This is a genomic window from Pseudomonas sp. MSSRFD41 (assembly GCF_014230245.1).
In the GTDB taxonomy this organism is placed as follows: Bacteria; Pseudomonadota; Gammaproteobacteria; order Pseudomonadales; family Pseudomonadaceae; genus Aquipseudomonas; species Aquipseudomonas piscis.
In genome coordinates, this window is the sequence record NZ_JACKZK010000017.1 from 57,672 (window position 1) to 115,342 (window position 57,671).

Sequence of the window (57,671 nt, forward strand, 5' to 3'; positions counted from 1 at the left end):
TTTCTTCTTGGTGTCGCCGCTGGTCGTGGTCTTACTGGCGCTGCTGGGGACCGCGACCGTCTCGCCGTTGACGATGTCGTAGGCGACCAGCTTTTTTTGCGAGGGGTCTTTGTGTTTGACCTTCACGGCTTTGGGGATGTCGCGGATCTGGTCTCGTAGATTGACGTTCGCCAGGTCGCCGAGGACTTGAGTGGCCACTGGCGCACCTCTGGCCAACTCACTGATGGCGTGAAACACCATCTTGTTGCCGGTGACTTTGAAGGCATAGTCATACTCCTCGGCGAGCTTACGCAGAAAGACCAGGTCCGACTCCTGCTGGGTCAGCCGGTCGAGTTTGATCGGTTCGATACTACCGACAAGGACCAACCCCTGGCGTGCGGCGACCTGCTTGGCTACGGCATCCAGAGTGGTGTTTTCGTAGGCCTTGTGTTCTGGCGTGCGCAGCGGAGTGTTGATGCCCGTGCCGAGGGCACGAATAGTGATCGTCGAGGGCGGACAACGCAGCTCGATGCCGTCGATTTCAAACCTGCCCACGGTCCGTAGGGGCTGCCCAGTCCATCCGATGGACAGTACCAAGGTATCGCCGTGCCCCGGATACCAAGCGTCTCGCCACTTGCCCTCGGAATCCTCCAGCTCGACATCCAGATTGTCGGCCTCGCCGCTCAGGAAGTCCTGATAAGTCAGCGATATCAGGTGCTCACTGATGTTCCGCGTGATGTTGCGCTGCTGGTAGGTCAGAACGAAGCGCGCCTCGGGCACTTGAGCAGGTGTTATCGCATCCATGGCGGCAGGTCCTCCGCTGCAGGTTTGGGCTCAATGATTGGAATGGCCAAGGTCAGGCCTGCCGGCAGCGCGGCAGTGATCGGCACATGAGGGTTTGCCTCAACGATCGGCAGATACCGGTAAGCGTCACCGTAGTAACGCCAGGCCAGTTGATCCCACCGCTCTCCCTCTGTGGTGACATGGACAAGAAACATCACGCCTTCCTCGTGAGGACTTGCGCGGCCAGGCCAGAAAGCCGAGTACTGGCGCCATCCATTCTTGTCAGTGCCTGGCCAAGTGACTCTTTCGATGCTGCGAAGCGGTCAACGATGTTGCCCAGGTCTACAGGGCTCAGGCTGGATCGAGCGCCCATGACGCTTGAGAGCACGTCCTCGCCCAGGCGTGACAGGTCGGAGCCGTCATCGAGCAGGCCAGCCGTTTCCTTTAGCCCCTGCAGGGGCTCGATTGCCCGAGCGGTCACGCCGAGCAACTGGGGGACCTGGCCCAGGATCATTGAGGCATTGCCACTCTTGACCGTCTCATAGAGGTTCTGGCCTGCCTTCAGTACGTTGCCTGCAGTTTTCGCGTGACCGATCACCAACTGGGTTGTGCTGGGAGAAGGCTGCATCCTGGAGATCAGCCCAGGAGAACCGACTACTGCAGCAGAGGTCCCGCTGACGGATGGATCAAGCAAACCAGGACGAAGAGCCTTGCGGGTAAATGCTCCCGTGTACTCTTTCAAGCTCACTTGGACTGTTGCGGATCTGATCTGACCTTTGTCAGTAGCGCGGTGGATGGCGTTGCTCAGGTCGACGATGACATACGGCCCCAGGTACTGGCCGCTCCCCATGACGAATGCCAATGGCTCATGCTTTTTCTTTGCCGCCTGCAAAGCTCGCAGTCGTGCCTCGGGGTCGCCTAGGACTGAATGCAGCTCGATGGTCAAACTGTATTCGTCCAGGCCCTCACCAATCCATTCAAGCAAGGGCTTGCCCTGGATGCGAGGATGCTCTGCCCAGTCGGCTGATCCGCGTTGCTCCATACCGGTGATGCCACCGGCAACGGTAAATTCAATCTCGCCCAGGATCGCGAACATCAGGCTGCACCTCCGGCTGCAGGCCCGTAACTACGGCGTTGCTTGTCGTACTCGTAACGTTCCATAAACCGCACGAAGTCGGCATAACCGACCTGCAGCGCCTGACCAAGCTGATCACGCACACCAGGGCCGCCTGGCACATTGATCTGAGGCGAGAAGTTGAAGACCGACTGGCCGCCGCCTGAAGACGCGCCACCGCCCATCATGCTGGCCCTGGAGACATTCACCGGATTAGGGGGCAGCAGATCAACCTGGGACTGAGCAGCCATTCCCTGGGCGGCGTTGCGAACAAGACCAACCTGCGAGGTGATACCGATGGCGGCGCCCTCGCTGATATTCTCACCGTAGCCCATGAACACGCGGCTCGGCGACTGAATGCCGAGGGTCTCGGTGAACCAGCCTTTCACCGATGAGCCAACGCCGATGACGCTATCCTTGAGCGAGCCGGCCATGTTACTGATGCCATTGACCAGCCCGCTGATAAGCATGCCGCCAAACTCGGTGAACTTCCCAGGTAGCTCGACTCCAAAGTAGCTCATCACCCCCGCGAAGGCCTTGTAGAACAGTCCGGTAGGCGAGAAGTTTACGATCAACGAAGCAATGCTACCGAGGCCCCCGCTAAAGGCTTTAGGGATCTCGCCAATCAGTTCCAGGAGCCACCGAGCAGGAGTGAACAGCACCGAGAAAACAGAGCCGACAACTCGTCCAAACTCGGCTCCAGATGAGGTGGCTCGGCCTAGCTCATCACCAGTGAGGCTGACAGGCGTGAACAGTTCTTTGAACCATTGCACAACCGGCTTGAGGGCTTCACCAATGCGGGAGATCAAGGGCGCTATAGGCTCAAAGGCAGCGCTAAACGCCTCGCGAATAGGTTTGATGCCCTCAATGAACCCACTGAAGAAGCCCGTGGTGAATGCCTTGATGGGCTCCCAGTACTTGTAGATCAGCAGCCCAGCAACAGCCACCGCTGCGATGCCAGCGATAATCCATCCAATCGGTGTGGCTGCGAGGGTCGCCCCGAACGCGGCAGTCATTCCTGTTAACCCGGGCAGTACAGCGGTCAACCCGGTGACTCCCGATATCAACGGCGTGAACCGAGTTGCCAGCATTGACGCTCTCAGCAATGCAGTCTTGCCTGACAGCAATGACATGACGGTTCCCGCACTGTTGAGTGCGCTCATCCCAAGGTTGGCTCCATATTTCACACCAATGAAAGCCAATTTCAGTCCAACAATACTGGCGACTGTTTTTACAACACCGCTAACCAGGGCAGGATTGTTTCCGGCCCAAACACCAAACGCACGAACAACCGGAACAATTGCTTGTGTGATCTCAACAACGGAAGGCAGTAACGCGCCACCTAGAACAATGCCAACTTCAGAAAGGCTAACCCCCAAAGCTTTGAGCTGTTCTTTAGGGCTGCCCATACGTTTCTGCCAATCTTGATCAGATATCCCTTTATCGGCTGACCCAAAGCTGCCCTTCTGGATATCAGCGTGTTCTGCGCGATTAGCCAATGCAGGCCGGATATAGGACAACGCCTGCTGGTCCCGAAACAGCTCGCCAAGCTTATAGGCTTCATTCAGGCGATTTAATGCGATATCTCGTTCTTTTTCGTCCTTGATAGCCAGTACTTTTTGAAGTTGATCTGCCGCTGCCGGGCCTTTGGTCCCCATGTACTTCGTCACGATTTCAAGCATGGCCTGGGTGGGCGTAAAACCGTTCTTGATCATGTTGGTCAAGGACGTCTTTATGTCGATACCGGCATCGTTAAACGCTTTCAGCGTGTCAGGTGCCGTCAACTTTGATAAGAAGTTTTTGAAGTTGTTGGCGGCTTCATCATTGCTGCCTGCCCCCTTACGAGCGATCTGCAGCGATGCACCTATTTCAGCGACCGCCCGCTCTCCAGTGATACCCAGCGCGGCGAACTGGGGAGTCAACTGAGGTAGCCACTTGGCCATATCGGCCAGCTCGAACTGCCCCCTCTTACCGGCGTACGCCAGCATGTTCATGGCGCGCTCCAGGCCACTTGCGCCGATCCCGAGGTTGTCATTGAGCGCGATGGCCACCGAGCCAAGATCATCCATGCTGGCCCGCGTGGCCGTTGCTGTCTTGGCCATGATCGGAGCGTAATCAGCTAGTTCCTTAGCACTGGAGATGCCGCCAGCGATTAGCACGCCTGTGCCCTTGGCCACCTCGGTCTGTGTCTGGTTCCACTTCAAAGCAGAGGCACGCATCACATCGCTGAGGCGCTTCTCCTCGTCTTCATCAAACCCACCAGTAATGGAGATGTCGCGGGTCTGGTCCTGGAAGTCGATGGCTGTGCGCAGTGATTGCACAATGGGGGCGCCGACCACAGCAGCGGTTCCCAGGGTCTCCATTGCCTGTCCACGCAGTTCGCCACGCCGGTCCTTCAGCGTTGCTCCTCTGGCAATACTGGCGTTGAGGCTTTCTTGCTTGACCTTCAGTTGCTCGATGGACCGACCGACCTGGTCATACTGCCGACGCATGCGCTCAATACCTGAGCCACCGCGAGCTAAAGACGCTGCCAGCTCGGTGCCGATGAGCTTTTGCTTGGCGGTCAGGCTATCCGTCGCCCGACCAAGCTGTTGCACAACCGTCTTGGCGGAGCCAAACGCCGAACTTAACGTACTGGAGACCGCAGCACCGATCCGCAGTCCAACTAATACTTCATTCGCCATGGAGTGCTCTGCCAACTAACGATTTGCTTGCTCTGCCAATTCAATGCGGCGGTCGATCTCTCGCCTGCACACATCAACCCAAAACCAGTACCGGTCCATATCCAGCTCGTCTATCTCAGACGGCTGCATCCTCAATACCAGCAGTAGCGCTTCGTCCCAGGACTGCAGCAAGGTCTCCTCCGCCAGCCATTTCCCGAAACACCTCGACGACTTTCTTGGAGTCGGCGATGTCCAGGTCCATCAGGTCTTCGATGGTGAGGCCGGTCATCTTGGCGAGCAGGAAGTCCTCCAGTACAGCCTCGTCCTTGGTATGGTTCTGCGCGGCGCTGATGTCTTTGCGTTTCAGGCGGGTGATTGGCAGCGAGCTGATGTACACACCAGCTGCAGAGGTGAAAGGAAACTTGAGGGGAATGCTGAGGGTGTCGGCCACGTTCGTTACTCCAGGTGATGATCAGTTGCTCTAAATGAGTCCTGAGCATCGCACCTGGTCGTGGCATTGGCTTTTAATCGAGTTTAAAGAGAGGATCAGTCCTTGGTGGACCGTTGAGCTATGGACAAGGAGAGGATTCCCACAATGGAAGAAGAAGTGACAGTCAAGATTAATGGCATCGAGTACTCAGCTTCCTACATGGTATTCGATGACATGCTAGTAGTTTACTTTCCAAATGGAGAGCAGAGTGAAGCGAAGCTTGGAGGTATGGGGCCTGAAGGACTTGCGCGGGCTCACCTACGCTCATTTGTGAAACGTTGCGAACAGAGAAAATCATAAGGAGGCAGCATGGCCGCTGCAAACATTGAACGATTCAATGCTGTTACAGGGGCGATTTTCGCCAGTTTGTATGAGAGTTTTCCTGTTGATTGTGACCTAGAAGCCGAAGATTTCAGGGAGCAGTTACAGGAGGTTCCGGGAGAGGAGTATCTGCAACGTCATGAAATTAGGTTTTTCGTCTCAACAGTTCTTTGGTTAGCAGAGCATGGATATCTGAGTACTGGCTCCCCTTTAAGCAGTGGAACTGTAGTCCGGTGTAACCTGACGGCCACCACTTTAGAGCTGTTGAGTGCACTTCCTTCCAGCCTGAATAATAAGGGCCCATCCTTGGGCGATCAGTTGGTCACCGCCACCAAAAATGGCGTCACTGAAAAGGTCAAAGATCTTACAAGCGAGCTTCTGAGCAAGGCTGCGGCATTTGGAGTCAGAGCCGCAACTGATTGGGTAAACCAGTAATCAAGCCTGCCCAATGTTCTGCCGGTACTTGGCCAGCTGATCCTGACCGCCAACGCGAAAGATGTTGGCCAAGTAATCGAGCAACACCACCTCTTGCCCATCCAGTACCTGACGCACGTAGGTCGCCGAGAACGGAGTCTCGTACTTGGTCGGATCTCGTGGCTTATGACTGCCCAGTTGGTACTCCTTACCAGTGATGGTCATCATCGTCACCAGGGCCACTTCATTGACCAGGCCGCCGTTGTTGAACACCTGGACGTTGGAACGACACTGCAATTGCACGCTCTTGAACGGAGTCACCAACTTGACCGCCGCGTCGTAGTACAAGCTGTTCCAGATGATCTTGCCCTCCAGCTTGTCGATGCCGTCTGGCAGCTCGATCAGGCCAACCATTCCCAGTCCCTGGAAGTCGCTGGTCACGGTCTTGACCGAGCCCAGATCGATCTCTTCGGCGCGGCCAAAGAAGCTGGCGCCGTCGAGGTAAATCGCGGCGTTGGAAACACGGTGAGCACTAAAGCCGGCCATTATTGGGCTCCCAGGTTGACCAGGTATTCCCCGGTGATTTCGGTTTCAAAGGTTCCGCGCTCAAATGGCAGCGGCACGGTCAGCTTGTAGTTGAACAACGCATGCCCTTTTTCAAGCTCAGTCCGGGGATTGCGTGCTGGGTCATACCAACATTCACCGCCGATCAAGGCTTCATCGCCGATCAGCTTGCGTAGGAACAGATTGACGCTCTCGGTGATGCTGGTGATGAGCGAGTTGGTGATCGGCATGTCTACGAATTGCAGCGAGCTGTAGCGGATCGACTCGTCGACCACGTCCTTGGTGCGCCGCACGTTCTCGAAGTTGCGCATATGGGTCACGCTCGGCCAGGCTGCCATGCGGTTACCCCACAGGCGCAGCCCGGTGCCGAACGAGTTGAACACGGTGGTGATGCCCACTTCGTTCAGCAGGTTGACCTCGCTGTTTGGGTCATCGATCCGCGCCGTCAACGGGCGCTCCAGCCCAATGATGCCAAGCAGTTCCTGGTTGGAGCTGCTCCACCAGTAACCCTTGTCGTTGTCCACTTTGGCCCGCAGGCCTGCAGCACGGATCGACAGTGGCTGCAGGCGCTCACCGTTGGTTGCAGCGTCGTACACTTTGACGTGCGGGTAGCACAAACGGGCTCGGTCGCTGCTGGTGTTGAAGTTGATGGTGCCAACCGGCCCACGACCAGCAATCACCTGTTGCACCGTCGCGCCGATCGGAGCGTCGATGTAGGCGACGGCGCCAACCTTGGTAGCTTCTGAGATCAGTTCGACACCCACCGCATTCAGGGTGCTGAAACCAGGGGCAATGAAAATCTTGGAGAAGAAGCCCAGGGTGTTGTAGCTGTCCTGGAACGCCTTCAAGCCGGTACGGCGGCCTGCCAACGTCACCGCGCCGATGATCTCGGCAGGCGTGACCTTGCTCGGGTCGGCATGGGTGTAGTCCGCCTTGACCTGGGCATTGGCCGGAATCGTCCCTGTCGCCAGCCGTTTTACCCGGCCAGTCAGCATGTCCACGGTGTAGTCAGTGGCCAGCGTATAGGTGTTGGTGTCATCCGCTGACTTCACTTTCAGCTGTTGCAACGCACCGTGCCCGAGCTGCAGGAGATCGTTGTCGCCGAACTGGCGAGCCTGGCCCGACACATCCGTCCGATGGATAGCCGGATCGAGGACATTGACCACAAGCACAGTACCGGCGCCGAAGTCATAGATGCCGTCCAGGGCCTCGGGAATGCTGAAGCCAGTGAGGTGGGTGCCGAACTGGGCTGCATCGCCCTCGGTCAAGCACAGAGTCAGTTGATTGACTGGGCCAATGGGTGCGGTGCCGACCAAGGCAATGACTGCAGACTTGACCACCTTGATTGCCCGGGGGCCTCGCTCGATCTCGGTGGTTTCAATGCCGTGTAAGTAATTGGCGCTCATGCCGACACCCTCTGTTCAAAGTAAGTAATGCCCTGCGCGGTGATCCGGCAATGAATGGATTCGTGACGGACAAGGCCCATTTCAACCAGGAACTCAAGTGCGAACACGCACTCTTGCGGGTCATGTCCCAAGGTATGTGTCAGGTCTCGCGAGAATCCCGATTGCCCGGTTTTGCGCTTCTCATAGAGGGCTCCGAGCATGGCCTGACGGATAACCTGTTGGCGGGCGATGAAGTCGCGTTCAGTGGTGCTGGCCATTAAGACTTCGCTCCCTTTGGTGCGACCTCGGCAACAGACTTGGAGGAGGCTTTAGCCTCGACCGGCATTGCCCGTAAATGCTTCAGTTCCAGCAATACCTTGGTGTATTCGTGGCTTTGGGGCAGCTCAACGCTTTCATTGGTATGCAGTTGCACTTCAAGCAGTTCATCGCCTACCCGCAACGAGGCGGCGCTTGGTGGGCCGGTGTAGATGTAACGAGTGAGATTCATGGGGTCTCCTCAAATTGGAGGTGTGCTGGCAACGGTGGCTCGTTGGGGACCATCGCCTGCAGTTGAGTGGCACGCATTGAAAAGTCCTGGCCGTATTGCCATAGGCCGCTGACCTGACCAATGAACTGTTCGGCTACGGGGCGGCAGGCCTGGTCGCAGTGCGGGGCGAACCAGCCGGTCAGGCATTCGCGGATCTCGTCCAGATAACCGATCACCCCGTCCTTGCCGTTGAGCTGGCGAAACACCAAGGTCAACCGAATAACCAGGGTGCGCGCCTGGAACACTGCATCGTTGGCCTCGGAGCCGCCGAAGGACGATTTGCCGTATGCCAGCAAGATCGCACCTCGGGGGTGGTTCAGGCGGTAGTTCGCAGGGTTTTCAGGAAACAGCTCGACCATCAGCGTCTTGCCGAAGGTCACCTGCAGGCGCTTATGCATGGCGTCCAGCAGTTCTTTGGTTTGGGTCTTGGGCGGGGTCATTTGTATTGCTCCCACAGGTCACCACCGAACTGTTGACGGCGGGCACGCACTCGGATTTCCCCCGGCTCGGGCGTGGCCTGGCCGCTGGGCATGCCCAGGGTGACCACGCCGTCGCGGATGCTTTCCAGGAGCTTGATGGTGTCCTTGCGGCTGTCCTTCACCGCATCAGGCAACGCACCTTCAGGACGGCGCTGGTACAGCCAGTGTCGGGCCAGGTAGACCACGGCATCGCGCAACACAGTGGGCACTGGATCGAGCGGTAGGTTGTAACGCCCGCGCAGGTAACCATCTACCAGTTCTTCGGCCTGGCGGACGCCGTCCGCGATGACCCCTTCGTTGGGCTGCATGGCAGCCGGATCATCATTGGAAAGCTGTATCAGCGTCAGTTCCGGGATGGCATTGCCGATATCGGCGCGGGTGCAGTAGCGCATGGGTCAGCCCGCCTTCAACTCGACCAGAGCTTCTGGGAACAGGCACAGGGCCAACGGGTTGGCCTGGGCTTCCAGGTCCCAGCCTTTACCCATCTTGCGTTCCTCGGCCTTGCTGTAGAACGGCAGGCCCAGGGTGTTGACGGTTTCGTTGTAGTTGGCCGGAGCGTTGAACATGCGGAACACACCACGGGCCACCGGGAATACCTGGGCGATATCGGTGGGAATGAAGCGTTGACCACTGACGGTAACGTCGTACTCGATGAACTCGATGCCGCCGAAGGTAAAGCCCGAGCGCACGTCCCCACCGAGGCGGTCCTGGGCTTCCTGGTAGTTGGCGAATGCCGCCTTGACCTTTTCATGGTCAATGAGTGCATCAAACCAGTCCGGTCCACACAGGGCGCGAAAGCCCGTGACCATCACACCACCCAGCTTGGACTCGGAATAGCGCTTGGCATCCAGACAGGCCTTGCGCACGTTGGTACCGGCGTTACTGAGCGCCACGGTGAGTTTCTTCTGACTGACCTCGAACTCCTTATAGAGATCGGTCAGGACTTCACCATCCGCATCCAATAGCTTGCCGCGCAACGCCCCCACACGCTGAAACTCGCGGGTGGCCTCGATGCTGTTCTTCAGCTCCTGCAGGTTGTCGTTGATCACCGTGGCGACGGGGGCGGCGGTGCTTTCCTGACCGAATGCAGCGATACCTTGCAACTGGCCGGGCAACAGCGGACGGCTCAGCGGCAAGTGCAGCGTTTCGAAGGTACGGCGCTTGCGCTTGCCACCCTTAATGGGAGTCGGGTCATCATTACGTGAAGTGTTGGGCACCAGCACCAGACGCCCCTCGCGCTCATCAATGACAACGCTGGTACTGTTGACGCCCTTTTCGTCGAACAGTCCCATGGCACCGACCTTGCCAGGCACAGCGGGTAGTTTGTTTACGGCAGCGGTGAGGTTGGCGACGCTGAACATGTCTTGCAGGTTCATGGGTGACTCCTGATCAGAGGGCCGTGCGAGCAACGATGCCCAGGGCGTTAAGTTCGTCCAGGGCGGTAGCCTTCTGGGCTTCGGTAGTACTAGCCGGCCAGGTCAGTTCGGCGGGATCGATGACGGCACCGCGACCGATCACTACACCTGGCTTGTCACCGGTCGTTGCATCTACGGCTTCGATCAGCACGGCCATCGATTTCTTGGCCGCACCGGTGCCAGCAAAATCAAGCGCCTGATACTTGCCGGACACCTTGGCCAGTACCTGCCCGAACGCATAACTCGCCCCGCCCAGCAGGGTGACGCTGTCTTTCGTCCAGCCGGGGCTGACTTCGACCAGTAGCAGGTCACCTGGATCTTTCGGTTGTTTGAACGTAGTCATGGAGCCTCCTAGCGTTGGGTGCGGGCTTCGGCGTCGGCCAGCAGCGGATTAGTCGGGTGGGCGGCGTCTTGCTTGGCACGCGCCTTGGTGGCGACCTCGGCGAAGCTGACGCCCCCGGCGAGTTCACTGAAGATGGCCTTCAGGCCATCGCTCAACGGTTCGCGGGCATCCTCTTCACCGAACTCCAACGGGGTGTCGCTGGATTCGGCGTAATCCAGGGCGGCAATGACCGCTGGGGCATGCACAGGCTTCATGCCTGCCGCCACCAGCTTCTCGGCGAACTCGGTGTTTGCTGCATGGATGGCCTCCTGCGCGGCGGCGCGGGCGGCCTGGTCACGCTTGGCCAGTGCGGCCTTGAGGCGTTTGTTTTCCGCCTCCAGGGCGGCTTGTTCCGTAGCGTTCACGGTGTCTTCCTCGGTAGGGGAATCGCGTTTTGGGGTGGGTTCAGTGAATGCGGGGCGTGGATCATCGTCACGGGAAGCCTCGGCCAGGCTGTTGATCTGCCAGTCGGGAATGACCTGGTCAGCCACCTCCAGGCCTCGCTCGCCGATCAACCAGTCACGCAGGCGGCGAAAGAGCGTGGCGCTGGTCTCGTGACCGAAGTCGGCAAACTCGACAACGCCGTCTTCGTCTTCGGCCAGCTCGATGGGGCGTAGTCCTTTCACGGACGGCGGTTGGGCGCCAAGAAAGCCGACATGGCGCAGGTAGTACACCCCTGGCACCGGGTTGTTGGCGGCGTCGGGGTGATAGAAGGAGGCAGAGATCTTCTTGAATTTCTTTTGCGCCACCAGATCCGCAAAGGCCACATCGACTTCGTGTGGAACTGCGATCAGGCCGTCAGGGGCGGTCGAAAGCGATTTGACCCAGCCGGCTGCTGGTGCATCGTGCTTGGGATGGCCAATGACCAGCGGGGCCTCATGCAACGCTGGATCGTAGGCGAGTACCGTGGCGGCCAGATCGGACTCGCCAAAGGCGATGCAGGCGCCACTCATTGTGACGTGGTTGCCCGGCTTGAAAATGTGGAGTGGCTTCATGGTCGGTGCGCTTCTTGAATGTGATGCGCACAGACTGGGCCAACGAGCGGCCCAAGGCTTTTAATCGAGTTTAAAGAGTGTCACGGCGGGCTTGGGGCGATCAGGAACCGTTGGCATCCTCGCAGCCTGTACAACGTGGATCTATAAAGGCTTTATAAATCGTTTAGAGCACTCTCCACCTGTGTGGCTCAAGCATCGGAGCCGTCCACAGGTGCAAGTGCCTCTAATGGGCTTACAGGCGGGCAGCTCTTTCTATGTGGCTCAACGCGAGTTCCAGGATCGCTTCCTCTGCTTCGGGCTGCAGTTCGCCCTCGGCGTCCATAGGCAGGTATGGGCGACCTGGAATGTCACCCCATAGGTGCGGGAAGTCTGACTGATTACCCCCGAACTGCATCATGGCGGCATAAGGTTTGTTGCTGCCGACCAGGGCCGAGCTATCAGTCGTCCGTGTTGTGATCGAGGCGGCCAGTCCTGCCGAACTGACCTGCAGCATCTGCCCAGGCCAGTTACCGGCTTTCTCCCGGCGTGCCGTGGTGACATCGGACAGGTCTTCCCAGTCGGGCCGACCTTCCTCGCTGAAGTTCTCCTCGGTCTGGCTAGCCAGCTCGGCGCCGATGCCGCGCATCAGTGGCGCCAGATCGCCTACTGCCCACTCAACCCGACGCAAGGCCGCCTGCAGGCGTTGGTGATCCAGTTCAATAGTGAACATCTCAAGCCTCCCCAGCAGCTGCTTGTTTCCGTTTTAGAACATCCGCCAAGCCAGTACCCGGTGCGTGATTGAATCCCGGATCAGTACGGAAGGTGATGGGCTTGCCCGCTGCATCGGTGGTACGGATGCCGGTCACGGGCGCTGTACGGACTTCGCCGGTACGCTTGTCGATGCCTGTCTCCACAGTCTCGGTGAATAGGCGCCCCTCGCTAGACTCGACCTTCAGGTTTCTCCGTTTGACGGCTGCCTCGCTCAACGCCGTTACGCGGCAACGGCAGTTGAAACCATTGGGCGGGTAGATCGCCGACCAGATCGGGTCGTCATGGCGGAACACCTGGCCATTCAGCGCCCGGTGACTGGGGCGGGTCCTGCCGTCAAGGATGGCCACGTACCTCCAGTACGGATGGGTTTCAGCGGTCTGTTCCATCTCGGCCTTGCGGCCGGCCATGTAGGCACTCTGCAGGTTGGTTTGATAGATGGTCTTGAGACGGCGCGGGCTGCCCAACTGGACCAACTCGCCGACACCGTCACTGTCGACAATCACCTGTTTGCCCCACCAGCCTTGTGACTCAAGCGTGGGCTGCAGGGCTGCAATGAATTGCTTGAGGGTCTGACCTTCCTGCAGAGCAGTCTCCAGCGCCCCACGAATATCCGACAGCAGATCAAGGCGCATGGCCTTGGCGACGGTGAAGGCTTGGTCGTGCGCCTGGTCGAGCATCTCCTGCCAGTTCCAAGTGAGCGCGTAGCCCTTGGCTTTCAGGTACGCGATGGCCTGTTCGGGCTCCAGGCCAAAGATGGCCTTGAGGTCGGCAGGGTTCGGGTGTTTCGGACGGGCCATCTCAGTTCTCCTGATCCGCTGCGGCGTTCAGGCGCCCCCAGGTGTCGGCGATAAACAACAAGCGCGCCAGGGTCTGTTGCAGCGTCTGGTCATCCATCTGCGGGTAGACCTCAGCCAACAAGCCCAGGGCCTCACTGTCGGAACGTCCACGTTGTAGCGCTTCCAGCACCGGAGCCACCAGTTGCTCGGCTTGCTCCTGGAGCAGCTCGGCAGGCAGGCTGTCGATGGCCTGATCCAGGGCGACCTGATCGAGGATCGGCTTGAGGGCTGGCTCGGCAAACGCCGGGCCGCTCTCATCGGCAGCCGTTTCCACGATGTCACCGTCCTGCAGGTTATAGGTGCGCTTCCAATACTGCGGCGTGAAGCGCACCCCCGACTCGCTGAGGTTTTTGTCGCGCTCGGCCAGGATCTTGTCGATCTCTTCCTGTTCCCACAGCTCATAAATAGGCGCGGCGACGCTCTCGCCAAAGTTGATATCGACAATGCGGCGGATCACCGCGTTGAACGCGGCGGTCACGATCCCGGCGTCACCGTCGCGAATATCCTTGGCGACCTCGGCCCCGGCCTCGGAGCTGGCCCGGTTGCTTTCTTTTTCAGTAGTCTGGTTTTGCCCGAGCATGGCGACGTTGATTTCACTGCGGCAATACTCCAGCAACTGGCGATACACATCGGCGCTGTCGCTCTTGCCGGTGGCTTCCTTGATCTCGACGCTGGAGTCATCCGGGATCGCCGCTACCGCGTCCTGGACCATGGCCTCCAGGCTGTCGAGCAGCAAATCGGTTTCGGCGTCCGTGGCGCCTCGCGGGTGCTTGCCGATCACCCAAGGGCTGCCGTACTTCTCGGTGAACTGGACCCAGAACTTCAAGCCACCCTTCATGAACACCGCAGGCCAGAAGCACATGGACAGATCAGGAAAGCCGTAGGGGTTGGAATAGGTGGCATCCTGGCGGGCCACGACAAAGCGTTGCGGGTCACACAGTTCCCCGTCCAGGCCGGCTTCCTTGGAACGAAAGCGCAAGGCATTTTCTTTGTCATAGAAGAACCACTCAGCAGGCTTGCCGAGCAGGTCTTCGGGCACCAGGTAACCTCCCATGGGCTGCCACATCAGCTCGACGGGCTGGTAGCCATACAGCGGTGCATCCAGCAGCTCGCGAATGATGCGATCCAGGTCCAGGTCGACGAGCCAGTCCCGCACGAAACGTTCAACCCTCACCGGGGCGTTGCCGCGCTTCAGGTCGCGCTCCAGGGCGAGGACTGACGACTTGCGGCGGCGGATGTTGCCGCCGACCAGGGCAGCGCTGCGCAGATCACGGTAGACCGTGATGTCCTTGCCCTGGGCCTTGAGGATCGGGTCGGGGTTCGGCAGGCTGGCACCGCCGAAGCTGCCCGTGCTGGAGCGAGCACGAGTGGCAACATGCTGGGCAAGTGCCGAGCTGCGCTTGGCCTCGGCAAAGCTGACGAACTCGGTGGGGCTGACCCACACACCTCTCTTGTTCATGCGTACCCCTGAGTGATTCTTCGGCCCTGACGTGGGCCACGTGACTTGACAGAAACCGGACCGGCAGCGCTTTCCAGGGTCGCGAAATTGGCCAGCGCCCCGGCACCTGCAAAGTCGCCGTGGCGGTAAAGCTCGGGGTCTTTCAGGTCTTGCGAGCGGGCCTTCATGATCATCGGAATACCCTCAACCGTTTCAATTGAGCGCACGTCCTGCTGCAGGGAGTCATCCTTGGGCATCGTGATGGTGGTGTCTTCAAAGAGCTGGATGAACTTGGGCATCCAGGCGCCGTACCAGGTACGGCTCAACTTCACCTGGTGAATGCGGTTATGGCCGAACTCATCCGCCGCTTCTTCGGCCAGGGTTTCTCCGCTGCCGGTAGCATCCAGCGCGGCGCTGGCAAAGCGTGGCAGTCGTCGCAGGATGTAGAACAGAATCTGTTTCTGTTGGCGATACGGCACCTTGTGCATTTCCACCACAAACGGCACATCGCGGTGCCGGGCTTGATCGACAGACATGGGGCAGATGATCGAAAAGTCCCGATGCCTGGCATAGTCCATGCCCAGGTAGTGCCGCAGCTCGGGCTCAAGTTCCAGCAACAGTGGCGCCAGATAGCGCTCGATCCAATCCTCGACATAGGCTTCACGGCGGGGAAGTGATTGCAAGGCAAAATCATCATCCAGCGCCAGGCGAAGCACTGTGCGACCTGCACGCATGGCGTCCTCGATCCACACACCAGGAACACACACGCCGTTGCCATCGCGAGGGATCGCGTCCAGCTCTTCATGCATCTGCGCCTTGCGTGGACCGTAGGCATTGCGGATCTGCTTGTACCAGGACTCCTTGCCCTCAGCCGTAGGGACTTCCCCGGTCATCATGCACTTGCGTTCGTACAACCCATTGGCAACAGCATCGTCGAATGTTGCCTTATAAACCTCTGCCGTATCGCCATAGCGGCCTTCACGGATGTCGCTGACCATCTGGTTGAAGGGGTTACTCTTGCCGTTGTGGCTGCTGATGATGACGATCCGACCGCCCCAGATCAGCAGTGCGGTCGCGGCATCGAGCACGGCGGACACATCGCGGTGAAAGGCCGCTTCATCAATAATGACCTTGCCCTGCAGGCCGCGCAGGTTGGCCGGGTTGCTGGACAGCGCCACGATCTTGAAGCCCGAGGCATAGCGGATGCGGTAGGCGTTGATGTGACGGGTATTACCCGATTCGTCTTGGTCCTCAAATAAGAACTCTTCGATTTCGCTGACACCCGAAGCCTGGGCCTCGGCCATCACCCGGCTGAACTTGGCGCAGTAGCCTATGAACTCAAGGCCTTTTTCCTTGGTGTCACCGACATAGAACACGTCCATGCCGCCAGCGGCCTTGCGTGACGCAGCGGTGATCACCGAGTCCAGGGCCTCGGCGAAGGTGATGCCGGTTCGACGCCCTTTTTCACATAGCTTGATTTGGGCCTGAATGCTCAGCCATTCGCCCTGATGAGCCATGAGGATGCCATCGGCAATCGGGTTGTAGTCGCTGGGGATCTGTTTGACGCTCGGCGGCAAATCGTCCCATTCGACAACGCGCAAGGTACTCGATGACGGCTTGACAGATGGGGCACTCATTTGACACCCAGAAATTTCTGACGCCAGAACAGGGCTTGCTCTTCGCTGATGCCCCCGGCCTGGACGGTCTTGTCCAACTCCGCCTCCTGTTCTTGAAGCATGCGATCACGAGCAGCTTTCTCGATGGCCTGGCGCTCTTTGATGCTCAGGGTGCGGGCCTGCATGGTGTTCTTGGCTGCCCGCGCAAGGTCGGCCACTTCCTTGGTGGTGACATCATCTTTTTCGTGAGCACCTACAGCGGCCTGGTAGGCCAGGGTCGATATCGCTTCGACCAGCAAGGCCCCGGTCTTGTCGGATGAGTCTTCCCCGAAGGCACCCACGAAGGCCTCGGCTTGTTCGCGGTGCTGTCGGGCCTTCTCAGTCAGCAGATCGAAACCCAGCTTGAAGCGCCCCAGCGCGCTGCGGCTGGGGGTCTTCTCGTTGGGAAAGCGAGACTGGATGTCGGCCAGCATTTCATCCAGCGTCATGCAGTCTTTGCGCAGCAGCTTCTGGATGTACGCCTTGACCATCGGCGGCAAACGATTGATTGAGGACTTGCCCGCCATGGTTACGCCCCCGGTCGCTTGATGCCTGGAACACGGGCTCGGCCTGCGGCGATGTCCTGGCCGCGCTCAGTGAGGGTCGCAACCAGGACAGGGCCGACATCAGCCAGCGTCAAGGCGCCTTGTTCCGCCAGCCAGTGCAGTTCGGTTTTCACCTGGTCACGGCTCAGCGTATGGCCGTAGCGGTCCAGGGCCATTGTCAGCACCGAGCTGTTGGCACGGTAGCCGCCCATCTCGCCCAGAAGGCGCAGAATGACCAGGCGATAATCCTGACGTAGAAATTCGGCGTATTGGGTCATGTCTTCTCTCGCAGCAAGTAATCATTGATCCGGTCCAGCGAGCGGGCTAAAGGGCCCAGCGCTTCCTTGACCCCCGACAGTTCGGCGCGCACGGCTTTCATGTCGCCCAGCAGATCGGTGACGGCCTGCTGGTCGGGCAGGTGGCGGACATGCTCTTCCAGGGCGACGATGCGCGTGCGCAGCTCCAGCAGTTCCTGAGCGCTGGCGGCCTGGCGGTTGACGAACCAGGTGTAAACACCGAGCACCGTGAGCACCACCCATTGCATGGCCGTAAAGCTGAAGTTGAGTTGTTCCAGGTTCATCGCGGGCCTCGCTGGGTCAGGTGTTCCAGTGCGCGCTTGCAGTCCACGCAATGCTCGGTGCCAGGTTCCGCCTCGCGCCGGGCCTGCGGGATCGCATCGCCGCATTCGCTACAGCGATAGGCCGAAGGTCCCGAGCGGCGTTGAACGCCACGGTGGTGGAACTGCAAGGCGGCTTCGGTGAAGTCGTTGTCTTGAGCCAGATCAGCTACATCCATATGCGGTCAGTCCTTGTGTTGAAACGCGATGAGTTGGGCACGGATACCCAAGGCCCAACGACCGTAGTCCTGGGCAAAAGCGAGGATGTCTGCGGGGGTGACGCCGCTTTCCAGTAGTTCTTGCGCAGAACCGGGGGCTGGCCAGGCGGCTGCATCATGGACGGTGGTGTTGGTAGCTGGGGCGGTGGCAGGCAGATCGGCTCCGCCGAGGGCGAGATTGAAGTCGCGCACCCAACCAGCAGTAAACACGCAGCGAGGGATAGGAGCAGGCTTGGCAGCAGGCCCCGGTAGATAGACAGTTGTGACATTGGGGATGCGCTCCTGAAGCTCTTGATGTGCGTCGGAAAGCTGCTGTTGGGTTTGCTGCAGTTGCCGGACAACCTGGTCCACGCGCTCTGCCTGTTCCTGAAGTGCTGAAAGATTCGCCTGAGCCAAATCAGCACGCTGATCCGCGTACTTTCGCTCCAGCCTGGCCAAGGCTTCGTTGCCCACTGCGCGCTCACGAGCGGTGGCACTTTTATCGCCTGCAGTGAAAGCAATCAGCACAGAGATCGCCCAAGCAAACGCAAGCAGGACTGGCGCGTAGCGGCGCAAGGCTTCAAGTACCCCCATGGTTGAGCCCCCTACGGCTACGTGCCTTTCGTGCAGCACGACGAATGGCGGCAACACGAGGCTTGCCGGTCCTGGTCAGCGGTTGGGGGCCGTGCCAGCTCGCCACGCCTGGCGATGACCAGGAGCGCGGGAGCAGTGACAACAGATGGTTGAACATGCGGGCCAGCAGGTTCATGGGGTGTCCCCTTGATCCGGCCCTTGCTTCACCAGCCGTGCCAGGAAGAGCAGCACGGCCAACACACTGTTGACTGTCGCGTAGGTCGAGGGGGAAAGCTGGGCTTCCCACATTGGCAGGACGGTCACCTGCAGGAGGCCCAGCAACGCGATGACGATAGCCAACTGGACGCTATGGAGCTTCCAGCAGCAATGGCAGTTGTCGATCAGCTTCATGCCTGCTCCCCGTGATAGGCGTCGGGGACAATGCCCGCCAGGTGCAAGCCTTCGGTTACCAGCGACTCGCCGTACCAGTTGCCATCCGGGAGCGGGCCGGAGCCGTTTTCATGACGAACAATTGCCTCAACCAAAGCCCGCATGGTGCGGTAGTCGTACACATCGATCCTGGTGTCGGGGGATACGCCCACGCGGGTAGCGACTTGGCGAATGTAACTCTCTGTATTGTTCTCGTTCGGCGGTGCCCAACGGCCAATGATTTGGCGGATGGTGCGCAGCTGGTGCTTGTCCTGGTAGGTGATCAGCGTCCGGGCCAGGGCACGGATGCCCCATTGGGCGCCGGTGAACTGAACGAATGCAGCGTCATTTTGGTTCGCTGACATGCCCTGCCAGCGGGTGCCTTTGACATGGCGAATGTTGCCGGGGTTGAAGTTGCGGATACCGCGAGGGCTTTCGGGTCGCATCTGACGCCTCCTGTAATGGCGCCAGTTGCAGGCGCCAGAAATACACACGCCGCCATTCTCGGCGGCGTGGTACAGGAAGGCTTTTAATCGAGTTTAAAGAGATCTTATTAAGTGCAACTTTAAGCTGCTGGGGTAGCTGACACCAGACAAGCGTCGCGGGCTGTCTTATACGAGTTCAATGCGTCTTGAATTGAACCAGGGATCTTTTCCACCCCAGCATTCATCGCAGCAGCTCGCTGAGACTGCCACCACAAACTGGCATAAATACCAGCAGAAAAACATTGCCCTAGCGGTTCGAAAACTGAGTCGCCGAATTGCGCTTTACCGGAAGCAACCAGTTCATTAAATAAGCGGCTCTGGATACCCATTTCTCTTAGCTGACCGCGCTTAAGAACCACGACACTGTCAGACATCGCTTTGTCTAAAAAATCGACTTGCTGGGTCGCTGCGATAAGAGCCTGTTTACTTGCAGTTGCATATCTAACACCAGGCTTCAAGGGCTCACCCTCTGTCGAGTGTGTTTCAGTTTTCTCCGGCTCCGGCTCCGGCTCCGGCTCCGGTGCAGACGCAGACGCAGACGCAGACGCAGACGCAGAGATGGAATTAGAAGTGGAGGGGGTAACAACGAGTGCTATTGAAAACATGAGAATTGTTACTACAGATCCACAGAGCAGAATAGATAAGCGCCTTGGTGTAACTGCAGTTTTTCTATTTTTGAATACGCCTGGAGCAACCGTGCCCAAAACTGTTAAACCAAAGCCAATGAAGCTGACTATGAACAAAATACCACCTAGAAACCCCATGGTGCCCCCCTCAGTAAACACTAGCGCCGCTTGCGAAGCTCAGTTCTGATGGCATCAATGGCAGCACTGCTTTCTGCCATGACCCGATCCTCTATCCGCCGGATGTGACTCAGCCACACCCCGCATACCAGTATCGCCACCATAATAGGCACCACTACAGTCCACATTGACTGAGGATCCTGTAATGTTTTGATTAGAACTCCTGTAAACATTGCAGTTGCAAGGCCCGCCAACAATACAAGCATCAAGATGCAGGGAACATTCAACCAAGAACCACGGACTCCACTCCACCATTGAGATCGCCAATAGGCCAAAGCGTTTCTCAGTTCTTGACCTGATGCCAGATGTAGTGGCCGTTCTTGAGAGCTATTGTCACTCCCCACCATAGAAATGGAACCATAATTATCCCCTTGGATATTCAGTTCCAGATGTGTTTTTCCGCCCTTATTAACTACGTTCTTCCCTGCCACTTGACCAGCATCGCCATGGAAGTCTTGACGCATGGCCTCACTCCTTGATTTTGCCAACACCGAAATTAAATGACACTTCGGCCTCGTTAGTAATTGAACCTTCCACTATCTGGCCTACATCACCATGAAAAGTCTGTTTTCTTTTTTCTTTCTGTTTGTCATTTGTTCCTGCGGCCAATCCCGCCAGAATTGACGCCTTGACTGGTAGTGCCGCTTTGCGAAAGAGAGTCACTAGCTCACTCTCATCCTCTGACAACGCTTCTGCACTGTGTAGGCCGGTCACAATGTAGAGGACATCTGCCCCTAACCTAGCAATAGCTGCAAGGTAGTCAGCCCCGGGAAACCGGTCCCCCTTTTCGTATTTGAGCTGGGCGAGTTTCTGCACGCCACCAATAGCTCCGAATGCTGGCTGAGTGAAACCAAGTCTTTCACGTTCCTCTCGCAGTCGATCTCCGATATCTATTTTCATACCAAACCTGTTGACAGGTATCTTTTTAGATACCATCATTGATTCACACCATCCAACCACGAATGGTCATTTAGTCGGCACCTAGAAAGGCGCCATAACTCCTCGAAAGGAGCTCCCTCATGAAGCTGCGTACCCCCGATCAGGCCCGTGCAGACCTGAAGGCCAAGGGTGTTTCGATTACCCAATGGGCAATCGCCAATCACTTTTCTCCGAACCTTGTTTTTGAAGTGCTCGGAGGTCGCAAAAAGTGTGTTCGCGGCCAGACCCACGAAATAGCCATCAAGCTCGGTTTGAAGGCTGGTGAGATTTGCAGGGACCCGGCTAAAGCACTGGAAGTTGCATGATGACGATATCAGCCCATGAGTCCAACTCATCAGCCAATCTTCGCTTCGACGCGCTATCCGCCGCGAAAAAAGTAGGGCTACGCCGGAATGCTCGCCACTCACTGACCAATGCTAATGGATCTGTTTCGCAGAATTGTACACAGATCCGCAATAGACCTTCGATCACCACGCTTTGTGCTTCGACTTGTGCTTGTAACCGTTGCAGATCGCTATCCATTGCTCCCGCCCTCTCAGTGAATTTACCCGATTTCATTGTGCATGGCGCAATGGCATTACCAATAGTCAAACTAACTTTTTGTTTGGAGGGTCTCTTTTCGCTGACTCAGGAGGCTCTCCAATGAGCCCTCGTCAATGGAAACGGGTACAACCAACCAATCTGCGTGATGCACTGAAACTCTGTCAGCAACACGCCAAAGAGCGCTTTAACCACAGCATTGAACGCATCGCCTCTCTGATGGGCCTTGAGGATCACTGGACTCTTTACAAGTGGATCGCAAATGGCCGGATGCCTGCCGTTCTGGTGCCCGCATTCGAGCAGGTCTGCGGCATCAATCTAGTGACCCGCTGGCTGGCAGGTAACAGCGGAAAGCTGCTGATCGACGTACCTTCCGGTAGGACTCCCACCGCGCATGACATCCAATCGTTACAAGCTGTACTCCACGAAACTACGGGCCAGTTGATGGCTTTTTATGCGGACGATGCAGAAGCAAGTGCGACGTTAGCGTCTATCCAGGCCGCACTTGAGGAGTTGGCGTGGCACCGTGGCAACGTACAGCAGCACGCTCACCCGCAGTTGGAACTGGAGGGGCAATCATGAGCCGCACCTTCTCTGCCGCCGCACGTGTGTTGCGGGTGCTCAAAGCTTTGAAAGGCCACACCGTGACAGGCCTTAGCAACGTCGAATTGGCCCAACTCACCCAGGACAGCCCCAGCAACATCACCCGAGCGATGCAGACCCTGATCGAGGAAGGTCTTGCGGTGAAGCTGGACAACGGTCGTTTCGCTCACTCAGTGGGTGTGCTGCAGATCGCCCAGGCCCACGCCGAGCATATGGCCCGCCTGACTAACCGTATGCAGGAAATCAATCAGCGCATAGCTGCTGGATCGATGAACTAAGGAGAACACCATGGCACGTACTAAAGCCCAACCCGTAGAAACAGTCGATCTGCCAGTCCTGAATGGCGAGATGCTCACCGCCAACCAGAATGCAATGGCAACCCTTCAAGCCTCACACAGTGAAGAGCGTGACCTAGTAAACCAGCTTCTTGGTCAGGCACAGATGGCTGGGGCGTTCGAGGAATTTTCCCGAACCGTTCGGACTTCCAAACTTGCTTACGTCAAGGAAAACAAGCTCTATCGGGCGCTGGCTGGCCGGAAAAACCCGAACGGTTCGGAATTTTCAGGGACTTGGGAAGAGTTTTGCCAAGTACTGGGAATGTCTGCAGACAAAGCAGATTTGGACATCAGCAACCTCCGCACATTCGGTGAAGAGGCCCTCGATTCGATGTCCCGTATGGGCATCGGCTACCGCGAAATGCGCCAGTACCGCCGCCTTCCTGAGGACCAGAAATCGGCCCTGATTGAAGTGGCCAAGACCGGTGACAAGGACGCTTTCCTTGACCTCGCCGAAGAAATCATTGCCAAGCACGCCAAGGAAAAGGAAGAGCTGGGCAAGCGCCTGGACGAAACCAACGCCGACTACGAAGCGCAGAGCGAAGTCATGGCGAAGAAAACCAAAGAACTGGACAGCACCAAGCAGGAGCTGGAGAAGCACCGTAAACGCATCCAGACCGCCACCCCTGACGATGTCCTCAAAGAGCTGCGCACAGAGCTTGTTGCACTGCAGTTTGAAGTCGAGGCCAAGATCCTGGGCGAATTGCGTGAAGGCTTTTCCAAGATGGCTGAACACGGTGAGGAACATGGCGTAGATCACCGTGCTTACCAGGCGGACCTGATCCTTCAACTTGAAACCACCCTGGCCACCCTTCGCAGCGAGTTTCACCTGCACGACCAGAAAGGGGGCGCTCCGGCCTGGATGGGCCAGGCCGAGGCTTAATCCATGAATCCGGTACTGACCCAGCAACTGGCACAGATCGCCTTGCGTGCGGAGAGCGCTCCGCACGGTCAGCGCACTGCAATTTACAAGGCAGGCGCAGCTGAGCTGGGCGTTTCCATTCAAACACTTCAGCGCAAGCTGAAGGAGGTCCGAGTGACGAAGCCGCGTAAACGCCGTAGTGACGCAGGCAACAGCGCCTTGCCCCTGGATGAAGCTCGGTTGATATCAGCGATGTTGCTGGAATCGATCCGAGCCAACAACAAGCAGTTGTCCACGATTGAGCGCGCTGTTGAACGCCTGCGGAGCAACGGCTTGATCTTGGCCGGGCGAGTCGATGAGGCGACAGGGCTGTTTCGCCCGCTGACAAGTGGCGCCATCAGCCGCGCCCTACAGGGTTACAAGCTGCACCCAGACCAGCTGCTGCAGGATGCACCTGCGGTGTCGCTGGCCAGCAATCATCCCAACCACGTTTGGCAGGTGGACGCCTCGATCTCGACGCAGTTCTACCTCGCGGACAGCGGCGCCCAGGTGATGAACAAGGCCGAGTTCTATGACGGCAAGCCGAGCAACTTGAAGAAAATCGAGCGTCAACGCCTTTGGCGCTACGTGATCACGGACCACACCAGTGGAACCTTGTATCTGGAGTATGTCCTGGGGGCGGAGTCCGCAGAGAACTTGTGCAACGTGTTGATCAACGCGATGCAAAAGCGTCACGAGGCGGACCCATTCCACGGCGTGCCATGGATGCTGATGACCGACCCAGGCGCGGCCATGACCAGCGGCATTTTCCGCAACCTATGCCGCGCCATGTCCATCGAACTGATCATCAACCAGGTCGGCAATGCGCGGGCAAAGGGTCAGGTCGAACAGGCGCACAACATTGTTGAACGTGAGTTTGAGAGTGCGTTGAAGTTTCAGGCAGCGAACAGCCTGGAACAGATCAATACTTGGGCCGGAAAGTGGATGCGTTACTACAACGCGACCGCGATCCACACCCGGACCCGGCGCACCCGGTACGGCGTTTGGCAGTTGATCAAGCAGGAGCAACTGCGCCTGGCTCCGAGCATTGAGGTCTGCCGTGAGCTGGCTGTTAGTACGCCGGAGTACCGGAAGGTCAGCAACCTGTTGCGGGTTTCGTTTCGCGGCGCTCAGTTCGATGTCAGCTCAGTACCTGATGTGATGGTGGGTGAAAAGCTCCTGATCACCCGCAATTGCTGGCGTGACACGGATACTGCCATCGCTGTGTTGGTGGGTGAGGATGGCCGTGAGCACTACCACGTGATCGACCGGATCGGAATCGATCAGTTCGGGTTTGCTGAGACCTCGGCGCTGATCGGCGAACAGTACAAACGCCATGCCGACACCCCTGCGCAGGAGTCGCGCAAAGTCCTGGAGCAGATCGCCACCGGTACAGCCAACCAGGCCGACGCAGAGGCTTCTCGCAAGGCCAAGGCCGTTCCGTTCGGCGGACTGATCGACCCTCATAAACACATCAACGACACGGTGTTGCCGTCATACATGCCGCGTCGCGGCACGTCGCTCAACGTCAATGCCCCGGCTGTCGAGCTGGCGCCGCTCAGCCATGTTGAAGCCGCCAAGCTGTTGCGCCCACGCCTGGGCAATCTTTGGTCGGCTGACAGTTTCAGTCTGCTGCAGCAGCGGTATCCAGAAGGAGTTCCCCATGAGCAGCTCGACGCCATTGAGGCGGAGCTGAAACGACCTGTTGAGGTCATGCGCAAGCCGCTCAGCCTGGTGCTGACTGCGGTTGGAGGTGAGTGATGTTGAAGCTCAAGCACGTTTTACAAGGAATCGGTAAGCCTCAAACGGCCTTGGCCGAGTCGCTGAAGCTCAGTGACGCGACAGTCGCCCAGTTGCTGAACCACGGTCAGTGGCCGCGCAGCTTGGACTGCGAAGACCTGCAGGGGCGTATCCGCGTATTCCTGACCGAATGCGGCGCCAACGATGCCGATATCGCCAACGCCTTTGAAGAAGTGGATCTGCCGTGCGCCAACACGGCAGATCCGGCCCTAGTGAAAGAGCCGTCCGGGGAGGACGAACCTATGTTACTGCCAAAACAGACCTTACAGCCAAGTACCCGAAAAGCCTTTGGCCTTTTCCGTGACCCATTTGATGAGCTGCAATGCGCCCAGGACATGTGGGTTAGCCCCGACATTCGCTATGTCCGCGAGATCATGTATCAGACGGCGCGGCACGGTGGTTTCCTCGCTGTCGTAGGAGAGACAGGTGCAGGTAAAAGCACGCTTCGCCGCGACCTGGTGAACCGCATCACCGAGGGTAGCGAACAGGTGATCATTATTGAACCCTATGTCCTGTCGTCTGAGGACAGCGAAGCAAAGGGCAAAGCCCTGAAAAGCACTCATATCGCCGAGTCGATGATGGCGGCAGTGGCTCCATTGGCGAAACCCAAAAGCAGCCCCGAGGCACGCTTCGCTCAGTTGCATAAGGCGCTGAAAGAGTCCCATGCAGCGGGTTACCGCCACTGCCTGGTGATCGAAGAAGCCCACAGCCTGCCGATTTCAACGCTTAAACACCTCAAACGCATCCTGGAGCTGGAGGTTGGTTTCACCAAACTTGTCAGCATCATCATGATCGGCCAGCCCGAACTGAACGTGAAACTCAGCTCCCGTAACGCCGAAGTACGCGAGGTTGTACAACGTTGTGAGCGCGTTACGTTTGAGCCGGTTGAAGAAGCGCGACTGGAAGAGTTCCTGAAGTTCCGCTTCGACCGGGCAGGCAAAGTGCTTGCGGAGATCATCGATGCCAGCGGCATCCAGGCGATAGCAGAACGTCTGTCTCAGCCAAGCCGACGCGGTAGCCCCGATGGAACGATGTCACAGCTTTATCCGTTGGCCATCGGCAATCTGGTCATCGCTGCGATGAATCTGGCTGCCCAACTGGGCGTACCCGTGGTCACCGCTGATGTCGTGAAGGGGGTGTGAGATGGCCGCTCTGTATCTGGTCGGGGGGCAAGTGGCACTGCCGCCCAGCATCCTGGCTGACGACTTCCCCGCGAAGTTGTCGGCCTTCAACGACCTGACCCGCGAACTTCGCCAGGCTGGCATTGGGATCAAGCACCTGGTGCTGGCCGACAACAAGATCTTTATCGAACCGTCCAGTGTCGAGCTGTTCCTGCGCCGGTTCGGGCATGAACTGAGGGGCATTCGGTATTCACCTCGTGGGCGGTTCACCTGCAACACCGTGACCGTGCGCAATGTTGATGTCGCCTGGTACACCTTGGTGAAGGAGCAGGACCATGAGTGAAGTCATCGTTCACGCATGTTCGACCCTCTGCAATCCAGATCTGCTCAGCGAGCAGCAGGTCCGTACTGAGCTGAAACGAGCCAACGAGGAGTTACTCGGCAAGGATTTGAAGATCATTGAGTTGAAAGAACAGGTCCACGCACTCAACGCGATCCTGGTGAAGCTCGCCAAGCTGCAAATCGCGGGCAACTACAGCGACATCAATAGCGAGATGCAGCGACTAGGCGATTACTACCAAGAACAGACAGCAGCCAAGTCGGCAAGGCAGGTCCACTGATGAACCAGGCCCTTACTCACTCCATTGACACGCTGCGCGCAGCTGTCCGCTCTGAGACTCCCGCGCTTTTCTGGCAGGAGGCCATGCAGCATGTTTCGGTGCTCTTGGAGCATTTGCAGCCATCTTCTGGCGTATCAGCAGCGCTCAGCTCTACCCAGGCCTCTATCACTGAAGGTCGGCTCCTGGACGCGGTACAGCACCTGGATCAGGTGTTGTTGTATCTCCATGCCCAGTCCAACGAGCACGTCACCCACCTTGCTGACCTCCTGGTCGCTTTCGAGTCCGCGCAATCGATCAAGCCATTCCTGTGGCTGGAGATTGGTTACAACCGCATCGGCGGCTGGATGGTGACGGTGTACGACAAAGCTGGTGGGATTGAACGCGTGATCGTCAAGGTACAAAGCCACCCGAGTGCTGGCAACGCAATTATTGAAGCAGCGCAACAGCTTCTGGCCTACATAAAGGAAGAGTCTCATGACTGATATCACTATTCCTGAAGGCTTCGTACGCAACGCCGTTGGCCACCTGGTTCCGATTGACCAGGTGCGCGAGCACGACAAGCTGCGTGACGGAGTTGCGCGTGATCTTGGCACCGCCGCTGAGCAGCTCAGCCAGGCATTGGCCCATTTCAAGAAACAGGCCCTGGCCGACATTGCCGATCTGATCGCCGTTTCGTCCGAGCGCTACGGTGTCACGCTGGGCGGCCAGAAAGGCAATGTCTCGATCACCACCTACGACGGCGAGTTCAAGATCGAGCGGGCCTATGCCGACCGGGTTGTTTTTACCGAGGAAATCCTCGCTGCCAAAGAACTGATCAACCAATGCATCAACGCCTGGTCCGAGGGCGCCAACAGCCACCTACGGGTTCTGGTTGACCGCGCTTTCAGGGCCAACCGCCAGGGGCAACTGATGGTCAAGGACGTGCTCAGTTTGTTGCGTGTGGAGATCGACGATCCCGACTGGAAAAGAGCCATGCAGGCGCTGAAAGACTCCATCCAGGTCAACGGCACTGCCGTCTACATCCGGGCCTATAAACGCCAGGGCAATACCGACCAGTACTTGCCTATCAACCTGACTTTAGCGGGGGTGTGAAATGGACCAGGACCGCATTCTCGACAAGATCAAGAAGTGCTTGGAGATGGCCAAGGGCAAGGGTTCTAACCCCAATGAAGCGGAGATTGCCCTGCGTCAGGCTCACAAAATGATGGAAGCCTACAACCTGGAGATGGGGGATGTGCTCGCCAGCATGGCCGGAGAGGCCAAGGTGGCAGCCGGTTCCGAAAGCGACCCACCAGCCTGGCGGGTACGCTTAGCCCATGTCTGTGCCGAGGCATTTGGCGCTCACTTCATTATTAGTACGCCCTGGTTTGAAAGCGCATCGTTCATTTTCATCGGCTGTGGAGCGGTGCCCGAGTTGGCAGGCTATGCATACCAGGTACTGGAGCGCCAGTTGCAGAAGGGGCGCCGTGATTTTCTCGCTACACAGAAGCGCTGTAAACGCGCCACCAAGGTCGCCCGTGGCGATGCATTCGCTCATGGCTGGATCGACGCAGTGTCAGCCAAGGTGGAGCAATTCGCCGGGGTCGAGGACAGCATCGCTGAGGCGATCCAGGCCTACATGGCCAAGAAATATCCGAACCTCGGCCAGGCCAAGATGAAACGCCGCAAACTCAAGGCCCGAGACGAAGTGGCCGGAGACGCCGGATACCAGGCGGGCCGGTCGGCCCAGCTGCACCACGCGGTGAATCATCGGCCATTGGCACGTTTGACTGTGGGGGGGCGAGATGAGCGATAAACAGAGCTATGACACCTTGGTAGTGGAAGGAATGGGCAACTCTATTCCGCGAGAGATTGGCGGGCTACGCGTTGCGGCCTGGTCCTCAGGAAACGCCCTTCATCATATGAGCGAGCTGGAAGACTTCGTTCGTGAGCTGTCCTACGGCGATATCGAAGACCCTCAACAGGCTGCTATTGAATTGATGGAACGCGGAGGATGGGGATGAGCACTGCGCCCAACAACCTGACCAGGCTGCGTTATATCAAGCTGATCCATGTTGCGCGGCGTGAGCTGCGCATGGATGACGATACCTATCGCCTGATGCTATCCGGCATGGTCGGATTGGAAGGCGCTACATCGACCGCTGACCTGAGTGTTCCAAATCTGCAGAGGGTTTTGGAGCAGCTCAAGCAGCTGGGATTTAAGCCCCGTCCAAATAAGACGGGAGCGCGGCCACGGGCCAATGATGAGCAAGCCAAGAAGATCCGGTCACTGTGGCTGGAGCTGCACGACCTGGGCGCCGTTCGCGATCCTTCTGAGGAAGCCTTAGCCAGGTTCGTGAAGAGCATGACCAGAGTATCTGCACTGCAGTGGCTCAACGTCCCCCAAGCGAGCCGGGTGATCGAGAACCTAAAGCAGTGGCAGCGCCGGGTGACAAATATGGAGGTCGTATGAAAGCGCCGTGTAACGCACCGGGTGAGCTTCTTCAGACCCTGGCCGAGCATGTGGCCCAATCTGCCAGGGATACACTAGATGTCAGCCCTGAACTTGCGGAAGCACATGGCAGTGAAGTGGCGATGCTCATGGCAAATGTCTGGGGCGGGCAGGTTCTCTACATGCCGAAAGGCATCCACCTGCAGGCTTCGAAGCTGCATCAACAGCTCTTTGATGAGTGCACGGGGCGGAACCAACGAGAACTTGCCAGGAAGTACAATGTCTCCCTGGCGTTTGTCTACAAAGTCGTCAAGAGGATGCGACTGGCTGTAATCGCTCGTGACCAAGGTGATCTCTTCGCGTCCTTTGAAGTGGACGACGAAGAGTAGTTACCAGCGGCAAAGAGAGCTACCTTTCCACCTGGCGCCCCGATCACCTGACAATGGCCGGGGCCAAACCTAATTGCACCTGCTGCAACACATTTACAGTTCCCGTACCACCATGGACCATCAGATCCCGGAATGTCTCGGGTTTATCTCACACCTCTCCCTATATTTATCTCAGTCCTAAACAAATTCGCCGGGCGGGCGGGACGGCCCCGGGCTATCGCTTCGACCTTGAGTTGTTCGACGAGCAGGGCCAGTGCTGCGCCTTGCTCCACCAGTTGTCGTTCCGGGTCGCCACTGCCGGTCCCGAGGCGAGCGACGGCTTGCTGTGCCGCAAGCAGTGGCGCGAGGTCCAACCGGCCAGCGCGATTCCCGCGCCGGACCTCGATCGACAGGTGCTGGTCCTGGGTCAGCATGAAGCCTTTGCCGGGCTGGCCGAAGCGCTACAGGCCTCGGGCATCGGCTGTCATGCCTTGGCGCCGGGCGACTACCAGCAAGCCGCGCAGGCCCTGGCTGCGCAACTCAAGCCCTTGCTCCAGGACGCGCGGCCATGCCTGCTGCAGCTGTTGATCGCCGCCGATGAGCCTGTGGGCCATGTCGGCCTGGCCGGGCTGTTGCGCAGTGCCAGTCGTGAGCAGCCGGCGTTGGTCTGCCAGGTGGTCGAGGTGGCGGCAGGGCTCACTCCTTGGCAACTGGCCAGTGCCTTGGCGGCCGAGGCGGTCGATCCTGCGGAGCGCCAGCTGCGCTACCTGGCCGAGGCCGGGGCGTTGCGGCGCCAGCAGTTGTGCTGGCTGTCCCAGCCCCTTGGCGACGGCCCCGCGCCGTGGCGAGCGGACGGCGTGTACCTGATCACCGGTGGCCTGGGCGGGATCGGCATGATCATGGCCCGGGCGATCGGATCGGCGGCGCCCCGAGCCCGCGTGGTGCTCTGTGGCCGCACGCCGGCGACTGCGCCCGAGCTGCTGGAGAAGCTGGCCCAGTTGGGACCGGGAGTGGAATACCAGGCCCTGGACCTGGCCGCCGCCGACCAGGTCCAGTGCTTGATCGACGACCTCATCGAGCGTCATGGCGCACTGCACGGGATCCTCCATTGCGCGGGTATCACACGTGACGCCCTGCTGGTGGACAAGAGCGCGCAAGACTTTGCCGCCGTCCTTGCCGCCAAGGTCGCCGGCGCGCAGCACCTGGACCGCTGCAGCAGCGGCCTGGCACTGGACTTCTTCGTGCTGTTTTCCTCCATCGCCAGTGTTCTGGGCAACGCCGGACAGTGCGACTACGCCGCCGCCAATGGTTATCTGGATGCCTTTGCCAGCCTGCGCAACCGCCAGGTCGCCGCTGGCGACCGGCAAGGCCGGACCCTGGCGATCAACTGGCCGCTCTGGCAGGCGGGCGGCCTGCACATGAGCGCTGGCGCACGTCGCCTGCTGGCCGAGCGCACGGGCATAGAAGCCATGGCCAGCGCCACCGGCGTCAAGGCGTTCTACCAGGCCTTGCACAGCGATGCGGAACAATTGATGGTCCTGGCGGGCCGCGACGGCGAGAAACTGCGCGCCTTGCTCGACGCCGGCCCGGCGCCGGTGGCCGAGGCCGCGGCGCTGGACGCTGTGGATCTGGCGAGTTGGCTGCGCCAGTTGCTGGCAAAGACCCTGAAGCTGGCACCGCAACGGCTGGACGAAGAGCTGCCGTTCGAGCAGTACGGGCTCGATTCGCTGATGATCCTGGAAATGACCGCCGTCCTGGAAAAACGCTTCGGCCCGCTGTCCAAGACGTTGTTCTTCGAGTACCCGAGCCTGCGCGAGCTGGCTGGCCATCTTGCCGCGCGCCAGGTCTCGAGCCCTGTATCGGCACCGCTCGCTGAGCAACTGCGCGGCCTGCTGGCCGAGGTCTTGCAGCGGCCGCTGGAGCGCAGCGACGACTCGCGCTGCTTCGAGGAGTTGGGGTTCGATTCGTTGCAGATCCTCACGCTCACCCGGCGCCTCGGACAGGTGTTCGGTGCGTTGCCGCCGGCCTTGCTGTTCGAGCATTGCAGCCTCGACGCCCTGGCTGGCTACCTGGCGGCGCGGACCACCAAGGCGCCAGAGCGCGCCCCTGGCGCTGCGCTCCGGCGTCTGTTCCACAGCGGTGCGCCGCAGCCCCTGGCGAACCCGCCGGTGCATGACGATATCGCGATCATCGGTATCGCCGGGCGCTATCCGGACGCCGAAGACCTGGAGGCCTTCTGGCAGAACCTCAGCCAGGGCCGCAACAGCATCCGCGAGATTCCTCCCGAGCGCTGGGACTGGCGCGACTACTACAGCGCCGACCGCGGCCAGGCCGGCGTACATAACAGCAAGTGGGGCGGGTTCATCGCGGACATCGACCGGTTCGACCCACTGTTCTTCAATATCTCGCCACTGGAGGCCGAGCTGCTCGATCCCCAGGAACGGCTGTTCCTGCAAACCGCCTGGGCGGCCATGGAGGACGCCGGCTACAGCCGCCAGCTCGGCACCGGGCAGGAGGGCTCGGGACCGCAGGTCGGCGTCTATGCCGGGGTGATGTACAACGAGTACCAACTGCTGGGCGCCGAAGCCAGCCTGCGCGGCCAGCGCATGGGGTTCGCCGGTTCCAGCGCGAGCATCGCCAACCGCGTGTCGTTCTGCCTCAACTTGCAGGGCCCGAGCCTGGCGGTGGATTCGATGTGCTCCAGTTCGCTCACGGCCCTGCACCTGGCTTGCCAGGACTTGCACAGCGGCCGTACGAGCATGGCCATCGCCGGCGGCGTCAACCTGACGCTGCATCCGAACAAGTACCTGATGCTCAGCAGCGGCCAGTTCATCTCCAACCAGGGCCAGTGCGCAAGCTTCGGTGAAGGCGGCGACGGCTATGTCCCGGGCGAAGGGGTTGGCGTGGTGGTGCTCAAGCGCCTGGCAGATGCCGAGCGTGATGGCGACCAGATCCATGGCCTGATCAAGGGCAGCCACCTCAATCACGGCGGCAAGAGCACCGGCTACAGCGTCCCGGACCCCCGGGCGCAGCAAGCGGCCATCAGCGGCGCGCTGGCCGATGCCGGGCTGGAGCCGGCAGCTATCAGCTACATCGAAGCCCACGGCACTGGCACCCGCCTGGGCGATCCGATCGAGATCGCCGGCCTGGACAAGGCCCTGGGTCCGCGTGCGCCGGACCAGACCTGCTGGATCGGCTCGGTGAAGTCCAATATCGGACACTGCGAGGCCGCGGCTGGAATCGCTGGCCTGACCAAGGTGCTTTTGCAGCTCAAGCACGGGCAAATCGCGCCTTCGCTGCATTCGCAGACCCTCAATCCCTTCATCGATTTCGCCGCCACGGCCCTCAAGGTCAACCAGCAGCTGCGCCAGTGGCCGCAGGCAGTGCAGGCGGGCCGGCCCATGCCACGCATCGCCGGGCTGTCGTCGTTCGGCGCCGGGGGCTCCAATGCCCACCTGATCGTCGCCGAATACCCACGGCCCCGACCGTTGGCGAGCGATACCGCACAGCCGCAGATGATCCTGTTGTCGGCCCGCGAGCCCGAGCAATTGCGGCAGATCGCCGGGCGCCTGCTGGCCAGGCTGGAACGGGCCGAGGCCGGCGACAGCCTGGCGGCGGTGGCCTGGACCCTGCAAGTGGGGCGCGAGGCCATGGCGCATCGCGCGGCGCTCGTCACTTCGTCCCTGCATAGCTTGTTGGGGTCGCTGCGTGCGCTGGCCGGCGGCGACAGCAGCGGCTGGATTCGCGGTGACAGCCAACTGGCCAGTCAACGGCTCGAGCAATTCAAGCAGCAATGGCCCGACTCCCGGCAGGAGCCGCTGATCGAGTTGCTGGCCCAGGGGCTGTGGCAGCAGGTGCTGGAACTGTGGTGCGACGGCTTGCGGATCGACTGGGCCGCGTTGCGCGCCGGGCAGGGCGAGCGCCCCCGGCGCATCGGCCTGCCGAGCTATCCCTTCGCCAGCGAGCGTTACTGGGCGCCCGTGGGCGGCCCGCGGCCACCGGTCCCGGCGGCACATCCATTGTTGCAGGCACGGCACCCGAGCCCGGAGCATCCGGCCTTCACCAGCCTGCTGCGGGGTGACGAGCCCTGGCTGCGCGATCACCAGGTGGCCGGGCACAAGACTTTGCCCGGTGTCGCCTACCTGGAGATGATCAGGGTCGCCGTCAGCCAGGTTCGCGACGCGGGAACCGCTCGGGGCATGGTCATCGAGCCGCTCCATTGGCTGGCGCCCTTGACGGTGCAAGGGACGCCGCGCCGCTTGCAGCTGGACCTGCAAGCCACGGCGGGGCACCTGGCGCTCACCCTGCACAGCCTTGACGGCGACCAGCCGGTGGTGCATTGCCAGGCCCGGGTCAGCGCCGCGACACCCGCGCCAATCCAGACGCCGGACCTGGCGCAGTGGCGGGCACGATCCTGGGCACGCCAGCTGGAGGCTGAAGCCGTCTACGGGCTGTTCCAGCGGATGGGCCTGGACTACGGGCCCAGCCACCGCGCGATCCGCCAGCTGCAGATCGCCGAGCAGGACGGCCAGCGCCAGGTGCTGGCGCGGCTGGAGCTGCAAGATCTCACGCCCGGATCTGACTGGTGGCTGGAGCCCGGCATGGCCGACGGCGCATTGCAGGCAGCCATCGGCCTGTTGCTGCCACTGAGCGGTGAGTTGGCCGGCCCCTGGCCACTGCTGTTGCCCTTCGCCTTGCAGCGCCTGGAACTCATCGCCCCTTGCCAGCGACGGATGTGGGCGTTGCTGTGCAGCGACCCGCCACGCCAGTGCTGCGACATCGACCTGGTGGACGACCAGGGGCGGCTGTGCGCACGGTTCATCGGCTTGAGCTCCAGGAGGCCCGATACCGTGACGGAAAACAAACCACCCAGCGCTACACGGCACCTGCTGGCGCCGGTCTGGTCGGTGCTCGACGGCGCCTCCCAAGAACAGCAAGCCCAGGGCCCGGTATTGGTCTTCGGCGCCACGCCGGCGCGCCGCCAGGCATTGGCCACGCTTTATCCCCGGGCGGAGCTGCTGGAGGATGGCCGGAACGACTATCTCGGCGTGCTGCAGGCCCACCCCGGCCTCGAGGAAGTGGTGTGGCTGGCGCCGCCCGTAGAGCCCGGCGCGGACCTGGTCGCTGCGCAGCAACAGGGTGTCCTGGCGCTGTTCCGGCTGATCAAGGCCCTGCTGGAACTGGGCCATGGTCGTGCCTCGCTGCGCCTGACCCTGCTTACCGCCCAGGCGCTGGCCATCCATCCCGGCGAGTCCTGCGATGTGACCCATGCCGCGGTGCATGGGCTGGCCGGCTCGCTGGCCAAGGAATACCCGCATTGGACGGTGCGCCTGGCGGACCTGGCCGAGCAGCAACTGCCGTCGCTGGGCGGCGCGCCGTTCGCCGCGCTCGCCTCCGGCGAGCCGCTGGCGTTGCGCCAGGGCCAGTGGTGGCGCCGGCAACTGGTACAGGTCAAGGCCGATGCGCTGGCGGCCGCGATGCCGGTCTATCGCGACGGCGGCGTTTACCTGGTCATCGGCGGTGCCGGTGGCATCGGCGCCGTCTGGAGCCAGCATGTGATCAGCCGACATCGCGCCCGTGTGATCTGGGTCGGACGGCGGGCGCTGGAGGGGGAGGTCGCGGCGAAACTCGACGAATTGACCGCCATCAGCTCGATGCACGGCGCTCCGGCGCCGGTCTACCTGCAGGCCGACGCCGCGGATGCGCAGCAGTTGGCCAGGATCGAACGCGAGGTGGGCGAGCGCTTTGGCCGGATCAATGGGGTGGTGCATTCGGCCATCGTGCTCAAGGACCGTAGCCTGGCCAATATGGATGAGCAGACCTTCAGCCAGGTGTTGCAGGCCAAGGTCGCGACCAGCGTGGCCCTGGCCCAGGCCTTCGGCGCGAGCGCCGCGACCCTGGACTTCGTGCTGTTCTTCTCTTCGATGATGTCCTTCAGCACCGCCGCCGGACAAAGCAACTATGCGGCGGGCTGCACTTTCGCCGACGGTTTCGCCCGCCAGCTCGGGGAGCGCTGGGCTTGCCCGGTCAAGGTGATCAACTGGGGCTACTGGGGAAGCGTCGGCACGGTCAGCGACCCGCGTTATCGGCAGCGCATGCAGGCCCTGGGGCTGGGCTCCATCGAGCCGGAGGAAGGCTTGCGAGCCATCGATCAACTGCTGGCCGCAGACCTGGGCCAGCTGGCACTGCTCAAGCTCCTGGCGCCCGTATCGAACGAGGGCCCGGACAGCCTGGCCGGATTACTGGGCCGCGAGCAACTCACGCTCGACACCCGGTCGGTGCCCGACACCGCGGCCCTGCAGGAGCGGCTGCGGGAACGGCTGATGGCCTTGGCCGCGCTTACCTAGAGGCCGCAGCCGGCATTCATTCATCCAAAGCAGACGCGTCACAGGGAAGTTGAAGCATGCAAACAGCCGCACATCACACCGGCGCTGGAATTTTCGCTGAGCTCGAGGCACTGGCGCGTCGCCTGTTGGCCAGCCAGCTGGACGAGTTGGGGCTTGCCCGCGCCGAGGACCTCAAGCGCCTTGGCGCGAATGTCCCGGATTACCTGCGGCCCTGGCTGGAGGAAAGCCTCGGGTATGTGGCCGGGGTCGAGCGCGGCCCGGCCCAGGCGCTGTGGCAGCAATGGCAGGAGCAGTTGTCGCGCTGGAGCCGCGAACCTGAACTGGTGGCCAGGGCGCGTCTGCTCGATGCCTGCCTCAAAGGCTTGCCGGCGCTGCTGCGCGGGGAGCTGAGCGCGCCACGGATCCTCTTCCCCGAGGGGACGATGAGCCTGGTGGAGGGCGTCTACAAGAACAACCAGCTGTGCGATTACTTCAACCAGGTGTTGATCGCCGCGGCGCTGGCCTATATCGAAACCCGCCCGGAGCCGGCCGAGCCGTTGCGGATCCTGGAGATCGGCGCCGGTACGGGCGGCACCACGGCGGGCCTGCTGGCGGCCCTGGCGCCCTGGCACGCGCAGATCGCCGAGTACTGCTACACCGATCTGTCCCAGGCCTTCCTGCAGCATGGCGCCGAACAGTTCGGTGCGGCCAACCCTTTCCTGCGGACCCGGCTGTTCGACGTGTCCCGGCCTTGCGCCGAGCAGGGCATGGAGGTCGATCGCTATCACCTGGTGGTGGCGAGCAACGTGTTGCACGCCACCGTCGATATCCGCCAGACCCTGCGCAACGCCAAGGCGCTGTTGCGCAAGGGCGGCTTGTTGCTGCTCAACGAAATCAGCCAGGCCTCGCTGTTCACCCATCTGAGCTTCGGCCTGCTCGAAGGCTGGTGGCACTACCGCGATGCGGCCTTGCGCATTCCCGGTTGCCCCGGCCTGTCGCCGGCTGGCTGGCAGGCGGTGCTGGAGCAGGAAGGTTTCGGCCTGGTGCTGTTCCCGGCTCGCGAAGCCCACGACCAGGGCCAGCAGATCATCCTGGCCCAGAGCGACGGCATCGTCCGCCAGCCCCTGGGCCGGCCAGCGCCTGCCCCCGCGCACGAACCTGCACCGCTACCTGCGCCGCTGGCGCAGCCGGCCGTTGCCGGTGACTGGTGGCAGCAGGTCGCCGGGTTCCTGCGCGACCTGGTCGGCACGACCCTGAAAATCCCCGCCGCCAAGCTCAGCCTGACCCGGCCGCTGGAAGACTATGGCCTGGACTCGATCCTGGTGGTGCGCCTGACCCATGCCTTCAGTGCGCATTTTTCCGCCGTCGACAGCGCGGTGTTCTTTGAAGTGCCGACCCTGGCGGCGCTGACCGACCACTTCATCCTGCATCGGGGCCCCGAGCTCGAGGCGTTGCTGGGAGCATCCGAGCAGGTACGGCCCGACGCCGGCGCGCCATCCAGCGCTACGCCGGCGATAGCCGCCGGCGCGGCAGCCGGTATCGCCATCATCGGCCTCGACGGGCGCTACCCCGGGGCGCGATCCATGGATGAGCTGTGGCACAACCTGGCCACCGGGCATTGCGCCATCGGCGAGATTCCACGCACACGTTGGGACTGGCGGCGTTACTTCGCCTCGGAAAAAGGCACCCCCGGGCATCTATACACCCGCTGGGGCGGCTTCATCGAGGGTATCGACCAGTTCGATCCGGGGTTCTTCCGCATCTCGCGCACCGAGGCTGAACGCATGGACCCGCAGGAGCGGTTGTTCCTGGAGGTGGCCTACCACAGCATCGAGGACGCGGGCTACAACCCGGCGACCCTGCATCGCCAGGGCGAGGTCGGGGTGTTCGTCGGGGTCATGAACGGCAGCTACAACCCCATCAGCAACTACTGGTCGATCGCCAACCGGGTGTCTTACCAGCTGGACCTGCACGGGCCCAGCCTGGTGGTGGACAGCGCGTGCTCGTCGTCGCTGACGGCGATCGACCTGGCGGTCCAGAGCCTGCTCGGCGGACGCTGCGAGGTGGCCATCGCCGGTGGCGTCAACCTGATCGTCAATGCCCGGCATTACCTTGGCCTATGCGAAATGATGATGCTCTCGTCCGGCGACCAGTGCCGTGCCTTCGGCAATGAGGCCGATGGCTTCGTCGATGCCGAGGGCGTCGGCGCCGTGGTGCTCAAGCCGCTGGCCCGCGCGCTCGCCGACGGCGACCGGATCTACGGAGTGATTCGCGGCAGCGCCACCAATGCCGGCGGCAAGACCAACGGCTATACCGTACCCAGCGCCACGGCGCAGCAGCGGGTGCTGGAAAAGGCCCTGGCGCAAGCGCACCTGGACCCCAGTCGGCTCAGCTATATCGAGGCCCATGGCACCGGCACCGCGCTGGGCGATCCGATCGAGATCAGCGGATTGAACCGGGTCCTGGCCAAGCAGGCGGGCATGCAATGCGCCATAGGCTCGATCAAGAGCAATATCGGCCACTGCGAAAGCGCCGCCGGCATTGCCGGGCTGAGCAAGGTGCTGCTGCAACTCAAGCACCGCCAGCTGGCGCCGTCGCTGCATGCCGCGCAGCCCAATCCACGGATCGATTTCCACGAGACCCCACTGCGCCTGCAGCAGCGCCTGGCACCCTGGACGGCCAATGGTGCGACGCGCATCGCCGCGATCTCGTCGTTCGGGGCCGGCGGCGCCAATGCCTCGTTGATCGTCGAAGAGCATCTGGCCCAGGTGGACTTGCGGCCGGCCATGCCCGGCCCCTGGTTGATCCCGCTGTCGGCCAGGGATCCCCAGCGCCTGGCGGAGTCGGCCACGCGGCTGCTGGATTTCCTGGCCGGTGAAGGAGCCGCGGACCTGGCCCTGGACGACCTGGCGTGGACCCTGCAGACCGGGCGCGAAGCCCTGGCCGAGCGCCTGGCGCTGACAGTGGCGTCAGTGGCGCAACTCCAGCAAGGCCTGGAACAGTGGCTGGCCGGTACGGCCCAAGGCCACGTATTCCAGGGCCAGTGCGATCCCTACGGGTCGCCGGCCACCGACGCGCCATTGCCGGAGCAGGCGCGGCTGGAGCAACTGGCGGCCGCCTGGGTGCTGGGTGCCAGCGTGGACTGGCCACGGCTCTACGGCGATGACACCCAGCGGCGGCCCAGGCGCATCAGCCTGCCGGGTTATCCCTTCGCCCGAGACAGCTACTGGCTTCCTGGCCTGGCCCAACCAGCAGCCCCTGGGGGGCCGGTCGAGACGCCGACGGCGGCGGACCTCGACGATTGCTGCTACCTGCCACGCTGGGAGGTCCAGGCAGCCGCGGAACCGGCGCCGGAGCCAGGCCCCGGAGCGGTGTTGCTGGTGACCCTGGGCCAGGCCGGTAGTATCAGCGAAGCCTTGCAGACGGCCTTGCACGCGCATTACCAGGACCGCCGCCGGTTGTTGCGGATTGATTGCGAGCCGGGCGCGTCTGCCGAATTGGCACCGGGTCACTGGCGTTGCGATGCTGGCGACCCGGCAGCCCTGGCCGACACCCTGGCGACGCTGGGGCCGCTGGCGCAGATCCTGGTGAGCGTCGCGCCACAAGCGGCCGACCTGTCGCTGGCAGAGCTGGCCGACAGCCTGCAGCACCATGAGCTGCCGCTGTTGCGCCTGTTCAAGGCCCTGGGCCAGCAGGCTGGCGAGCACGTCATCGATTGCTTCCTGTTGTCGTTCGCTCGCCACGGTTTCGCCGGCTCGGCACCCTCGGGCAATCCCGTGGGGGCGGGTAGCACCGGCCTGGGTTATGCGATGGCCCAGGGTGAGTACCGGGTGCGCCTGCGCCAGCTGGACCTGGACCCCGCCGACCTCGAAGAGCCGGCCAGCCGGCAGCGGCTGGTGGCGCAGATCCTGGCCGAACCTGCCGCCTTGCGCGGCGAGCCGGTCAAGCTGGCCGCCGGCGAACGCTTCGTCCAGCAACTGGCGCCGCTGGTGCTGCCACCACCGTCCGGCACCAGCCCCTCGGCGCTGCGGCACGATGGGGTGTACCTGATTCTTGGCGGCAGCGGAGTGATCGGCCAGGTGCTCAGCCGGCAGTTGGTCGAGCATTACCAGGCCCGGGTGGTCTGGCTGGGCCGGCAACCCGCGGACAGCGAACCGGTGCGCCAGCGCCTGGCGGCCGAATCGCTGCGTGGACGGGTCGACTACCTGCAGGTCGACGCAACGGACCTGGCGCAGTTGCAGCGGGCCGTGGCCCAGGTCACCCAGCGCTACGGGCGGATCAATGGCGCGGTGTTCTCGGCCATGGTCTTCGACTTCGAGAACAGCATCCGCCACACCAGCGAAGAGCAGTTCCAGGACATTCTCCAGGTCAAGAGCCGTGGCAGCCTGAACTTCTACCAGGCCCTGGCAGGGCAGCCGCTGGATTTTCTCTGCTACTTCTCGTCCGGGCAGGGCTTTGCCTTTTCCGGTGCGGCGAAGCTGTCCGCCTACGCCTGTGGCATCACCTTCGCCGATGCTTGCGCCGCCAGGATCGCGGCCACCGCCAGTTTTCCGGTGGGGGTGATCAACTGGGGGTTCTGGCGTGCTTCGCTCCAAGCGCAGCCGATCAGCGAGCACCTGGACGCCCTCGAGGATGCCGAAGGGTTTGCCTGCTTCCGCCACTTCGTCGGGCACTTGGCCAGCGGCTCGCTGCCTCGCTTGTTGTGCCTCAAGGCATCGCCCGCGGTACGCCAGTTGATGGCGGTGCCCGAGGGCCGGCCGTTGCGTTTCGAGCCTGGCGAGCTGCTGCCGGCCGCCGCCCCGTCGGTCGAGTTGCCAGCGGCCGAACACCAACGCCTGCAACGGATATTCGAGCACCGGATACTCGATCAGTCCATCGCCGTGCTGTTGTTGGTCCAGTTGCAGACCCTGGGGATCTTCGTGACCAGCGACGCCCATGACGCCGAACACTGGCGCCAGCGCGCCGGGATTGGCGAGCGCTACCGGCGCTGGTGGCAGGAATGCCTGGCGATCCTGGTGGAACAGGGTCATCTGCGCCGGCAGGGCGCGACATTCGCCGTGGCCACCCCCATCGCCCGGAACCGCCGTGAGGCGATCCTGGCCGCCTGGAAGGACCAGCGCGACCGGTACCTGGCGGACCCCGAGCGGCAGGTCCAGGTGACGCTGATCGACGATTGCCTGCTGCACCTGCCACGCATCCTGACCGGGCAGCTCCAGGCCACGGACCTGTTGTTCCCGGACGGTTCGATGGACAAGGTCGAGGGTATCTACAAGCACAACAGCCTTGCGGACTTTTTCAACCGGCAACTGGCCGTCCAGGTCTGTGCCCACATCCAGCGGCTGGCCGAAGCCGAGCCCGGCCGGGCGCTGCGCATCCTCGAAGTGGGCGCCGGCACCGGCGGCACCACCGCCGCCTTGCTGGCAGCGCTGGAACCCTGGGCCGGGCACATCGGCGAGTACTGCTACAGCGACCTGTCCCGGGCCTTCCTGCACCATGGCCAGGCCAGCTTCGCCCAGGGGCGGCCCTACTTCACCACGCGCATCCTGGACATCAGCCAGGGCCACGACAGCGTCCCGGCCTATGACGTCATCGTCGCCACCAATGTGCTGCACGCCACCGGCGACATGCGCCGCACCCTGGGGCGGGTCCGCTCGCTGTTGCGCAATGGCGGCCTGCTGGCGTTGAACGAACTGAACCGCAAGACCTGCGCCGCTACCGTCACCTTCGGTTTGCTCGATGGCTGGTGGCTGTACGACGACCCGGCATTGCGCATCCCCGGTTCACCGTTGATCGCCGAGCGGACCTGGCTGCAGCTGCTGTGCAGCAGCGGTTTCGAACGGGTCCTGGCGCACATCCCGCCGGCCATCGCCCTGGGACAGCAGATCATCACCGCCCATGGCGACGCCCTGGCGTCGCCAGTCGTCGCGCTGCAACAACCGGCCGCGCCCGCACCCGACAAGGAGTCCAGCGTGAACCTGCCACCTGCCAGCGCCACCACCCCCTGCACCGATGTTCCAGGCAGGTTGCGGCAACTGATCGTCCAGGCCCTGGCCAGGACCCTGAAGGCCGAAGAGCAGGGCATCGCCCTGAACACGCCATTCTCCGACTACGGCGTGGACTCGATCCTCGGCGTCGGGTTCCTCAAGCACCTGGGCAGCCAACTGGGAATCACGCTCAACAGCGCGATCCTGTTCGAGCAGGCCACGGTGGCCAAGTTGCAGGCCTACCTGCTGCAGGCCCATGGCGCGCCGATCGCCGCGGCCCTGGCCGGTACCGCGGCCAGTGTCCAGGCCCCGCCAGCGTCCCGGTTGCCGGACAACCCGGTCGTGGCCGCCGCGCTGGCGGGTACGGTTCCCGGCGGCACCACGCAGGGCCGACCGGGGCCGATCGCGGTGATCGGCATGGCCGGGCAGTTCCCCGGCGCCGACAACGTCGAGCAGCTATGGGCCAACCTGCTGGCCGGTTACGACAGCGTGCAGGAGCTGGGGCCGGACTATCTGCGGCCCGAGGCCTACAGCACGGATGGCCGGCCGGGCACCAGCCGTTGCAAGCGCGCCGGCATCCTCAAGGACCGCGATTGCTTCGATCCACTGTTCTTCAGCCTCACTCCCCATGAGGCGGAGTCGATGACGCCCCACCAGCGACTGGTGCTGCAAGAAAGCTGGAAGGCGCTCGAGGATGCCGGCTACGACCCTCGGACCCTGGCGGGCCAGGCAGTGAGCCTGTATATCGGCGCCGAGCCGGGGGGCTACCAGCATGACTCCTTTACCGGCGGGTCCGAGGCCATCATCGCTTCGCGGCTGTCCTACTGCCTGGATCTCAGGGGACCGGCGATGGTGGTCAATACCGGCTGCTCGTCCTCGGCGGTGGCGATCCACCAAGCCTGCGAAAGCCTGCGCCACGGCGAAAGCCGCATGGCGCTGGCCGGCGGCGTATATGCGTTGCTGGACCAGCGCGGGCTGGTCAGCCTGTCGGCCATCGACATGCTCAGCCCCAGCGGCCAATGCCATGCGTTCGATGCGGCTGCCGATGGCACCGTGATCTCCGAGGGCGTGGCCATGGTGGTACTCAAGCGCCTGGAAGACGCCGAGGCCGACGGCGACCCGATCCATGGGGTCATCGAAGCGTCCGGGATCAATCAGGATGGCCTGAGCAACGGCATCACCGCGCCCAATGGCGAAGCGCAGGAGCAACTGTTGCGTGATACCTGGCACAAGTTCGCCATCGACCCGGAGCAGATCAGCTATGTCGAGGCCCATGGCACCGGTACCCGGCTGGGAGACCCGGTGGAGGCCAACGCGTTGATCCGCGCCTTCCGCTCGTTCACCGAGGCCCGGGGCTATTGCGTGCTGGGCAGCGCCAAGGCCAACCTGGGCCACGCCGCGGCGGCGGCCGGAGTCATCGGCCTGGTCAAGGTCCTGCTGTCGATCCGCCAGCGCACGTTGCCGGCGATGCCCGGTTTCACCTGCCTCAATCCACTGATCGAACTGGAACATTCGCCGTTCTACATCAACCGCCAGGCTCAGGACTGGCAAGCCAGCGGTGGCACTCGCTTGCTCGCCGCGCTCAATTCCTTCGGCCACAGCGGCACCAATGCCCACCTGGTGGTCGGCGAATATCAAGGACAGCCGCTAGATGCCGCGGGCCAGGCGCCGGAAACTGTCGGCCGGCTCGTGCCACTCTCGGCCAAGACCCTCGATAGCCTGCGTGACAACGCCAGGGCCCTGGCGCATTGGCTGGAGCACAACGACGTGCCGCTCCAACACCTGGCCTTCACCTTGCAAACCGCCCGGGAACCCATGTCCGTGAGGGCGCTGGTGGTCGCCGAGGATGCCGGGCAATTGCGCACGCGGCTGCTGCGCCTGGCCGACGGCGAAACACCGGCGCTCAGCGGCGACCACGACCCCCTGGCCAGCCAGTGGCTGGCCGGGGCGCAGGTCGATTGGGCGGGGTTGTGGCCGGCCGGTTCGGCCAGGCGCATTCACCTGCCGACCTATCAATTCGCCAAGGAGCGCTACTGGATCGAGCAGGTGCCCGTGTCTGCCGCCGAGCCGGCCCGGTCGCCGATGCCGGAGCTTGCGCCGGCGACCGGGCTGTTCCTTGCTCGCCCGGTGTGGCAGGAACCCCTGGGCACGAGCTTCGATGCCGGGGCCGGGAGCCATCGGCGCTTGCTGTTGTGGGTCGGCTTCGACCCGGCACAACTGGCGCAGTTGCAGGAGCTGGCCCGCGTTGGCGGTGCCGGGGTCCAGGCGCAAGTGCTGGCTTGCGACAAGAGCACTCCGGGAGCCTGCTACCAACAGCTGGCCATTGCTTTGCTGCGGTGCGTGCAAGGGTTGAAGGAGCGGGTCCAGATAGAACTGATGATCGCCGAACAGACCCCGGAACAGGGGCTCTACGCAGGCCTGGAGGGGCTGTTGAAAACGGCCTGCCTGGAGCAGCCATCGCTTAGTGCCAGGTGCCTGCTGGTGCGGGTGGACGCCGGCCAACCACTGCCGGCGGCGCAGTTGGCGCGCTTGACCAGCCTGTGGGGGGAGCGCCGCCAGCGCGCCAGCTCGGTGCTGCAACGGATTGCAGCGCAGGGCGAGCACCAGGAACTGCAATGGCAGGAACTGGCGGACGACGGTGCTGCCAATCGCGGCGGCGTGCATGTGCCCTGGAAGGATCGCGGAGTCTACTTGATCACTGGCGGTGCCGGTGGCCTGGGGCTGATCTTCGCCCGGGCGATTGCCGAGCAATGCCGCGAGACCACCTTGATCCTGGTCGGGCGCTCGACCCTGGACGAGGCGCGCCAGGCGCAGTTGCAGGCCATTGGCCGGTTGGGCGCCACGGTGGTCTACCAGGCGCTGGACCTGACCGATGCCCAGGCCCTGGAGCGCCTGGTCGCGAGGATTCGCGCCGACCACGGCGGGCTCGATGGGGTACTGCATGCCGCCGGGATCAACCGGGACCGCTTGCTGGCCCAGAAAACACCCCAGGACCTGGTCGAGGTATTCGCCGCCAAGGTATTGGGCACGGAACTGCTCGACCATGCCTGCCGCCAGCTGTATCTGGATTTCTTCGTGTTGTTCTCGTCCTGTTCGGCGGTGCTCGGCAGCATCGGCCAGGCCGACTACGCCGCTGCCAACGGCTTCATCGACCATTTCGCCGCCTGGCGTAACCAGCGGGTCGAGCAGGGTTTGCGTTTCGGCCAGACCCTGGCGCTCGCCTATCCGTTGTGGCGCGACGGTGGCATGCGCGTCAGCGCTGCTGACCAGGCGCATATTCGCCAGCACAGCGGCATGGTGCCCATGCAGTCGTTGCAGGGGATCCAGGCCTTGCAGCTGGGCTTGGGCGCGGGCCTTGAACGGCTGCTGGTGATCGAGGGCGACCTGGCGCGCATTCGCGGACACTTCGCCGCCACCGAGCCTGGGGTGAGCGAGCCGGAGCAGGGCTCGACGGCACCCGCTGGCTACTCCACGCAGCTCGACGAAGCGATCCTGGACCGGCTCAAGGCGGTGTTCTGCGCTGTCACCAAGTTGCCGGCCAGTCGGGTCGAAACTCTGGCACCGCTGGAGCGATACGGCATCGACTCGATCATGATCATCCGGCTCAACCGGGCGCTGGAGGAGGTATTCTCGACGCTGACCCAGTTGCCCCCGGCGGAGCGCCTGCTGTCCAAGACGCTGTTTTTCGAATACCCCAACCTGCAGGCGCTGGCCGCCTACCTGGTGGCCGAGCACCCACGCGCTTGCCTGCTGTGGAGCGGCCTGGGCGCCCAGCCGGCCGGCCAGGCGCCTGCCCAGGCGGCAGCGCCAGCCGCGCCGCTGGACACCGTCGAGCCCATCGCCATCATCGGTATCAGCGGTCGCTACCCCCAGGCGGCCAACCTCGAACAATACTGGGAGAACCTCAAGGGCGGGCGCGACAGCATCACCGAGATCCCCGCGCAGCGCTGGCCACTCGAGGACTTCTATGTCGACTCGGTCGCCGAGGCCCTGAAGCTGGGCCGCAGCTACAGCAAGTGGGGCGGGTTCATCGACGGCTTCGCCGAGTTCGACCCGCTGTTCTTCAATATCTCGCCGCGCGAGGCGCTGAACATGGACCCGCAGGAACGGCTGTTCCTGCAGTCCTGCTGGCAAACCCTGGAAGACGCCGGGATCACCCGGGCCGACCTGGCCAGGCAGTACCAGGGCAAGGTCGGGGTCTTCGCCGGGATCACCAAGACCGGCTATGGCCTCTATGGCCCCGAGTTGCGTGCCCGGGGCCAGCTGATCTTTCCCCGTACCTCGTTCAGTTCCACTGCCAACCGGGTGTCCTATGTACTGGATCTCAACGGCCCGAGCGAACCGGTGGATACCATGTGCTCGTCGTCGCTGAGCGCCCTGCACCGGGCCTGCCAGAGCCTGCGTCGCGGCGAATGCCGGATGGCCCTGGCCGGTGGTGTCAACCTGTACCTGCATCCGTCCAACTACGTCGAGCTCAGCGCCGGGCAGATGCTCTCCAGGGACGGCCGCTGCCGCAGCTTCGGCGAGGGCGGCAATGGCTTCGTGCCGGGCGAGGGCGTCGGCACGGTGCTGCTCAAGCCCCTGTCCCAGGCCCTGGCCGATCGCGACAACATCCACGGGTTGATCCGCGCCGTGGCGGTCAACCACGGCGGCAAGACCAACGGCTACACCGTGCCCAACCCCCAGGCCCAGGCCCGGGTGATCCGCCAGGCCATCGCAGAGGCCGGGCTCGATGCCCGCCAGATCAGCTATATCGAAGCCCATGGCACCGGCACCGAGCTGGGCGATCCGATCGAGGTGAGCGGCCTGGTCCAGGCCTTCGCCCCCGATGGCGTGGAGCCTGGCCGTTGCGCCCTGGGTTCGGTGAAAGCCAACATCGGTCACCTGGAAGGTGCCGCCGGCATCGCCGGGTTGAGCAAGGTGCTCCTGCAGTTCAAGCACAAGCAATTGGTGCCGAGCCTGCACGCGGCGACGCTCAATCCCAACCTGCACCTGGAAACCACGCCGTTCCACCTGCAGCAGCGGCTCGCCGACTGGCAGCCGGCCGATGGCGGGCGGCGTATCGCCGGGGTCTCGTCCTTCGGGGCCGGAGGCGCCAATGCCCATGTGCTGCTGCAGGAGCATGCCGAGTACCGCGAGCTGCCCAGCGCTGGGGCGGTCGAGGTGATCCTGCTCTCGGCCCGGGACCCGGAGCGCCTGCGCGACTATGCACAGGCGCTGCTGGCCTACCTGGAGGCGCGTCCGGCGCTGGCGGGCGGCGAACTGGCGAACCTGGCGTACACCTTGCAGCAGGGGCGGGAAACGATGGCGGTGCGACTTGGCCTGATCGTCGATTCGCCTGCGGCGCTGACCATGGCCTTGCGCGCCTTCATCGACGACGGCGCGGCCCCGCCGGGGGCATATGGCGCCGACCTGCGCGGCAAGCGCGCGGCCGCCGAGCTCCCGGCCGAGCATGGTGATGCCCCGGGCGCGCCCCTCGCGCAATCCTTGCTGGCGGCCTGGACCCGTGGCGAGGCCGTCGACTGGTCGCAGTTGCAGGTCGGCCGTGAAGGGCCGCCGCCGTATCGGATCAGCCTGCCGGTCTATCCCTTCGCCCGGGAATCCTACTGGCTGCCGAGCCTGGAGCCGGTGCCCGGCGCCGAGGCCGCGACGGCGCCCAGCGGATTGCCGCTAGCGACCAGCATTGACCACCTGAGCTACCTGGCCCGCTGGCAGGCCGATGACCAGGACGATCAGGCGCAGATTGCCGAGCGGGCGATTGCCGGGCACCGCTGCGTGCTAATCGTCGCCGATGCCAGCAACCGGCCCATGGTCGAAGCACTTGCCGCCCAGTACCTGCTCGGCGCCGGCTTCGCCACCGACGGTGGCCGGGTGATTCGCCTGGAACCCGGCCAGCGCACGACCTGCCTGGCCCCGGACCACTGGGAACTGGACGTGGACGATCCGCAAGCGCTGGAGCAGTGCCCGGGTACCCAGGCGCCCATCGACTGCCTGTACTTTTTTGGCGGTCATGCCGAGCCCAGCCACTGGCAGGCGCAACTGGACAGTCCGAAGGCCAACGAGATCCTCCTGTTGCGCCTGGGCAAATGGCTCAAGCAACACAGCCCTTGCCCGTCCATCGACAGCTACATCATCAGCCAGGACAACTTCGCCATCGGCACCGGGTCGGTGAACGCCGTGGGCGGCGGGCTGACGGGCATGGCCTATGCCATGGCCCAGGGTGAGCATCGGTTTCGCGTGCGCAACCTGGATGTCGATCACCGCGAGTTGCTCGATTCCCGGAGCCGGCCGCGCTTGCTGCGCCAGATCCAGGGCGAGGCCGGGCTGGCCCGGGGCGAGGTGGTGGGGTTGCGCGATGGCGTGCGTTATCGCCAGCGCATCTTCAACCTGGGCTGGCAACCCCAGGGGCAACCGGCCGACGGCCACTTCACCACGCCGGCGCTCAAGCGTGGCGGGGTCTATGTGATTCTCGGCGGCGCTGGCACCGTGGGTTCGATCATCAGTCGCCATCTGCTGGCCGATTACCAGGCCCGGGTGATCTGGCTCGGGCGCCGCGCCGTGGACGATCCCCAGGTGCAACGCCGGCTTGCCCACTGCCGGCAGCAGGTTCCCGGCCTGGCCGCGCCGGCGCAGTTGCACTACCTGCAAGCCGACGCCAACGATCCGGCGGCGCTGCACGGCGCCGTGGCTGAGATCAAGCAGCGCTACGGGGCGATCAATGGGGCGATCTTCTCCGCGGTGGTGTTCAGCCATGAAGATCCACTGACGCGTATCCCCGAGCCGCAGTTCGAGGCGATCCTGGCAGTGAAGAGCCGGGGCGCCATCGAGTTCTACCGGGCGCTGGCCGATGAGCCGCTGGACTTCATGTGCTACTTCTCGTCCGGGCAGAGCTTTGCCTTTTCCGGCGCTGCGCGCCTGGGCGCCTATGCCGCCGGCATCACCTTCGGCGATGCCCTGGTGCGCAGCCTGGGACAGCAGGCCGGGTTCCCGGTAGGGGCCATCCACTGGGGGTTCTGGCTGGCTTCCCTGGCCGAGCAACAGGAGGCCGATCCGGCGGCGCAACCCATGAGTCGCCACGCCGCGGCCCTGGAGGACCGCGAGGGCTTCCTGTGTTTCGCCCGCTTCATCGACGCCCTGAGCCGTGGCCAGCTGGAGCAGGTACTGTGCATGGCGGCTTCGGCGCCGGTCCGCCAATTGATGCAGTTGCAACCCGCACGGGTGGTCCTTGGCCAGGATGCGGCACAGGGGGGCGAGAATGGCTTGGAGCGCTATCGCCTGGCTGCCCGGCCGTTGCTTGCGGCCCACGATCCGTTGCCTTTCGATGCCGCCCTGGCGGCCATGACATTGGCCCAATTGCGCCGCCTGGGCGTGTTCTTGCAGCCGGGACAGTTCGACGAGTGCGACGCCCTGCGCCAGTTAGCGGGTATCGGCGAGCACTATGGCCGCTGGTGGACCACCAGCCTGCAGTGGTTGCAGCAGCATGGGCTGATCGAACGGCGGGGGAGCCAGGCCGCCCTGGCTGCCCAGGCGCCCGTGGAACAGCTGGAGCAACCCTGGGACCGGCTCAGGGACTCGTTGCTCGCCGAGCCCCAGCGCAAGGCCCAGGTGCAGTTGGTGGACGCTTGCCTGCGGCAGCTGCCGGCGATACTCGCCGGTAGCACCCAGGCCACCGATGTGCTGTTTCCCAACGGTTCGATGAGCAAGGTCGAGGGGGTATACCGCGACAACGCCTTGTCCGACTACTTCAACCAGGTGGTGGCCGCAGTGGTGCGACAGCACCTGGAAATGCTGCCTGCCAGCACAGCGCAGCGACCGCTGCGGATCCTCGAGATCGGCGCCGGCACCGGGGGCACCAGCTCCATCGTGCTGCCGGCGCTGCAACCCTGGCGCGAGCGCATCGCCGAATACTGCTACACCGACATTTCCCAAGCGTTCTTGCTGTACGCCAGGAAAACCTATGGCCCGGACCATCCTTTCCTCAGCTACCAGGTGTGGAACGTCGAGCAGCCGCCACACGCCCAGGGGCTGGAGGAGGGCGGCTATGACATCGTCATTGCCGCCAATGTGTTGCACGCCACCAGCAACATCCGCCGGACCGTGGCCCATGCCGCGTCCTTGCTGCGCGGCGGCGGGATCCTGGTGCTGAACGAAATCAGCCAGCAATCGCTGTTCTCCCACCTGACCTTCGGCCTGCTCAAGGGCTGGTGGCTGTACGAAGATCCGCAGTTGCGCATTCCCGGTACTCCGGCGCTGGCCCCGCAGAGCTGGGCCAGCGTGCTGGGCGAGAGCGGTTTCGACCAGGTGCTGTTCCCCGCACAGTGCGCCCATGAGCTGGGCCAGCAGGTGATAGTCGGGCGCCGTGACGAGACTCGACAGCATCCGCAGGCCCTGCCCAGTGCCGCGCCGCGCGCGATCCCGCCCGCGACTGCGCCTGTCACCACCGCGACCACCGAGGGCGCGCGCACGGCGCTCACCGCCCTGGCCCTGGAGGGCCTGGCCAAGGCCCTGCAACTGGAGCCCGGGCGTATCCAGGTGGACCAGCCGTTCGCCGACTACGGTGTCGACTCGATCCTCGGCGTGAGCTTCGTCAGCCACATCGGCGATGCCCTGGGCCTGGAACTGAACACGGCGCTGTTGTTCGACTACCCATCGCTGCAAGCCCTGGTGGACTACCTGCTGGAGCATTACCCGAGGCAATGCGCCCGCCTGGGCGCAAGCCCGGAGCAGGCCATGGTGGCGCCGCCAGGCACATCCGTAGAGCACCTGGAGGCGGCGTTTCTCAACGGTGAACTGGCAATCGATGAATTGCTGAAAATCGTCAACGACAGCGTCGCGGCCAACCAGGGCATCGCGCAGGCAGCGGTGGGGAAGGGACAATCATGAGCAGCCAAGCATTTCAATCCATCATCGCCCGGCTGCAACAGCGCCAGATCAGCGCCGACGAGGCCGGGCAACTGTTGCGGCGGCTCAAGGCCGATAGCCAGGACGTGGCCCAGGAAGGTCGCGGAGAACGGCCGGCGGTTGCCGAGGAAATCGCGGTGATCGGCATGGCCGGGCAATTTCCCGGCGCGGCCGACGTCGAGCGTTTCTGGCACAACCTCAGCACCGGCGTCGATGGCGTGGGCGAACTGGGCGAGCGCTACCTGGACCAGCGACGGGCCTTTTCGGCCGAGCGCCAAAGCGGCAAGACCTATTGCAAGTGGGGTGGGATCCTGGAACAGCGGGACGACTTCGATCCGCTGTTCTTCAATATTTCCCCCCGCGATGCCGAGTCGATGAATCCGCACCAGAGGCTGGTGCTCCAGGAGAGCTGGAAGGCCCTGGAAGATGCCGGCTACAACCCCAAGGGCTTGCGTGACCAGGCCGTGGGGATCTTCGTCGGTGCCGAGCCGGCGGGTTATTTCCACGAGACCTTCATCGGCGCCTCCGACGCGATCATCGCTTCGCGGCTGTCTTACTACCTGGATTTCAAGGGGCCGGCGCTGGTGGTCAATACCGGTTGTTCGTCCTCGGCCACGGCGATCCACCTGGCCTGCGAAAGCTTGCGCAACGGGGAGTCGACGCTGGCCCTGGCCGGCGGTGTATTCGCCACCCTCGGCGAGCCCGGGCTGATCAGCCTCGCCCAGATGGACATGCTTTCGCCCACCGGGCGCTGCCATACCTTCGACCAGCGCGGCGACGGCATCGTCCTGTCCGAGGCGGTGGGCATGCTGGCGCTCAAGCGCCTGTCCGAGGCACTGGCCGATGGCGACCCGATCCACGGGGTGATCTGCGCCTCGGGAATGAACCAGGACGGCGCCAGCAACGGGATCACCGCGCCCAGCGGCCAGGCCCAGGAGCGGCTGATCGGCGAACTGTATCGGCGCCATGGCATCGACCCACGGCAGATCAGCTACGTCGAGGCCCATGGCACCGGCACGCCGCTGGGAGACCCGGTGGAAGTCAACGCGCTGGTGCGAGCGTTCCGCCAGTTCACCAGCGACACCGGTTATTGCGCGCTGGGCAGCGCCAAGGCGCACATCGGCCATGCCTCGGCGGCCGCCGGGGTGGTCAGCCTGATCAAGATCCTGTTGTCGATGAAACACCGGCAACTGCCGGGGCTGCTGCACTTCCAGCAGCTCAACCCGCGCATCGAGCTGGCGGGCTCGGCGTTCCATATCCATCGCGAACCTCGGGAGTGGCCAGCCGACGGCCCGAGGATGGCCGCGCTCAATTCCTTCGGGCATAGCGGCACCAATGTGCACATGGTCATTCGCCAGGCGCCGCAAACCCTGGCGGCCCCCACCGAGGAGCCGGGCCCGCTTTGCCTGCTACCGTTGTCGGCACGTACCGCCGATAGCCTCAGGCGCTATGCCCGGCGGCTGCGCCAGGCCTTGCTGGACCCGGACCTGCGCCTGGCGGACCTGGCCTATACCCTGCAAGTCGGACGGCAGGCCCTGGCGCATCGATTGATGTTCCTGTGCGGCGACAAGGAGCAGTTGCGCCAGCAACTCAACCACTGGCTGGATCGCCGCGCCTGCCGGCATTGCTGGGACGGCCAGGTCGTGAGTGGTGAACGCCGGGACATCCCGTTGCCCGTCGCTGGCGATCCGGCGAGCCTGCAAGCACTGGCCGAAGCCTGGGTGGCCGGGGGCAGCCTCGACTGGGCTGCCTTCAATCGCCAGCACCACAGCACCGCGCGGCGGATACACGCGCCGGTCTATCCCTTCGCCCGACAGAACTTCTGGATACCGCCAGCACAACGCGGCGCCGCGGCGGGCGAGGCCGGCGCCGGTATCGCGGCGCCCCTGCATCCGTTCCTCGAACGCGACACTTCGGATCCGCAGCGGCAACGCTTCACCAGTCGATTCGATGGCCAGGAGTGGTTCCTGGCGCAGCATCGGGTTGCGGGGCAACGGATCTTTCCCGGGGTCGCTCACTTGGAGATGGCCCGGGCCGCCGTGGCCCTGGTCGCACCGGGACGACAACCGTCACTGAGCCAGGTGGTCTGGCTGCGGCCCCTGATCGTCGAGGACCGGCCACGGCAAGTGGAGGTCGAACTCACGGCCGAGGACGATGGGCAACTGCGCTTCGAAATCAGCAGTCGCGAACTGGATCCGGCGACCGGCCAGGCGATGGGCCAAGCGCTGTTGCACAGCCAGGGCCTGGCCAACTTCGCCGCGCCCGCCGCGCCGCAGTTGGCCGACCTGGCGGCGTTCAAGGCACGCATGAACGGTGGCCAGCTTGATGCCGGGCAGTGCTACCAGGCTTACCAGGCCATGACCTTCGATCACGGTCCGGCCTACCAGGGCTTGCAGAGGGTGTACCTGGGGCATGGCGAGGTGCTGGCGCAACTGGCGCTGCCCGCTTGCCAGCAGGCGAGCCTTGGCGACTATGTGCTGCACCCATCGCTGCTGGACTCGGCATTGCAGGCCGCCATTGCCTTGAGCCTCGGGGCCGATGTGGTGCTGGACGAGGAACAGCGGCAGCAGTTGCCGGCGTTGTCCCGGCCGACGCTGCCGTTCGCCCTGGAGGCCTTGCAGGTCCTGGACCGCTGCAGCGAACGGATGTGGGCCCGGGTGGGCTATGCCGAACGCCGCGGGGACCAGCAGGCCGAGACGGCCCTGCAGCGCCTGGACATCCAGTTGTTCGACGAGCAAGGCAAGCTGTGCGTGGCGCTGCGAGGGTTCACCTCCCGGGTACTGAACCCGGTGGACGAGCCGGTGGATGGCGCAACGGCGCTGCCACAGACCCTGTTGTTCCAGCCGCGCTGGCTTGATGAACCCGCGCCCGCGGCAGCCGCGCCGGAGTTCGAGCAGCGCCTGGTCCTGCTCAGCGGCTTCGAGCCGGAAAGCGCCGGCCAGGTCCAGCGGCAACTGGACGGGCAGGGCGTCGGGGGCCAATGCCGGGTGCTGGACTTCATCGAACAGGACTGCGCCCTGGACTATGAACGGACCGCCCTGGCGCTGTTGCAGCAAATCAAGGGGCTGCTCGGCGCAGGTGGCGGCCGGCGCCTGTTGCAATTGGCGGTACATGACCCCCATGGCGAACGCCTGGTCGGCGGCCTGGCGGCGCTGCTGCGCAGCCTGCAACTGGAGGTGCCGGCGGTGCGTGCCCAACTGCTCGAACTGGACGAACCCCAGTGCCTGGCACAACGGTTGGCGGACAATGCGCCAGCGTCCGATGTCGCGATCCGTTACCAGGGTGGCCGGCGCCAGGTCCTGCACTGGCTGCCTTGCCCCCCGATGGACCTGGCGATCGAGGCGCCGTGGCGGGATCGCGGGGTGTACTTGATCACTGGAGGCCTGGGCGGCCTGGGCCGGGTGTTCGCCCAGGCCATCGTCGCCAGCGTCAGCGACGCTGTGTTGATTCTCACCGGCCGTTCGCCAGCGACCGCGGATGCCATGGCCGGGATCGATCCGCGGCGCAACCGCATCGAGTACCGGCAACTGGACGTCAGCGACGAACCGGCGGTACGGCGCCTGGTGGCAGAGATCGTCGCCGAGCATCGGCATCTGGACGGCGTGCTGCACTGCGCCGGGGTGATCCAGGACAGCTTGCTGGTCAACAAGCAGGACGAGCAGTTCAGGCAGGTGCTGGCGGCGAAGGTCGCCGGTACCCGTCACCTCGACCTGGCCACCGCCGACCTGGCGCTGGATTTCTGGATCGGTTTTTCCTCGGGAACCGGTGTGGTCGGCAATGTCGGCCAGGCGGACTACGCCGCGGCCAATGCCTTCGTCGATCGCTATGCGGCCTATCGCCAGCGGCTCGTCGCCCAGGGGCTGCGTCAAGGCCACAGCCTGGCGATCAACTGGCCACTGTGGAAGGACGGCGGCATGCGGGTGGATGCCGCCACCGCCCGGCAAATGCAGCAGGACACCGGCATGCTGGCGATGCCCAGCAACGCCGGGATCCATGCCTTGCGCCAGTGCGTTGCCCTGGCATTGCCCCAAGTGTTGGTCATGCACGGCCAGCCTGGGCCGATCATCCGGCTGGTCGGCGGCACGCCACGGCCGGCAGCGCCGCCGCCCGGGTCCGCCGGCGTGGCGCCCGCGGCTCCCGGGCTGGGCCAGGCCTTGCAGCGGGCCTTGATCGAGCAGGTGTCCGCGCAGATGAAGATTCCCGCCAGCGATATCCGCACCGATGCCGAGTTCAGCCAGTACGGCTTCGATTCGATCAGCCTGACCACGCTGGCCAACAGCCTGAAGCAGCAATGGCGGCTGAGCCTGGCGCCGACGATCTTCTTCGAACACGCCACCATTGGCCGCTTCGCCGCTTACCTGGAGCGTGAGCATCACGATGTGCTGGCTGCGCGGTTTGCGCCGCGGACCGAGGCGCCCCAGGAGCAAGCCCTTGAGCAACCGCAGCCGACAGTGACGCCACGGCCAGCCGCGCCATCGCCGGCCACGACGGCGGCAGGTGCGGCCCTGGATGACATCGCGATCATCGGGGTCAGCGGGTGTTTCCCCATGGCCGAGGACGTCGCTCAGTTTTGCCGCAACCTTCAAGATGGACGCGATTGCATCAGCGAGGTGCCCGCCAGCCGTTGGGACTGGCGCGAGTATTACGGCGATCCGCACCGGGAACCGAACAAGACCAACGTCAAATGGGGCGGATTCATTCACGGTGTCGACCACTTCGACCCGCTGTTCTTCGCCATCTCGCCGCGTGAGGCGCAGTTGATGGACCCCCAGCAGCGGTTGCTGATGACCCATGTCTGGCTGGCTATCGAAGACGCCGGTTATGCCGCCAGGGACCTGGCCGGCAGCGATACTGGGATCTTCGTCGGCACCGGGGTGACCGGCTACAGCAGCCTGATCGCCAAGGCCGGGGTACCGGTGGAAGGCTACAGCGCCACGGCGATGGTGCCTTCGGTTGGCCCCAACCGCATGAGTTTCCTGCTGGATTTCCATGGCCCCAGCGAGCCGATCGAAACCGCCTGTTCCTCCTCGCTGGTGGCCATCCACCGCGCCGTGCAAGCCATTCGCAGCGGCGATTGCGCCATGGCGATCGCCGGCGGGGTCAATACCCTGGTCGCTCCCGAGGCCCAGATCAGCTTCAGCAAGGCCGGCATGCTGGCGCTCGACGGGCGCAGCAAGACCTTCTCGGCCCAGGCCAACGGTTATGCGCGGGGCGAGGGGGTGGGGATGATCGTGTTGAAAACCCGCGCCCAGGCCGAAGCCGATGGCGACCCGATCTACGCGCTGATCCGCGGTACCGCACAGAACCACGGCGGCAAGGCCAACTCGTTGACGGCGCCCAACCCCCGTGCCCAGGCCGAGCTGCTCAAGAGCACCTACCGCAAGGCCGGGGTCGATCCGCGCAGCATCGGCTACATCGAGGCCCACGGCACGGGGACCGAACTGGGGGACCCGATCGAGATCAATGGCCTGAAGATGGCGTTCCGCGAACTGGCCGATGAGCTGGGCGGCGAACAACCGGGCCAGGGGTACTGCGGGGTCGGCTCGGTGAAATCGAACATCGGCCACCTGGAACTGGCCGCCGGGATCGCCGGGGTGATCAAGGTGCTGTTGCAACTCAAGCACAAGACCCTGTTCAAGAGCCTGCACTGCGAGTCGCTCAACCCCTATATCGAACTCGATGGCAGCCCCTTCTACGTTGTCCAGCACAGCCGTCCCTGGGCCGCCTGCAAGGATCGAGACGGCAACGAGCTACCGCGCCGGGCAGGCATCAGCTCGTTCGGTTTCGGCGGCGCCAACGCCCATATCCTGCTGGAGGAATACCGCGCGCCGCAGCCGTTGCCCAGCGAGGCGTCGCCGGGCCCCAGGGCGTTCCTGCTCTCGGCCCGCACCGAAGACCAGCTGCGTGAGTCGGCGCGACGCCTGGCGCAGTTCATCGCCAGCGTCCCAAGCCAGGCCGCTGGAGATGTCCAGGGCTACCTCGACGCCCTGGCCTACACGCTGCAAGTCGGCCGTGAGCCGATGGCGCAGCGGCTGGCCTTGTTGAGCGACTCGCTGGCGGACCTGCAACGCCAGCTCGACACCTTCGTCGCCAGCGGCAAGGCGCCGTATCGCGGCCTGGCCACGGGCGACAACCCGGCGCTGGCGCTGTTCGGCCAGGATGACGACATGGCGGCCGCCTTGACGGCCTGGATCGCCAAGCGCAAGTACCACAAGCTACTGGAACTCTGGGTCCAGGGCCTGGCGCTCGATTGGCGTCAGTTCTACCGCGAAGGGCGGCCGATGCGCCGCCTGAACTTGCCGGGCTACCCCTTTGCCGGCGAGCGCTACTGGGTCACCGATCTTGCGTGTACCCCAGGCAGCGGCCAGTCGGTCACTGGCGCCTGGTTGCATCCACTGCTGGAGCGCAACACCTCGGATTTCTCCCGGCAGCGTTTCAGCAGTCGCTGGCGGGGCGACGAGCCCTGGTTCGCTGACCATCGGGTCGCGGGCCAGAGCACCATGCCCGGCGTGGCCTACCTGGAAATGGCCCGGGCGGCGATGGTCCGCGCGCTGGACCCGCAAGTCCTGGATGGCGGCACGTTGCAACTGCGCAATGTGGCGTGGCTGGCGCCCTATGGGCCGACGCCACAAGCCAACGAGCTGCACGTGGAGTTGAACCTGGAGCAGGAGCGGATCGAGTTTCGGATCTATTCCCAGGTCGGTGCCGTGGTGCAGGAGCATTGCCAGGGCAGCGCCCAGGTGGTCACGGCGAGCCAGGCGCCCGCGCTGGACCTGGATCGACTGCGCGCGGACGGCTGGACGCGCAGCATCGAAGCCGGCGAACTGTATACCCGCTTCGCCGCGCTGGGCATCGACTATGGCCCGAGCCATCGCGGGGTGTCGCGACTGTGGCTGGGCGAGGGCCGGGTGCTGGCCCAACTGGAGTTGGCGCAACAGTGGTTC

At 63.0% G+C, this 57,671-nt stretch carries 47 protein-coding genes (2 of these 47 cut by a window edge); 19 read left to right on the forward strand and 28 right to left on the reverse strand.

Annotated elements, in window-relative coordinates; all coding sequences use genetic code 11:
* The 5 genes from H7A76_RS22825 to H7A76_RS22845 all read right to left on the reverse strand — a co-directional run.
* On the reverse strand, window positions 1–783 hold the 5' portion of the coding sequence (locus H7A76_RS22825; RefSeq protein WP_185700601.1) for a phage late control D family protein. The gene continues 330 nt to the left of window position 1, outside the view; the window shows 783 of its 1,113 coding nt (coding positions 1–783); the start codon lies at window positions 781–783; its stop codon lies beyond the left edge, outside the window.
* Window positions 771–977 (reverse strand): tail protein X, encoded by a 207-nt coding sequence (locus tag H7A76_RS22830; RefSeq protein ID WP_185700602.1) that lies wholly within the window; start codon window positions 975–977, stop codon window positions 771–773. The genes H7A76_RS22825 and H7A76_RS22830 overlap by 13 nt, the downstream gene beginning before the upstream one ends.
* Window positions 977–1,858 carry a phage tail protein gene (locus H7A76_RS22835; RefSeq protein WP_185700603.1) on the reverse strand — a complete coding sequence of 294 codons (882 nt, stop codon included), beginning with the start codon at window positions 1,856–1,858 and terminating at the stop codon, window positions 977–979. Before H7A76_RS22835 ends, H7A76_RS22830 begins: the two co-directional genes overlap by 1 nt.
* A complete protein-coding gene (locus H7A76_RS22840) occupies window positions 1,858–4,560 on the reverse strand; it encodes a phage tail tape measure protein (RefSeq protein WP_185700604.1) in 2,703 nt (900 codons plus the stop codon). The genes H7A76_RS22835 and H7A76_RS22840 overlap by 1 nt, the downstream gene beginning before the upstream one ends.
* Window positions 4,561–4,675: 115 nt before the next feature.
* Entirely contained in the window at window positions 4,676–4,990 is a 315-nt protein-coding gene (locus H7A76_RS22845; protein ID WP_185700605.1) for a phage tail assembly protein, read from the reverse strand.
* A gap of 144 nt (window positions 4,991–5,134) precedes the next feature.
* Here H7A76_RS22845 and H7A76_RS22850 point away from each other — a divergent pair, with 144 nt between their 5' ends.
* Together H7A76_RS22850 and H7A76_RS22855 are read left to right on the forward strand one after the other, a co-directional pair.
* Window positions 5,135–5,329 carry a hypothetical protein gene (locus tag H7A76_RS22850; protein ID WP_185700606.1) on the forward strand — a complete coding sequence of 65 codons (195 nt, stop codon included), beginning with the start codon at window positions 5,135–5,137 and terminating at the stop codon, window positions 5,327–5,329.
* Between the two features lie 9 nt (window positions 5,330–5,338).
* Complete coding sequence (locus H7A76_RS22855) at window positions 5,339–5,785, forward strand: hypothetical protein (RefSeq protein WP_185700607.1); 447 nt, start codon at window positions 5,339–5,341, stop codon at window positions 5,783–5,785.
* On the opposite strand, the gene H7A76_RS22860 is transcribed toward H7A76_RS22855, so the two are convergent.
* The 23 genes from H7A76_RS22860 to H7A76_RS22970 form a co-directional block, all read right to left on the reverse strand.
* Window positions 5,786–6,310, reverse strand: a complete 525-nt coding sequence (locus tag H7A76_RS22860; RefSeq protein ID WP_025132353.1) for a phage major tail tube protein — start codon at window positions 6,308–6,310, stop codon at window positions 5,786–5,788. It lies immediately after the preceding gene.
* The gene (locus H7A76_RS22865) at window positions 6,310–7,734 is read right to left on the reverse strand and encodes a phage tail sheath subtilisin-like domain-containing protein (RefSeq protein WP_185700608.1); all 1,425 of its coding nucleotides are present in this window, start codon (window positions 7,732–7,734) and stop codon (window positions 6,310–6,312) included. The genes H7A76_RS22860 and H7A76_RS22865 overlap by 1 nt, the downstream gene beginning before the upstream one ends.
* On the reverse strand, window positions 7,731–7,991 hold the full coding sequence (locus tag H7A76_RS22870; protein ID WP_068589069.1) for a hypothetical protein: 261 nt from the start codon (window positions 7,989–7,991) through the stop codon (window positions 7,731–7,733). The genes H7A76_RS22865 and H7A76_RS22870 overlap by 4 nt, the downstream gene beginning before the upstream one ends.
* Entirely contained in the window at window positions 7,991–8,221 is a 231-nt protein-coding gene (locus H7A76_RS22875; RefSeq protein ID WP_185700609.1) for a hypothetical protein, read from the reverse strand. The genes H7A76_RS22870 and H7A76_RS22875 overlap by 1 nt, the downstream gene beginning before the upstream one ends.
* Window positions 8,218–8,700, reverse strand: a complete 483-nt coding sequence (locus H7A76_RS22880; RefSeq protein ID WP_185700610.1) for a Gp37 family protein — start codon at window positions 8,698–8,700, stop codon at window positions 8,218–8,220. Before H7A76_RS22880 ends, H7A76_RS22875 begins: the two co-directional genes overlap by 4 nt.
* On the reverse strand, window positions 8,697–9,131 hold the full coding sequence (locus H7A76_RS22885) for a gp436 family protein (RefSeq protein ID WP_185700611.1): 435 nt from the start codon (window positions 9,129–9,131) through the stop codon (window positions 8,697–8,699). Before H7A76_RS22885 ends, H7A76_RS22880 begins: the two co-directional genes overlap by 4 nt.
* Window positions 9,132–9,134: 3 nt before the next feature.
* Window positions 9,135–10,115 carry a major capsid protein gene (locus H7A76_RS22890; protein ID WP_185700612.1) on the reverse strand — a complete coding sequence of 327 codons (981 nt, stop codon included), beginning with the start codon at window positions 10,113–10,115 and terminating at the stop codon, window positions 9,135–9,137.
* A 13-nt stretch (window positions 10,116–10,128) separates the two neighbouring features.
* A complete protein-coding gene (locus H7A76_RS22895) occupies window positions 10,129–10,497 on the reverse strand; it encodes a head decoration protein (protein ID WP_185700613.1) in 369 nt (122 codons plus the stop codon).
* Between the two features lie 8 nt (window positions 10,498–10,505).
* Window positions 10,506–11,531, reverse strand: coding sequence for a phage protease (locus H7A76_RS22900; RefSeq protein WP_185700614.1), 1,026 nt, complete (start codon window positions 11,529–11,531; stop codon window positions 10,506–10,508).
* 232 nt (window positions 11,532–11,763) lie between these two features.
* Window positions 11,764–12,240, reverse strand: a complete 477-nt coding sequence (locus H7A76_RS22905) for a phage virion morphogenesis protein (RefSeq protein ID WP_185700615.1) — start codon at window positions 12,238–12,240, stop codon at window positions 11,764–11,766.
* A 1-nt stretch (window position 12,241) separates the two neighbouring features.
* Entirely contained in the window at window positions 12,242–13,078 is an 837-nt protein-coding gene (locus H7A76_RS22910; RefSeq protein ID WP_185700616.1) for a phage minor head protein, read from the reverse strand.
* Window position 13,079: 1 nt separating this feature from the next.
* Complete coding sequence (locus H7A76_RS22915) at window positions 13,080–14,576, reverse strand: DUF935 domain-containing protein (protein WP_185700617.1); 1,497 nt, start codon at window positions 14,574–14,576, stop codon at window positions 13,080–13,082.
* Window positions 14,573–16,156: a hypothetical protein gene (locus H7A76_RS22920; protein WP_260498057.1), complete on the reverse strand. Its 1,584-nt coding sequence runs from the start codon at window positions 16,154–16,156 to the stop codon at window positions 14,573–14,575. The genes H7A76_RS22915 and H7A76_RS22920 overlap by 4 nt, the downstream gene beginning before the upstream one ends.
* Before the next feature lie 32 nt (window positions 16,157–16,188).
* Window positions 16,189–16,737, reverse strand: a complete 549-nt coding sequence (locus H7A76_RS22925) for a phage protein Gp27 family protein (RefSeq protein ID WP_185700619.1) — start codon at window positions 16,735–16,737, stop codon at window positions 16,189–16,191.
* A gap of 2 nt (window positions 16,738–16,739) precedes the next feature.
* Window positions 16,740–17,033, reverse strand: coding sequence for an ArsR family transcriptional regulator (locus tag H7A76_RS22930; RefSeq protein ID WP_185700620.1), 294 nt, complete (start codon window positions 17,031–17,033; stop codon window positions 16,740–16,742).
* Window positions 17,030–17,335 (reverse strand): DUF2730 family protein, encoded by a 306-nt coding sequence (locus tag H7A76_RS22935; RefSeq protein ID WP_185700621.1) that lies wholly within the window; start codon window positions 17,333–17,335, stop codon window positions 17,030–17,032. The genes H7A76_RS22930 and H7A76_RS22935 overlap by 4 nt, the downstream gene beginning before the upstream one ends.
* On the reverse strand, window positions 17,332–17,550 hold the full coding sequence (locus H7A76_RS22940; RefSeq protein WP_185700622.1) for a TraR/DksA C4-type zinc finger protein: 219 nt from the start codon (window positions 17,548–17,550) through the stop codon (window positions 17,332–17,334). Before H7A76_RS22940 ends, H7A76_RS22935 begins: the two co-directional genes overlap by 4 nt.
* A gap of 6 nt (window positions 17,551–17,556) precedes the next feature.
* Window positions 17,557–18,162, reverse strand: coding sequence for a lysis protein (locus H7A76_RS22945; protein WP_185700623.1), 606 nt, complete (start codon window positions 18,160–18,162; stop codon window positions 17,557–17,559).
* 171 nt (window positions 18,163–18,333) lie between these two features.
* Complete coding sequence (locus tag H7A76_RS22950) at window positions 18,334–18,552, reverse strand: hypothetical protein (protein WP_185700624.1); 219 nt, start codon at window positions 18,550–18,552, stop codon at window positions 18,334–18,336.
* Window positions 18,549–19,016, reverse strand: a complete 468-nt coding sequence (locus H7A76_RS22955) for a structural protein (protein WP_185700625.1) — start codon at window positions 19,014–19,016, stop codon at window positions 18,549–18,551. The genes H7A76_RS22950 and H7A76_RS22955 overlap by 4 nt, the downstream gene beginning before the upstream one ends.
* Before the next feature lie 119 nt (window positions 19,017–19,135).
* Window positions 19,136–19,819 carry a hypothetical protein gene (locus H7A76_RS22960; RefSeq protein WP_185700626.1) on the reverse strand — a complete coding sequence of 228 codons (684 nt, stop codon included), beginning with the start codon at window positions 19,817–19,819 and terminating at the stop codon, window positions 19,136–19,138.
* A 20-nt stretch (window positions 19,820–19,839) separates the two neighbouring features.
* Window positions 19,840–20,322, reverse strand: a complete 483-nt coding sequence (locus H7A76_RS22965; protein ID WP_185700627.1) for a hypothetical protein — start codon at window positions 20,320–20,322, stop codon at window positions 19,840–19,842.
* Between the two features lie 4 nt (window positions 20,323–20,326).
* Entirely contained in the window at window positions 20,327–20,797 is a 471-nt protein-coding gene (locus tag H7A76_RS22970; protein ID WP_260498058.1) for a helix-turn-helix domain-containing protein, read from the reverse strand.
* An 80-nt stretch (window positions 20,798–20,877) separates the two neighbouring features.
* Between H7A76_RS22970 and H7A76_RS22975 the strand changes: the two genes are divergently transcribed.
* The 17 genes from H7A76_RS22975 to H7A76_RS23055 all read left to right on the forward strand — a co-directional run.
* Window positions 20,878–21,102 (forward strand): DNA-binding protein, encoded by a 225-nt coding sequence (locus H7A76_RS22975; RefSeq protein WP_185700628.1) that lies wholly within the window; start codon window positions 20,878–20,880, stop codon window positions 21,100–21,102.
* Between the two features lie 337 nt (window positions 21,103–21,439).
* On the forward strand, window positions 21,440–21,919 hold the full coding sequence (locus H7A76_RS22980) for a hypothetical protein (protein WP_185700629.1): 480 nt from the start codon (window positions 21,440–21,442) through the stop codon (window positions 21,917–21,919).
* Complete coding sequence (locus tag H7A76_RS22985) at window positions 21,916–22,218, forward strand: helix-turn-helix domain-containing protein (protein ID WP_185700630.1); 303 nt, start codon at window positions 21,916–21,918, stop codon at window positions 22,216–22,218. The genes H7A76_RS22980 and H7A76_RS22985 overlap by 4 nt, the downstream gene beginning before the upstream one ends.
* Window positions 22,219–22,228: 10 nt before the next feature.
* Entirely contained in the window at window positions 22,229–23,158 is a 930-nt protein-coding gene (locus H7A76_RS22990) for a hypothetical protein (protein WP_185700631.1), read from the forward strand.
* Window positions 23,159–23,161: 3 nt separating this feature from the next.
* Window positions 23,162–24,937, forward strand: a complete 1,776-nt coding sequence (locus H7A76_RS22995) for a DDE-type integrase/transposase/recombinase (protein WP_185700632.1) — start codon at window positions 23,162–23,164, stop codon at window positions 24,935–24,937.
* Window positions 24,937–26,118: an ExeA family protein gene (locus H7A76_RS23000; protein ID WP_185700633.1), complete on the forward strand. Its 1,182-nt coding sequence runs from the start codon at window positions 24,937–24,939 to the stop codon at window positions 26,116–26,118. Before H7A76_RS22995 ends, H7A76_RS23000 begins: the two co-directional genes overlap by 1 nt.
* Before the next feature lies 1 nt (window position 26,119).
* The gene (locus H7A76_RS23005; RefSeq protein ID WP_185700634.1) at window positions 26,120–26,440 is read left to right on the forward strand and encodes a hypothetical protein; all 321 of its coding nucleotides are present in this window, start codon (window positions 26,120–26,122) and stop codon (window positions 26,438–26,440) included.
* On the forward strand, window positions 26,433–26,717 hold the full coding sequence (locus H7A76_RS23010) for a hypothetical protein (protein WP_185700635.1): 285 nt from the start codon (window positions 26,433–26,435) through the stop codon (window positions 26,715–26,717). Before H7A76_RS23005 ends, H7A76_RS23010 begins: the two co-directional genes overlap by 8 nt.
* Complete coding sequence (locus H7A76_RS23015; RefSeq protein WP_185700636.1) at window positions 26,717–27,199, forward strand: hypothetical protein; 483 nt, start codon at window positions 26,717–26,719, stop codon at window positions 27,197–27,199. The genes H7A76_RS23010 and H7A76_RS23015 overlap by 1 nt, the downstream gene beginning before the upstream one ends.
* Complete coding sequence (locus H7A76_RS23020) at window positions 27,192–27,809, forward strand: DUF3164 family protein (RefSeq protein ID WP_185700637.1); 618 nt, start codon at window positions 27,192–27,194, stop codon at window positions 27,807–27,809. The genes H7A76_RS23015 and H7A76_RS23020 overlap by 8 nt, the downstream gene beginning before the upstream one ends.
* A gap of 1 nt (window position 27,810) precedes the next feature.
* Window positions 27,811–28,512, forward strand: coding sequence for a DUF2786 domain-containing protein (locus tag H7A76_RS23025; RefSeq protein ID WP_185700638.1), 702 nt, complete (start codon window positions 27,811–27,813; stop codon window positions 28,510–28,512).
* Window positions 28,502–28,720 (forward strand): hypothetical protein, encoded by a 219-nt coding sequence (locus tag H7A76_RS23030; protein WP_157838134.1) that lies wholly within the window; start codon window positions 28,502–28,504, stop codon window positions 28,718–28,720. Before H7A76_RS23025 ends, H7A76_RS23030 begins: the two co-directional genes overlap by 11 nt.
* Window positions 28,717–29,169, forward strand: coding sequence for a gp16 family protein (locus H7A76_RS23035; protein ID WP_185700639.1), 453 nt, complete (start codon window positions 28,717–28,719; stop codon window positions 29,167–29,169). Before H7A76_RS23030 ends, H7A76_RS23035 begins: the two co-directional genes overlap by 4 nt.
* The gene (locus H7A76_RS23040) at window positions 29,166–29,537 is read left to right on the forward strand and encodes a Mor transcription activator family protein (RefSeq protein WP_185700640.1); all 372 of its coding nucleotides are present in this window, start codon (window positions 29,166–29,168) and stop codon (window positions 29,535–29,537) included. The genes H7A76_RS23035 and H7A76_RS23040 overlap by 4 nt, the downstream gene beginning before the upstream one ends.
* A gap of 233 nt (window positions 29,538–29,770) precedes the next feature.
* Window positions 29,771–35,863: an SDR family NAD(P)-dependent oxidoreductase gene (locus tag H7A76_RS23045; RefSeq protein ID WP_260498059.1), complete on the forward strand. Its 6,093-nt coding sequence runs from the start codon at window positions 29,771–29,773 to the stop codon at window positions 35,861–35,863.
* 56 nt (window positions 35,864–35,919) lie between these two features.
* On the forward strand, window positions 35,920–50,709 hold the full coding sequence (locus H7A76_RS23050; RefSeq protein ID WP_185700642.1) for an SDR family NAD(P)-dependent oxidoreductase: 14,790 nt from the start codon (window positions 35,920–35,922) through the stop codon (window positions 50,707–50,709).
* Window positions 50,706–57,671: the 5' portion of an SDR family NAD(P)-dependent oxidoreductase gene (locus tag H7A76_RS23055; protein ID WP_185700643.1), read on the forward strand. The gene runs 5,124 nt beyond the window's last position; only the first 6,966 of its 12,090 coding nucleotides appear in the window; it begins with the start codon at window positions 50,706–50,708; its stop codon lies beyond the right edge, outside the window. The genes H7A76_RS23050 and H7A76_RS23055 overlap by 4 nt, the downstream gene beginning before the upstream one ends.

Bases quoted from the DNA above. Each gene is read 5' to 3' on its own strand.
- H7A76_RS22975 (WP_185700628.1), top strand. From the start codon at position 20,878: ATGAAGCTGCGTACCCCCGATCAGGCCCGTGCAGACCTGAAGGCCAAG.
- H7A76_RS22940 (WP_185700622.1), bottom strand. From the start codon at position 17,550: ATGGATGTAGCTGATCTGGCTCAAGACAACGACTTCACCGAAGCCGCC.
- H7A76_RS22870 (WP_068589069.1), bottom strand. From the start codon at position 7,991: ATGGCCAGCACCACTGAACGCGACTTCATCGCCCGCCAACAGGTTATC.
- H7A76_RS22970 (WP_260498058.1), bottom strand. From the start codon at position 20,797: ATGATGGTATCTAAAAAGATACCTGTCAACAGGTTTGGTATGAAAATA.
- H7A76_RS22835 (WP_185700603.1), bottom strand. From the start codon at position 1,858: ATGTTCGCGATCCTGGGCGAGATTGAATTTACCGTTGCCGGTGGCATC.
- H7A76_RS22905 (WP_185700615.1), bottom strand. From the start codon at position 12,240: ATGTTCACTATTGAACTGGATCACCAACGCCTGCAGGCGGCCTTGCGT.
- H7A76_RS23005 (WP_185700634.1), top strand. From the start codon at position 26,120: ATGGCCGCTCTGTATCTGGTCGGGGGGCAAGTGGCACTGCCGCCCAGC.
- H7A76_RS22980 (WP_185700629.1), top strand. From the start codon at position 21,440: ATGAGCCCTCGTCAATGGAAACGGGTACAACCAACCAATCTGCGTGAT.
- H7A76_RS23025 (WP_185700638.1), top strand. From the start codon at position 27,811: ATGGACCAGGACCGCATTCTCGACAAGATCAAGAAGTGCTTGGAGATG.
- H7A76_RS22985 (WP_185700630.1), top strand. From the start codon at position 21,916: ATGAGCCGCACCTTCTCTGCCGCCGCACGTGTGTTGCGGGTGCTCAAA.
- H7A76_RS22965 (WP_185700627.1), bottom strand. From the start codon at position 20,322: ATGCGTCAAGACTTCCATGGCGATGCTGGTCAAGTGGCAGGGAAGAAC.
- H7A76_RS23020 (WP_185700637.1), top strand. From the start codon at position 27,192: ATGACTGATATCACTATTCCTGAAGGCTTCGTACGCAACGCCGTTGGC.
- H7A76_RS22875 (WP_185700609.1), bottom strand. From the start codon at position 8,221: ATGAATCTCACTCGTTACATCTACACCGGCCCACCAAGCGCCGCCTCG.
- H7A76_RS22935 (WP_185700621.1), bottom strand. From the start codon at position 17,335: ATGAACCTGGAACAACTCAACTTCAGCTTTACGGCCATGCAATGGGTG.
- H7A76_RS22915 (WP_185700617.1), bottom strand. From the start codon at position 14,576: ATGAACAAGAGAGGTGTGTGGGTCAGCCCCACCGAGTTCGTCAGCTTT.
- H7A76_RS23030 (WP_157838134.1), top strand. From the start codon at position 28,502: ATGAGCGATAAACAGAGCTATGACACCTTGGTAGTGGAAGGAATGGGC.
- H7A76_RS23010 (WP_185700635.1), top strand. From the start codon at position 26,433: ATGAGTGAAGTCATCGTTCACGCATGTTCGACCCTCTGCAATCCAGAT.
- H7A76_RS22945 (WP_185700623.1), bottom strand. From the start codon at position 18,162: ATGGGGGTACTTGAAGCCTTGCGCCGCTACGCGCCAGTCCTGCTTGCG.
- H7A76_RS23015 (WP_185700636.1), top strand. From the start codon at position 26,717: ATGAACCAGGCCCTTACTCACTCCATTGACACGCTGCGCGCAGCTGTC.
- H7A76_RS22930 (WP_185700620.1), bottom strand. From the start codon at position 17,033: ATGACCCAATACGCCGAATTTCTACGTCAGGATTATCGCCTGGTCATT.
- H7A76_RS22990 (WP_185700631.1), top strand. From the start codon at position 22,229: ATGGCACGTACTAAAGCCCAACCCGTAGAAACAGTCGATCTGCCAGTC.
- H7A76_RS22925 (WP_185700619.1), bottom strand. From the start codon at position 16,737: ATGGCGGGCAAGTCCTCAATCAATCGTTTGCCGCCGATGGTCAAGGCG.
- H7A76_RS22830 (WP_185700602.1), bottom strand. From the start codon at position 977: ATGTTTCTTGTCCATGTCACCACAGAGGGAGAGCGGTGGGATCAACTG.
- H7A76_RS22950 (WP_185700624.1), bottom strand. From the start codon at position 18,552: ATGAAGCTGATCGACAACTGCCATTGCTGCTGGAAGCTCCATAGCGTC.
- H7A76_RS23035 (WP_185700639.1), top strand. From the start codon at position 28,717: ATGAGCACTGCGCCCAACAACCTGACCAGGCTGCGTTATATCAAGCTG.
- H7A76_RS23000 (WP_185700633.1), top strand. From the start codon at position 24,937: ATGTTGAAGCTCAAGCACGTTTTACAAGGAATCGGTAAGCCTCAAACG.
- H7A76_RS22850 (WP_185700606.1), top strand. From the start codon at position 5,135: ATGGAAGAAGAAGTGACAGTCAAGATTAATGGCATCGAGTACTCAGCT.
- H7A76_RS23040 (WP_185700640.1), top strand. From the start codon at position 29,166: ATGAAAGCGCCGTGTAACGCACCGGGTGAGCTTCTTCAGACCCTGGCC.
- H7A76_RS22890 (WP_185700612.1), bottom strand. From the start codon at position 10,115: ATGAACCTGCAAGACATGTTCAGCGTCGCCAACCTCACCGCTGCCGTA.
- H7A76_RS22995 (WP_185700632.1), top strand. From the start codon at position 23,162: ATGAATCCGGTACTGACCCAGCAACTGGCACAGATCGCCTTGCGTGCG.
- H7A76_RS22900 (WP_185700614.1), bottom strand. From the start codon at position 11,531: ATGAAGCCACTCCACATTTTCAAGCCGGGCAACCACGTCACAATGAGT.
- H7A76_RS22955 (WP_185700625.1), bottom strand. From the start codon at position 19,016: ATGCGACCCGAAAGCCCTCGCGGTATCCGCAACTTCAACCCCGGCAAC.
- H7A76_RS22910 (WP_185700616.1), bottom strand. From the start codon at position 13,078: ATGGCCCGTCCGAAACACCCGAACCCTGCCGACCTCAAGGCCATCTTT.
- H7A76_RS22840 (WP_185700604.1), bottom strand. From the start codon at position 4,560: ATGGCGAATGAAGTATTAGTTGGACTGCGGATCGGTGCTGCGGTCTCC.
- H7A76_RS22855 (WP_185700607.1), top strand. From the start codon at position 5,339: ATGGCCGCTGCAAACATTGAACGATTCAATGCTGTTACAGGGGCGATT.
- H7A76_RS22895 (WP_185700613.1), bottom strand. From the start codon at position 10,497: ATGACTACGTTCAAACAACCGAAAGATCCAGGTGACCTGCTACTGGTC.
- H7A76_RS22960 (WP_185700626.1), bottom strand. From the start codon at position 19,819: ATGGGGTTTCTAGGTGGTATTTTGTTCATAGTCAGCTTCATTGGCTTT.
- H7A76_RS23050 (WP_185700642.1), top strand. From the start codon at position 35,920: ATGCAAACAGCCGCACATCACACCGGCGCTGGAATTTTCGCTGAGCTC.
- H7A76_RS22880 (WP_185700610.1), bottom strand. From the start codon at position 8,700: ATGACCCCGCCCAAGACCCAAACCAAAGAACTGCTGGACGCCATGCAT.
- H7A76_RS22865 (WP_185700608.1), bottom strand. From the start codon at position 7,734: ATGAGCGCCAATTACTTACACGGCATTGAAACCACCGAGATCGAGCGA.
- H7A76_RS22885 (WP_185700611.1), bottom strand. From the start codon at position 9,131: ATGCGCTACTGCACCCGCGCCGATATCGGCAATGCCATCCCGGAACTG.
- H7A76_RS22860 (WP_025132353.1), bottom strand. From the start codon at position 6,310: ATGGCCGGCTTTAGTGCTCACCGTGTTTCCAACGCCGCGATTTACCTC.